We start from the raw sequence: 55,643 nt of genomic DNA on the forward strand, positions 1-55,643 counted from the left end.
GCGGACCCAGTCCGTGAAGATGCCAGGGTCCTGGGGGCAGAGGTGCGCGCCGACGTCGGCCACCAGCCAGACCTTGCCGCGGCTGGGCCGGTGACGGCCAGCAGCCAGTACATGGGGCCGTCCTCGGCACCCAGGACGGCAGAGCCGTGGTTGCAGACCGCATGGACGATGGGGCCAGGGCCCGGTAGCCGCGATTGCCGTCCTCCCACATCCAGCTGTGGTCCAGGGGGAACCCGGCCGCGGGTTCACGGGGCTGGTCCTGGTCGGGCCAGCCGGGCGGGAGCCGGCCCGGCGGCAGGAGGCCGCCGTCCTCGGGCGGCCCGAGGCAGGAGCCGTTGGCGGTCTCTGCGATGAACGTCCGGCAGGGCTCGGGCAGGACGACGCCGTGCCGGCCCCTCCCAGACCCGCAACGCGTCCCAACCCGGTGGGCGGCTCCCGCCACTCCACGGCGAAAGCGTCCCGCAACGCTCCGATGTCCTGGGTGTCGGCACGAGACCCGTCGGCTCCATCCATGACGTCACAAGCACCGGGTCCCTACGACAGTGCTTCACCCGGGCCAGCGGCCGGACCTCTCGGTGAGGCATCCGGCCGCAGGCCAAGCCCCACCTGAGTGGGGAGCTCCACAGAGCAGGTGCGGGATCGCCCCGAGTAGGGGGTGGTCGATTCCAAGAAGCGCCATCACCCCCTCCCCACCCCCCTGACGGCACCCCGCACGGCCCCGGTGTCCGTTGTCATCCAACCGAGGCGTTGACAATGAATCCAGTCGCTTCGGGTGCCAGGGGCCGGCTCTCGGTTCCTGGTTCCCACCTCGTACCATCCCGACCATGCAGAACGTCAGGATCGGCATGGATCGCGGCACCCTCAAGCGATTCGGCACGGACATCATCAGGTACATCCTCATCGGCGTCGGCATGGGTGCGGCCGAGTTCATCCGCGGCTACGTCGAGGGCGCACCGGACGCCGTCTCCAGGCGGCTGGCCGTGTTCTTGGCGATCGGTTCGTTCCTCTTCTTTCTGCTGTTCGCCCTGTTCGTGAGCTATGGATGGACCACGCTGACCCCTGCCGCAGTGAGGACGGTTGGCCTGGGACGCCTCAGAGTCGTTCCCTGGAGCGACATCGTCGCGGTCGAGCCGCGCACCAACGGGCGGCGCGGCAAGGCATCGCGTGTGTTCATCGCAGTGCGCACCGTCGACGCGAAGTTCTTCACGCTGCCGGGCACCATGGCGGTGTCCGCGGACCGCACGGAGTTCGTGGACAGGCTCGCCGCCGTCACCAGGTATTGGCAGCACATACGACCCGCGTTCGGTCCTCTGCCAACGAACCCAGTCACCCCAGGTCAGGACGTCAGCATCGACTAACTTCACTGGCCAAGGACACCCGGCACCCGACCCCCAAACACGACCCGGACCGCCCCCCGACCCACCCGAGCCCGCGACCGACCCAGAGGCCGGTCCGCACCAGAACCAGACCAGGGACCGGACCGAGCCGGGACAGGCCCGGAACAGGACCGGAACCAGGCCGGGCCGGGGCCAGACCGGGACAGACCCGAGCCGGGACAGGCCAGGAACAGGACCGGAGACGGGACGGGGCCGGAGACGGGACAGGTCCGGAGCCGGGCCGGGCCGGAGCCGGGGACAGGTCCGGAGCCGGGCCGGGGCCGGGGCCGGGCCGGAGCCGGGGACAGGTCCGGAGCCGGGCCGGGGCCGGGGGCCGGGCCGGGGCCGGGGGCCGGGCCGGGCCGGGGGCCGGGCCGGGGACAGACCGGGACAGACCCGAGCCGGGACAGGCCAGGAACAGGACCGGAGACGGGACGGGCCGGAGACGGGACAGGTCCGGGGCCGGGGGCCGGGCCGGGGCCGGGGCCGGGCCGGGGACAGGTCCGGAGCCAGGCCGGAGCCGGGGGCCGGGCCGGGGGCGGACGGGGGGTGCGGACGGCGGTCCGGGCGCGTGTGAAGCGGGCCGTTACCGCGCGCCGCCCAGCACGGTGAACAGGTCGGGGTCCACCCGGGTCCGGGCCAGGACCGCGGGGACGGCGATACCCGGCAGCAGCAGGCGCCACATCCGCACGGCGCGTTCGGGCAGGTCGCTCCGGCGGGTGGCGGCCTCGGCGAACAACTGGATCCCGGTGCAGGCCCCGACGACGAACTGGGCGACCTCCTCGGGCCGCACCCCGGCCTGCAACTCCCCCTTGCGGACGGCCTCGTCCAGGACCCCGGTCATGATCTGGGCCCAGTCCAGGTAGGAACTGGCATCGTGCTCCCCGAACGTCGAGCGCTCGACGACCAGGCGGACACCGGCACGCAGCACCGGGTCCACCTGCAACTGCTTGGACCACACCATGGTGATGTCCACCAGACGCTGCAGGCCCTCGGACTCCAGGTGCGGGACGATCGTCTCCGGCTGGGCGTTGATGACAGCCTCCGCGAGAGCCTCCTTGTTCTTGAAATGGAAGTACATCGCCCCCGGCGTCACACCCGCCCTCGCCAGGATCTTGCTGACACTCGCACCGTCGTAGCCGTACTCGTCAAAGACCTCCGCCGCGGCCCGCAACAACAGGGCACGGGTCTGGATCGCCCGCTCCTGCTTCGGCTCTCCCACCACGACAACCCCTCCAAAAAGTTAAGAACGCTCGCTATCTTATCCGGCCCTTTGGGCGGGATGCCAGCCCTTGGTCTGTTTCTCCACACACACCCCGGAACCCCCCACACACACCCCACAGCCCCGGACACGCCCCCGAAGTTCACCGGACACGGCCCAGGACTCGCCCGGCACGCCGGACACACCCCGAAAGCCCCCAGGCACACCCCGGAACCCGCCGAACACGCCCCAGAGCCCCCGGACACGCCCCGAAAGTTCCCCGGGTACCCAGGACTCGCCGGACACGCCGGACACACCCCAGAGCCCCGGGCACACCCCAGGACACGCCGGACACGCCGGGCACGCCCCAGATTTCCCTGACCACGCCCCAGGACTCGCCCGGCACACCGGACACGCCCCAGGGCCCCCCAGGGCTCCCCGGACGACGGCACCCCGGACGGCCGGGCCGTACGGCGCCCCGGGATCCCGCACCCGCAGCTCCGCCCCCGACCGCCCGACCGGCGACCGGTGGCTGGTGACCGGCGGCTCGTGGCCGCCCGACCGGCGACCGGTGGCTGGTGACCGGCGGCTCGTGGCCGCCCGACCGGCGACCGGTGGCTGGTGACCGGCGGCTGGCGGCCGCCCGACCGGCGACCGGTGGCTGGTGACCGGCGGCTGGCGGCCGCCCGACCGGCGACCGGTGGCTGGCGGCTGGCGGTGTAAGAACAGAATTAACTTCCCGCTGCGTTATCGAACCGTTACGGGATTGCTGTGACATAAAACCGAACACTCGTTATGTTGTGGTGCCTGGGCGGCCAGCGCCGCCTGTTGCCCGGACGAGGGGGATTGATGTCCACAGCACTCCTGGAACACAGCGCACCGGCCTCGACACAGCCGGCCGCCACCATCGCCGAACTGGTCCACAAGACCCGCACCGCCGACGTCCTGCTGACCCGATGGCGCACCACCGGCCCCGACACCCACCACGTCACGGCGGAACTGCCCCCCACCCACGGCTTCTACCGGCCCCGGCACGGACTCCACGACCCGCTGCTGCTCGCCGAAGCCGTCCGCCAGTCGATCCCGCTCCTCACCCACGCCGCCTACGGCGCACCGCCCGGCGACCGCCAGGCCTGGCGCGACCTCGGCCTGCGGCTCGACCCGACCGCACTGGCCGCACTGGCCGCCGGCACCGGACCCACCACCCTCGACCTGCACATCACCTGCACCGAGGTGGTCATGCGCGCCCGGCGACCGGCCGCCGCCAGGATGCAGGTCCAGATCACCGCACAAGGACGCCACCTCGCCACAGCCACCACCACATTCACCAACCACTCCCCCACCGTCTACAACCGACTGCGCGGACACCACGCCGACCCGCACCACACCCCCACACCCCCCGGCCCCCCGCTACCACCCGCCCACGTCGCACGCACCCACACCCGCGACGTCGTCCTGTCACCCACCCCCACCCCCACCACCCACCTCCTGCGCACCGACCCCACCCACCCCGGACTCTTCGACCACCCCCTCGACCACGCCCCCGGCATGCTCCTGCTCGAAGCCGCCCGCCAAGCCGCCCACACCACAACCACCCACCCCCGCACCACCCTCACAGCCCTCCACTGCACCTTCCACCACTACGCCGAACTCGACACCCCCTGCACCATCCACACCCACCCACACCCCACCCCCAACACCACACACACCCACTGCACCATCACAGCCACCCAGAACAACCAACCCGTCATCACCGCCACCGTCCAACTCCAACCCCCACCCCACCACTAACAAAAACACCCCCACCCTGTTTTCGACCGGGTCGGCGAGAGCCACCCCGACATGTTGATCATGAGCCACTCTTGGCCCGTCCGAGTGTCATTGGGATGACCGCTAGTCCATGATCGGCAGCGGTTTTGGGCTCCACCCCGATCGGGTGACTTCCAAGGGGTCTGTGACGCAGATGGGAAGGTGCTGGTGTCGAGGGTCTGGGGCCATCGTCCGGCCCCTGGCCACCGGTCTGCCCCATCTGGGGGATCGGCACCATGCCCTCGAACGGGCCCGGCCGCCCTCGTCTTGGGCACGGTCCGCGGGGCGGCCCCGGCCATGGGGGGTGTGGCCGGGGCCGAGCGGGTCCCGGCCGCACTGTCCGAGTGTTCTTTCCTGGTTCAGAAGGTGACGGCCATCGCTCCGCAGGAGAAGCCGACGCCGTAGGACACGAGGAGGGCCCGGCTTCCCGGCTTCAGGGTGCCCTCCTGGCGGGCGATGGCGAGGGTGGTCAGGACGTTGGCCGGGCCCAGGTTGCCGATGTCGGCGCACGGGTTGGGCACGATGTCCATGCTGATCCCGCATGCCTTCATGACGAGTTGCAGGGTGCGGGTGTTCGGCTGGTGGGCGATGACCAGGTCGAGATCAGCCGTGGTCCAGCCGGCCCGGGCGAGGGCCGAGTCGACGACCCCGGGGACGTGCCGGCGGGCGGCCTGGACGATCTCGACGCCTTCCATCGTGTAGAAGCCGGTGCGCACTTCGAAGCCCTCTTCGGCCCTGCGGCGTTCGTGGACGGGCAGGGTGCCCAGCTGCCAGTCGGCCGTGTGGGTCTCCCACTGGCTCCCGCGCACGTCGAGCCGCGTTCCGTAGTTCTCGTCGCGGGCAAGGACGACGGCTGCGGCTCCGGCCCCGAAGATGCCGGCCAGGCTGAGATCCTGGTGGTTCGTCAGGCTGACGGCATCCTGGCCGCCCACCACGATCGCCCGCTCGCAGCGGCCCGTCTCCAGCATGGTGACCGCTGTCTCCAGCGCGGGGATCACCTCCGCGCACGAGCCGTCCACACTCATGGTCTTCGCGCACCCGATCCCCGCCCGCTGGGCCAGCAGGACCGCCTGCGAGGGGGCCACGTACGCGGGGATGCTGACCTGCGCGAAGATCAGCAGGGTCTCGCCGCCGATGGCCTGCGGGGCCACGCCCGCCTCGGCACACGCCTTGCCGATCGCCTCGGCCGCCAGGGTCATCAGGCTCTCCCCCTCGGCATAGACCCGGCGCTGCTGGGTGCCGGTCCGCCGGACGAACCAGTCCGGCTCCAGACCGTGCGACAGGGCCAGATCGGTACTGCTGACCGTCTCCGACCCGAGCGCGTAACCCGCGCCTGCGATCCCGACCGCCATGAGGGCCTCTCCTCTTTGACCGGGGCGGCCGCATCCGCGTACCGCCCGCAACACTAAGACCCTGCGTAACGGACCGGCAACTTCCCGACGATCAGGCATATGCCACTGCAAGGCTCTGGCCATGAATCGCACCCTCAGTCTCACCGCCACCGCAGCCGCCGCCTTACTCACCCTCACCGGCTGCTCCAGTGGTGCCAAGACAAGCACCGACGCGGTACCGACCGCGGCCGCCGGCTCCAGCAGCACGGCCGCCCCGTCGTCGGCCCCCGTGGGCAACCTCGACGCCAGCCAGGACATGGCCATCCTTGCCCGCGACGTCCGCACCGCGCACGAAGACCTCGTCCTCACCGACGCCACCGACCCCAATCACCTCATGGGCCGGCCCAACGAGTACACCTCCGACGTGCGTTTCACGGACTCGCGCGTATCCGCATCAGACACCGCTGACCAGGGCCTGTCGAAGGGCGACGTCCAGTTCGGCGGCAGCATCGAGGTGTTCCCGACCGCCGCCGATGCGGCCACCCGCGCCAAGTACATCCAGGCCGTCACCCAGGCGCTCCCCTCGGCCACTGAATACGACTTCGTCAGTGGCAACGTCCTGATCCGTGTCAGCCACTACCTGACGCCGGCGCAGGCCGCCGACTACCAGCAGGCCGTGAAGTCACTAGGCTGAACGACCGGGCCCCTGCCGCGCAGCCCGGGTGCGTTTCGTTTCCTCCTTGCGGCGCGCCCGGTACGGACAGCGATGCTCCATAGCGCACGCTGGAGGCCGACCGATTTCGAAGACAGTCTTCTATGCTGCTAGTGCTGCGCTAAATGTAGGCCTGCTCTCGAATTCATAGGGCGACAGGTAGCCAAGTTCCCGCCGAATCCTGCTTCTATTGTAGTAGGACTCGACATATTCAAATATGGCGGTTTTGACCTGCTTGATTGTTGCCCATACATGCAGGTGAATGAGTTCCTTCTTGAGGGTTGCGTTGAAGGACTCGGCCGCAGCGTTGTCGAAGCAGATCCCCGTCTTTCTTACCGAAGGGATGACCCCGTTGTCAAGGCAGTGGTCGCGAAATCTACTGCCGGTGTACTGGCTGCCACGATCCGTGTGCATCACGGCTTCTCCCTGGCCTGGCCGGCGGTTGCGGATGGCCATATCGAGCACCTGGACCACCATGTCTTCACGCATATTGTCAGCGATGGACCAGCCGATGAGCTTGCGCGAGTATCCGTCGATCACCGTGGCCATATAGGCCCAGCCCTCTGCGGTATGAATATATGTGATGTCCCCGTACCATATTTGGTCTTTCTTTTCCGGGACGAAGTTGCGCTCGACGAGATCCACCAGGCCCCGTCGGTTCGCGGGGTCCTGGAGGGTGGTGGCCCTGTAGGGCCTGGGGTGGACGCAGGCCAGTCCAGCAGCCCTGGCCAGGCGTCGGACGCGCTTGGGCGACACGCGCTCGCCCTGGCGGGCCAGCTGGGCGTGTATCCGATCGATTCCGTACCTTCCCTTATTCGTTTTGTCGATGGCGATGATGAGTCGCGTGAGCTCGACATCGCGCCGCGCGTGCCGGGACTCCTCCCTGTCGATCCACGCATAGAAGCCGGCTCGAGATACATGCAGCATCTGGCACATGAAGTTGATGGGATACCTGAAGCGGCGCGGCTTGCCAGCCTGCTCGTCTCTGACTTGCAGGATAAAGGCGAACTTTATTGATTCTGGCTCGCAAACCACGCCGCTGCTTTTTTTAGAAAATCCCGCCCCATTCGGAGCTTTCGGTTTTCCTCTTCGAGTTCCTTCATATGGACGCGTTCATCGATAGTAAGCGGCTTGTCTTTGATGCTTCCGCTCCTCTTTGCGGCATTTACCCAGCTCCCGAGGGTTCCCTCGTTCAGGCCGAGGTCCCGGGCGATCTCAGCCACGGGCCGGCCGGAGCTCACTACAAGCTCTACGGCCTCTGCCTTGTATTCCGGAGCGTCCTTCTTCCGCTTTGAAACCATCGTGCACTTCCCACTTGACACTGCGATGAACTACTTCCAGTGTCCACGAAAGTGGTCGGGGTCCACCATCCAGCATGACCGATCAACGACACACCCGATCACCAGTCACATGATCTGCTGCTGTAGTACTGGTCAGTACCAGGACCTCTGCAGCGATGCTCTCACGCCGCTCGAACAGCAAGTTGGGCTGAAGCTCGAGAGCTCGGTATGATGAGCCGCTTCGAGTGCTGGACCCCTGCTTTCGGTTTTCAGACGGAGTGGTCTGTGGGTATCGAGTCAAGTGATCAAGAGTCCACCGGATCCGGGGAAAGCAGCGAAGCCTCTCCCGTTTCGCCGTCCAACTCGGCAGGCGAATCTCCGGAGCACACGCCAGCACTCAGCAGAAGCACTCGATGGATCGAAAATCAGGCGATTCAGCATGCTCCGCGCTTCATTCGGAATAGAATCTTCGGCAGGCAGTTCAATAGGGCCCACCTAAAGAACCTTCAAGCCTCCGATGCACGCAAGAACAAAAAGACACGAATTCCAGACGGGGAGTCTGTCGGCCTGGATACCATATGGATCTGCGAGACATATGGACCAGACTCCTCCGACAAGCTGAACAAGTTTGTCCGTAGGATGGAGAAATCCGACAGCGAATCTTCTTCACCTCCTGGGTACTCCGACTGGCTCCTGGAAAGCCGCAGCACGGGGGTGACTGGCTTCTTGCAGCTTCCCCGAGTAGTACGCAGGAGCGGTCAGTTCATTGAAGAAGCTCCCCATGTGACGATGACCTTGCCTCCAGGCATAGAATACATCGATCTACACTTGCATTCGATCACTTCGAGCATTACTGCAATAGTTGCGTGCTTCGTCCTAGAATCGGATGAATCCAAAATCATTAGCACGGCGGTCAATGAAGACCAAGAGAGCAAGTTGATAATTCGCAAGAACCACCGCAAACGCTCATCCTCGCCAGCGGACGTAATAAAGCTCAAGATCGGCGCGCAGAGCACTTGGCGCGAACAGAAGCGGCTCGATTGCTCCTCCTGGATGAACGAAAATTTGCCTGGATGGTTCTCTCGGGATGCTGATGTGGTACTTCCATCCGTGGAATTGATCACCACTCAAAAGTGCCTGGCCTGGGATAAGGAAGAAGTACGAAACCCGTCAGACTACGAGTACACCGAGATCCTTGGACTTGGTGGCGGTCGAATCTTCTGGAAATCCCAAGGGAGTAACGAGATCCGCCTTCGGGAAACCTCCGAGCGGGTGATTACTGCCGCAGCTAGAATCCCCGACCTCACCATGCAATACACGGACTCGAGTCAGTATATTTCCGCCTTCACTGATTCAATATCAGAGTTGCTTACCCGATGGTCCCTGCTCATCATGGTACGTATCACTGGCGAGCAACTCACGGTCTTGAGGGATCGATCGGAAAGAGCTGTCCGCAAGGGCACCGGTCGCTCCTTCACCAGCCTGCGCAAATCCCTCCTGCAGGCAGGAGTCGACACGCAGATTGTGATCGGCGACATCTCCGCCATGGCAAATGACTCGAAGGATTGGGCGACTATTGGATTCTCTCCAGTCGTCCCCCCACGCCTGGCCACATACGGAGCGATTCATGCATTGCCGGAGGGATGGCGCCAAGAGGCGCTATTGCGCTCCCAGGAAGCCCTGCAATTCGAATCACGCCTTCGTGAGCTTATTTCGACGAGTGCAGAACTTACAGCTACGGCGACAAACATCCGGATCCAGAAAGTCGTTATCTGGTTGACGACTGCTTCCGTCATTGCCGCGGCCATCGCAGCCTGGGCTTCTGTTGCTGCTTTGCATAAGCATTAGGCATCACGGCGTGGGCTCCCGAGTTTCGATGGTGCGTCCGGCGATCTGGTCAAGCGTGGGAATTACGAGAAAGACGGGAAATCCTTGCGCTCTTGCCGGGTATCGAGCCGACCGATCTTCTCTTCGGCCGCAGACAGGCTGACCTGCAGGAGTTCGATTTCACCGAACCAGCCCTCTCGTTCAGCTTCGGCGATGCGGTCATGGAGGTTCTCTCGGATCTCGACCAGACGCGGTCGCTCGGTCGGGCTGACGATCAGGACCGGGCAGCGGATGCACGCTTATCCGAACTACCCGCAGCGGAGACTTGGGCAGGGGAGGCCAACGCTGGTTGCTGAAAGTAGTGGACGAAAGCGGGGAGAACCAGGCGTTCGGGCGTGTCGCGCCGGTCAGCCTTCGCCCAGCATCCAGCCGTAGAAGCCGCCCGCATCGGGGAATGTCACGTCCGGGGCGAGGTCGATCAGCCAGACGGCTGCCATGTCCAGCTCACCATAGGAGCCGAATTCCTCCCCTTGAGCCACGATCAGCGCTCTGACCCCGACCCGCCAGCCCGCGAAGTTCCACGGCCGGGAGCCGAGGGACCAGCTCACCGTGGTCTCGGCCGCGCCGAGTTCGGTGGCAACCGCAGAGCAAGCCGCCGACCAGGCGTGATCGAAGGCTGTGGGATCACCTTCCAGGCTGACCCAGCCGTCCATCTCGAACTCGTCGCCGAGCGGGCCGGCGTCGTCGCTCGGATCGAAGAAGCAGAACGGCAGGTGGAAGCGCGACTGGCCGGTGCCGATCCGGTCGGGATCGCCTGCCACCAGCTGATGGCCGCTGGCGGTGTCGTAACCGTTCCACGTCGACTCCTCCCAGCCCTGTCCGGCGAGGAAGCCATCGACACTGGGGTGGTCCCAGCTCCCCCGTGCAAGCTCGGCGAGTTGCTGGACAAGGGAACCGGACAGCGGCTTGAGCCGGACGATCACGTGAGACCTCGGAGCCTAGGGGACGTTCGTTTGGGCAATCGTCTCTCTCCGCCCATCGACACCGATCGGCGGGGTGGCCCAGTCCCCTTGCGCAGGTGGCCTGAGCGTCAGGCAGCGAGCCGTGGGCCGATCCACCGCCCCAGCTCACTCGCTACTGGGCCTTGGCGTTCCCGGATTCGGTTGCAAGCGTGCCCATCTCGCGCAGGCGCTCGTAGTACTCGATCGCACCGCCCTCATCGCTGATCGACGGCACGACCTTCTCAAGGACAGCGAGGCACTGGAGCAAGATGCTACGGCGCCGCTCACCAAGGGGCCCGGACAGGGACGAGGAAACACAGCCGGCGATGTTCGCGTCCAGCATCACCAGGTCTTCGCCCTCGATGTCCCGGCCACGAAGGTGCGGCGGGAACGTCGCGTGCTTGTGCTCGTCCCACAGCCGTGAGAGCAGGTCCAGTTCCGGTTCGCTCATTTGCGCGATCATGCCGCACACGCCTTGAGAGGACCTCTCATTTTGTGCGCCGGAGATCCGGAACTCATCGGCGCTCAGTCCTCCGAATCGGCGCTGCTTCGTCCGCCATCCCGGCGGAAGTCGGGCATGCCGAGGTGGACGGTGGAGGGCTGGGCTGCACGCTCGCGCATGACCTCCAGCTTCTGTACGGCGGCGGCCATGGTGGTCTCGATCGCGGCGACCTCGCCGAGCCAGCCCTGGTCCTTGGCCTCTTGGAGGCGGTCGATGAGGTTGGCGTGGATCTCCTGGAGGCGTGGCATCTGGGTCGGGTCCACGAGCAGTAGGGGACATCTGACACAGGCTTCTCTGAACTTATTGCCGAGCCTTGCTCGTGGTCACGATGTCGACGGCGACCCGAAGCGGTGTCTCCGCATTCCCAAGTAGCGCCCGGGTGATAGCGATCGCCTGGATGACGCTCATGCCGCGCTCGGCCAGGAACGTCTGGACAGCCTCCATTCCAGCGCTCTCAAGGACTGGTCGGGACTGCTCGACCAGCGCGGTCCAGCGTGCGGCCTCCTCAGGGCTTAGCCCGATGAAGTGGTCAAACACGACTTCTTCCTCCTCGTGATGAGCCGATGGGTTGTGCTCACGTCTCGTCAGCGCCCAGTGCTGCACTCAGGACCTTCACGGCGTCAGCGTATTGAAGACGGTCGAACTGAAACGGGCCGAACCCCGAATAATCACGTGTCTTGCGGTGGGGTTGTTCGAAGGAGTCCCAGGTCACGTGGTCAGGGGTCACTGTGATGCTGGCCATCAGCGGCCAGCATCCCCACTCGCCGCATTCACAGCCGAGCACGGGCGTCTTCGGCCCCATCGCGCCGGTGGATCGTCCGTGGAAATGGTCGTCCATCGGGCCGAACCGGAAGAACTGCGGGATAAGGCCTCCGTAGGCGTCGCCGGCTGGTTGCATCCCGGCGTCCGTCTCGAACTGGTCGATCAAGTCGGTGAGAGGGGTGCCGTCGATGCACGGGACGACTTCGAGCACGCCACGATCAGTGTGGCGACGGCAGACGAAGATGATCCCCTGGTTGGTCATCTTCTGATTCTGGCAGCTCATGCCGTCCCCGTTCCTCCTGATTACTGGGCAGTCATGGCCGCGGTGGCGAGGCCGGGGAGACCGATTGTGGAGTGGGGATACCGAGGTCGACCACGGTCCGATGGTCACGGCGTTGGTCGATCTGAACCAGCTTGCCCTCCGCACCGGCGAGGCTGACGTGCAGCCCTTCGACCTCGCCGTGCCATCCTTCGCGTTCGGCCTCGGCGATGCGGGCGATGAGGTTGTCGCGGATGTCAGCCAGCCGGGCCCGCTGGGCCGGATCAGGTCGGAGGAGCGAGCATCTGACACAAGCATGCTCGTGAATGCAGTCAGTGCCATAGGCCCGTCCACAGTCCCCGAGCGCGAGCTTGCGCCGCTCGAAGTGGCTGAGGAATTCCTGCCACTCCCCTCGCACGCCCGGGCGGCCTCGAGCGCGAGGATCAGGGCGTCCTGACGTGCTAGCCACGTGAACCAGGTCAGCGGGCCTCCTCCCTTCAGCGGGGCCACCGCCGGCCCCTGCGCCGCAACGGCAGCACCACCCCGCCGGGCCCGTCGTCGCCCGCCTGGTCGACCGGACCGTCCAGAGGCTCTGGTGGTGGGGGCGGGGCCGGCCTCGGCCGCGCATGACGGGCCGGGTCCGGCCGGGCAGGCACAGCGCCCACTCCACGCAGCCGCACGTGCAGGTCCGCGGCGGGGCCTGCCCGTCCGCCCGCCGGTGCCGCCCGGCCTCGGGCTCAATGACGCTCCAGATCATGGCCTGCCCAACGACCGGCGGGGCCGCGCCGCACGGCCAGGACTGGGCTGCGGCCGCCGCCCCGGCATCGCCCGGCGAAAGCGGCTGGATCCGCGTCGGATCGACGCGATAGGTCTGGGGTGTCTCCTCCTTGGTGCCAGCCCAGACATAAAGTGGAATGATTCCTACCACCTCGGCGATTGTGCAACGCTTGTGCAGAGCTTTGGAGTATCCCTGAAAGGAAAGACGTCTTTGAGGGGGCTCGCGATGGATCGGAAGATCGGCGGCGGTGCCGGCAAGGGTTTCTGGATCGGGGGCTTGATCGGAGGCCTGTTCGGGCTCTTGGCCCTCCATACTTTCGATGCCGTGGTCACCTGCGGCGTTCTCGCGGCGGTCATCGGCTGGTGCTTGGCGGTTGAAGAGAGACGGCAGGAAGAGAAGCGGCAGGAGAGGAGCAGGCCGACAACGAAGGCATCCAGTTCGGTTTATTCATCGGCATCCCAGATTCCCGCCTCCCCGACGCTTTCGTCCAGCGCTGACGGAGAGGACCGGCGTGCGGTGAAGCGCGCTGCGGTCCGCGCCGCGCGTGCGGCCCACACGGCGAGCAACTCGGACACGCAGTCATCCGCCTGGCCGGAGGTCTCCTACGAAGTTGAGGTCGGGGCCCCCGCAGTCGGCGGCTCCGGCATCCACGCGGGCGCCATGTACGCGGCACCCGGTTTCCACTCCAGTGCGTCCCATCACGGCAGCGACGGCTCCTGCAATTGCCACCACCAAGACAGTTCGTCCAGTCACCACAGCAGCCAGTATCACGACAGCTCAGTCAGCGATCACAGCAGCCACCATGACACTTCCTCACCCAGCCATTCCCTCCCTTCCGACCCCGGCGGAGGGTTCAGCGACCCGGGCAGCTTCTTCTGAATTCCCGTCAAACCGCCCCCGTGTGAATCGGCTCCTGCCCCTTCAGATCTGGCGACGCCGGACCCGAGCAGTCAGTTCGCCGTCGTAGACGTTCTGACGGATTTCGGGGTCATCGAGCAACCTGCCGATCTTCTCCACGGACAACATTCCCGCGCGTCTTGCCGCCCGTGTCAGTCCGTCAGGTCCAGGGCGAGACGCAGCGCCTGGCCGAGCCGGGCCATCTCCTCCGGGGTGACGATGCCGAGGTACTTCCCGTTGGTGATCCGCTCGCGTCGGTAGCTCAGCACGTCCACGGCGACGGCCATGCCCTCGACAGGGTGGGTGATCGGGGCGGTGAGCAGGGTGTCGGGCGCGGTGCCGGTGGTGTCGACCAGGACGCAGACGGCGCCGTGCTGGTAGAGCTGGAGGGCACCGTCGGCCGAGACGACCAGGAGGCAGCGGGGCCTGCCGGAGGGGGAGGTGACTTCCCAGATCTGGCCTCGGCGCAGGGGGACGCTCAACGCTCGTCCTTCTCGGCCATGTCGTAGACGTCGTCCAGGTTGTCGCCGGTGGCGGCTCGCCAGGCTTCCAGTGCGGCGGCGGCGTCGCGGATGGCCTGGTTCTTGAGCGCGTTGGCCGTGTAGGCGGACAGGTTGCCGCCCGATGCCGCGCGAGCGGCGGCGAGGACGTCCGGCGGGAGCGACACGGTGACCTTCTCTGTGGTAGCCATACCGATCACAGTACCTCGGTATGACTGCTAGTTGTACCGATGGTGTGAACTTGCTCAATCGCCGCGCCCGCGCCCAGCAGCAGCGCGGACTGGTCATCGGTGTGCACGGCGCTGGGAAGCGTTAGCCAGCAGTGGGAGGCCCCGGCGCGAACGGCGGCCAGGCCAGGCAGACACGGAACCCCTGGTCGGCCTAGGGGCCCCGGCGCCACCCAGATTCCCGGTTCCCGCTCCGTGCGCGGGGCGACCTGGAGGTAGTGCCCGTCGAAGCTCAGGATCGCCGGCACCGGCAGCCGCTGTGCGAGCGCGATATCGACCGCGTCCGCCAGCCCCAGCCGCATTCCCTATCGGCGCTGCACTTGCTCGGCCTCGCCGTAGACCTGTCATCAGCCGCGGCATGTTCAGGGCCTGGACTGCGGCGTCGTTCAGCTGGTCGCGTTGGTTGAAGGCGCCGAGCTGCACGCTGGTGTCGGCGACCGCGGTGCGCGGTGCCTCCCCGGTCACCGGTCCAGGCCCTGTCCCAGCAGGTCTTCGCTGCGCTGGGCCAGGTCGCCCTTACCGTCGAAATCAGCGGTAGGGCCCGGCGACCGCAGGTCGCCGGGCCCTAGTGATCTCTAAGGAGCGCATTCGAAGATCCATTAGCGATGCCTGGGTCCGTGGCCCCTCGCCCTGTCGGTGCGGCTGCACTGATCGCGGCCCAATGCCCTGGGGGTAGGCCGGTTGACTCCGGATACGGTCCTGAGACCGTGATGCCGACGTTCGCCGAGGACCTCCGCCTGCCCGCCTACGAGGCGCTGGCCCGCATCGCGTCCGACGAGTTCGGCATCATGGACAGCTGGGTAGCGGCCTCCGACGGTGCGCGCTGGATGGCCATGATCAACGCCCTGCGCTTGGCCCTCAATCCACCACCGCCGCCGATCGACGTGCCGCTGCTCTGAGACGCAGTCGCCTGCCGGGCCCGATCTCCTTGCCCCGCTCCGCCGATCCAGACCGCCGCCGCCCGGACCACCTCAGCCGGATCAGCGGTCCGCCCGCAGGCCAGGCGCTGACCGTTGCCCTGGAGGCACACCCAGAAGGCCCGACGCTGCTCGTCGGCCTGATGCACCCTCACCCGCCGGCCGAGCCCTGCGGCGACGTACACGGGTATGCCGCCCTGTGGTTCGTCCAGCTCAGGCAGGACGACCCCGAGGCCCTCCGCCACACGCCCCAACATCTCCCCGAGCACCCCGCCGCCCCAGTCGCTCTCGCCGGACCCCACCCCGAAGCTCATCCCGCCACTATGCCGTCAGAGCACATCGACGGTCCTCTCAGTGGAGTGGGAGCGTCCTCTTGGACACTCCCGGGAGGGGTTAGTCCTTCTGGAAGTTCCACTCCTGGTTGGGCTGGCCGTTGCACTGGTAGGTGCCGATCGGGGTTCCGTCGGCGGTGTTGTTTCCCGCGACGTCGAGGCAGGTGCCGTTTCCGGCGTTGACGATCTGCACCCCGTGGGCGCCCTGCCGGCTGTACCACTCCTGCGATGAGGAGCCGTTGCAGGGCTGCTGGGTGGCGGAGTAGAAGTCGGTGGAATTGGGGGCCTGGTGGTAGTCCGAGGTGAGGCAGAAATTTTGGTTGACTCGCAGATACGGGTTGACGATCATGTAGTTGGGAAACAACGCGTGCGCCGCATCGAGCTGAAACTCCTGGTTGGCCCCGTGGTGGTTGTGGTAAAGGATCGTGGGGGTTCCGGCGGTGTGGCTGTTGTTGGTGATGTCAACCACCTTGCCGCTGGGGACGCTGCTGATCGTGTACTTCTGCGGGTGCTGCGAGGACGCCGTCGCCATGGCGGGCGCGGCCAGACCGGCCGAGAGGAAGGCGGCGGTCACCACGGGGACGATCGCCCGGGCTCCACGGCGTCCCGCGGTCTGTCCCGAACGGCGGATGAGCTCCCGGCCGAGAACCTTGTACGAGGTCTCCATGATGGTTTCACTCCTTCTGAGCGGTGTGACGAAGAGGTGGATCCGACGCGCCCTGGCGCGCATGACCACATTGCCCCGCCTTTGCCCGCGCGCCATCGGCCGAAGCGCCGGGGTGATACCGGTCAAATGACGTAGGTAGCTGGCTGGACGGCGGTCACTGACCTGAGCCCAAGAACTTGCACATGCATACAGTTCCACAGGAGGCGATATACGCGCCGGTAACTTATGGCGCGGAGATGGGCCTCGCGCACAGAGTCTCCGGCAGGCCCGTCGCCCTCGCGATGTAGTAAGGCACCTGCGTGCACACGGATGAGTCCAGCCGCAACGGCACGTCAGCAGCTGCGGTGCCGTCAGCGAGGTGGCGCCCACGGGGCGTCGTGCACCGCCTGGCCGGGCTGTTCGGGATGGAGCAGCTCCCGGACGCAGTGCCGCAGTCCCCTCTCGCCGGACCTGCCAGCTGCGGCCATCCAGGGCAGGGCGTCCATGGCGTGGGCGCGCTCGCCGGTGGCGAGGCCGTCGACGGCGGCGCGCAGGCTGTCGGGGGCGGGTTCGCCGGTGAGACAGAGCCAGCCGGTCGCGGCGGCCAGTCGGACCTCGGGGGCCTGTGCCCGGTCCCGCCACAGCTCTCGTATCCACTCGGTGGTCGGTGGGTGCGGGTGGCCTCGGCGGTGGCGAGGACCAGCGCGGCACGGACGATCGGGTCCTGCTCGGTACCGAGCAGGGTACGGAAGGCGGCACGGACCATGTGGTCGGGGTCGGCGGCGGTCGCCAGCGCGTAGGTGGCACTGATGCGCGTAGCGGGGTCGGGATCGCCGAGCAGGGGCTGCAGGAGGGCGATGTCGGCCGTGATCGCGGCCCGGGCCGCGGCGACCGACCAGCCTGCCGGGTAGCCGGTCACCTCGACGCCGTAACCGTCGTAGAGGCTGTCCCGGGTGCCGGCGCGGTGGAGCAGCAGCTCGTCGCGGGAGGCGACGCCGAAATGGAGGGCGCGGGCAGGGCAGGAGACCTCGGCGAGCGCGGCGGCACGGTGGGGGTGGCGGATGTCGGCAGCTATCCGAATCAGGAACGGCACCGCGAGCACGGCCGCGGCCCGCATGTCGTTGGCGCACATGCCGCCCACAACGCCCTTGCCGGTGCGATCGGGCGAGTCGCCGGCGTGCAGCAGGCGAACGGCCTCCCCGACACGATCCCCCGTGGGAAGTGCTCCCAGGGGACCTCGTCGAGGAGGAATCCGTCCTTGGCCTCGGGCCGGACAGCTGCCGCCACCGCTCGCACGTCGAACGGGCCACCCACGAACGAGGACAGTCCCGCCCCGTCCACCAACGCCCGACACATCGCGAACGTCGGTTCGGTCCGCCACTCCCCCACACCACACCATCCCTCCGCCGAAGCGACTGGACGGCGAACGCCACCGAGCAGGCCGCTTCAAACGCGTCCCGGTGCATCCGCAGGGCCCCGTCCCCCGCCTCGTTGATGTACTCGCTGCCGTGCACCGCGAGCCAGGCCCCGTCCACGAACTCCACCCGGCCGAACACATCCTCCTCACGGCACAACAGCGCCACCGAGATGTCTGCGGTCCACCCCGCCAGCTCCCAGCCGGGCACCAGGCCCACTGCCTCGATCGGCCGACGCACGTCCACCGGCGCGAGCTCCGCCGGGTCGCGGCCCTCCCTCCCGAAGGAACGGCAGCAACCCGGGGTCGCGGTGCCGCAGCGCTCGGGCCAAGTCCACCAGCCCTCCCCCCGCAGCCACCGGGACACCCCCGCCCAGTTCGTCGCGGACCAGACGGCCCTGCTCGACCAGTCGCGCAGCCAGCAGGGGCATCACCGTCCGCAGCTGTCTCAGCGCCCGGTCGGGTTCCCCACCGTGGTCCAGGTCCTCAAGGAACAGCCCGACCTGCTGCACCACCAGGTCGGCGCACTCCAGCAGTGCCCCGCGGGACGTCGTCGGCTGCCCACTGCCGTCTCCGGCACGCTCGCCCCGACCGGCCTCCTCACGCGGCGGCTCCGGGTCGTCACGCTCGTCGGCATCAGCGCCGGCTCGCGTGGCGAGCAGCATCCGTCCCGCGTCGACTGCGGTAGACCGTCGCGCGCGGTAGGCCTTCGACTGGCACGCCCGGTCGCAGTAGCGCCGCGGCCGCTCCCGCCCGCCCGCCCGCTGGCACCGGCTTCCCGCAGTGTTCGCACTCCCCGGCCGCAGACCCGGCCCCCACCCCGCCCAACAGATCATCCATGCCGAGCGAATAACCGCGCGCGCCGTAAAGATCACCTGTGCGACGAAACACGCAACCGCAGGCAGACACGGTGCACGGTGCGCTTATCAACGCACACAGCCCCGGAACACAGTGCCCGGCGGGGAACTCCGGACCTGCCCCTGGCCACGCTCAAGCCGCTGGAGGCGATGTGCCTAGTGCCCGTGGCTACGAGTAGTCCGGTGGACCGGGCTACAAGGGACGGCAGTGGACTGCTGCCCTCACCGACGCCGGCCACGTCGCCCTGGACCAGGGCGACACCGAATCACCTCCCCCTGGGCGTGCGGCCGCCGCCGAGCAGTGGTCCCCGGCGCCGCAACGCCGGGGGCCATATGCCGGCCCCAAGGCCGGTGTTCCGCCACTCGCTCCTAACCGACCCTACGCCTTCTCGGTGAGCAGCATGGGGGCGTCGGCGGGGCCTTTGATGTAGGGTCCGCGCCAGATGATGCGGTGTTCGTTTTTGCTGGGGTACCACCTGTCGGTGGCCGTGGCAAAGTCCAGGTGTGCGGCCAGTTGAGTCCCGGCTGATGGCCACCAGAAATCCAGGTGGATGGCCGTCCGGCCTGCGGCGTTCCTGATCGCTCCCTTATCTGAAGGAGACCCCTCCGTCCGGTTTGCTGGTGTTTGCGAGCATCAGCAACCGGCCGGAGATCCTGTGACGAAGTCTGACAGAGAGATCATGGAAATCTTTGAGGCGTACGACCTGACCGAGACGGTCTGGTCGGCGGCCACCCTGACAGGGCACGACCCGAAGACGGTCAAGCGGTATGTCGAGGCCCGCGCCAGCGGGCGCAACCCGTATGAGCGCGAGCCGCGGCCGAAGATGATCGACGCGTTCCTGGAGAAGATCGAGGAGTGGGTCGAGCAGTCCAAGGCGACGATCCGCTCCGACGTGGTCCACGACAAGCTCGTGACGATGGGCTATCCGGGCAGTGCCCGCTCGACCCGGCGGGCGGTGAACGCGGCGAAGACCGTCACCGTCGAGCACATCGCCGGGATCCCGGTCCGCCACCCGCAGATGGTCGCCGCGGGCCGGCACTACGGCTGCCAAGTCGTGTCCTGCGTTCCCTACGAGGACGAGGACGCCGACAGCACCGCCAAGGAAACCCCGACCGCATGCACCAGAGCTGCCACATCGCCCCCCGAAGGTCAGCAACCGCCCACGGCGCCGAGCGGTCTGTCCGCGGAATCACCCGCATCACCCTGGAAGGCCGGACCCCGTGAGGCCCGTTGACCGAACCAAACCTGCCCGGAGCACTCAGTCGATACAGAACTCGTTGCCCTCGATGTCCAGCATCGGGATGCACGACTCGTTTTCCTCATCGGCATACAGTGTTTGCACGTGGGTCGCACCGAGCGCCACCAGTCGTGCGCACTCGGCTTCAAGCGCGGCGAGGCGCTCGTCCCCCACGAGCCCGGTGCCGGCCCGTGTCGGCGTCGGGTGAATCCTGACCGCTATTCGGCGGTACAAATCTGACCCACCTGATGGTCGTCCGGTCATCCTGATCTTGGTGTTCAAGGTCAGGAGGAGAGGGTGATATCCGTGGAGGACTGGGCTGAGATCCGTCGGCTCCATCGGGCCGAGGAGATGCCGATCCGGGCGATCGCGCGTCATCTGGGCATCTCGAAGAACACGGTCAAGCGGGCGATCGCGACCGATCGGGCACCGGTCTACGAGCGGGCGGCGAAGGGCTCGGCGGTGGACGCCTTCGAGCCTGCGATCCGCGAGCTCCTGAAGGCGACGCCGTCGATGCCGGCCACGGTGATCGCCGAGCGCATCGGCTGGGAGCGCGGGATAACGGTCCTCAAGGAGCGGGTCCGTGAGCTGCGCCCCGCCTACCTGCCCGCGGATCCCACCGGGCGGACCCAGTACCTGCCTGGCGAGCTGGCGCAGTGCGACCTGTGGTTCCCGCCGGTCCACATCCCGGTCGGCTACGGCCAGGTCGCCTGCCCGCCGGTGCTGGTCATGGTCTCGGGCTACTCGCGGATGATCACCGCGCGAATGATCCCGACCCGGCAGACCGGCGACCTGATCGCTGGCCATTGGCGGCTGCTGTCCGACTGGGGCACGGTCCCCAAGATGCTGGTCTGGGACAACGAGTCCGGCATCGGCCAAGGCAAGCTGACCACCGAGTTCGCCGCGTTCGCGGGCCTGCTCGCCGTCAAAGTGCATCTTTGCCGCCCTCGTGATCCAGAAGCGAAAGGGCTGGTCGAGCGGGCCAACGGCTATCTGGAGACCAGCTTCGTGCCCGGCCGCACCTTCACCGGCCCCGACGACTTCAACACCCAGCTCGGCGACTGGCTGCAGGGCGCGAACCGGCGCCTGCACCGCAGCATCCAGGCCCGCCCCGTGGACCGCTGGGAAGCCGACCGCGCCGCCATGCTGGCCCTGCCTCCGGTCGGCCCCCCGCAGTGGTACCTCTTCCACACCCGCATCGGCCGCGACCACTACCTGCGCATCGACCTCAACGACTACTCCGTGCACCCGCGCGCCATCGGCCGCCGCGTCCAGGTCACCTGCGACGCCGACCTGATCCGCGTCGTCACCGACGGCGGCGACCTGGTGGCCGAGCACCCGCGCTGCTGGGCCCGCCACCAGACCCTCACCGACCCCGACCACAAGAGTGCCGCCGACCAGATGCGCGGCGACTTCATCGACTCTGCTGCGCAATTCGCTGCATGAGCATGATGGTTGAGGGGATGATCGCTTCTGCGGCCACTGTCCTGTCGTGGGGTCGCAGGGGGTGGTGCGATGTCGTTGCAGGTTAGGGGCTTGCCGGAGATTCCGGCGGATACGGTCCGGGTGGCACGGTCGGCGTTTCCGCAGGGGTCGCTGGCGATGAGCGTGCGGGACAGGCTTGGTGAGGTCTTCGCGGACGAGCCGTTCGCGGGTGCGTTCGGGGTCCGGGGTGCCCCGGGGCTGTCGCCGGCCTTGTTGTCGCTGGTCACGGTGTTGCAGTTCGCCGAGGACCTGACGGATCGGCAGGCGGCGGCGATGGCGGTTCGCGCGATCGACTGGAAGTACGCGATGGGGATGGAGCTGGGCGCGACCGGCTTCGATGACAGTGTGCTGGCCCGGTTCCGGGCGCGGCTGGTCGAGCACGGGATGGAGCGTGTGGTCTTCGACCGGCTGCTGGACTGGTGCCGCGGGCAGGGCCTGGTCGGGGCCGGGGGCAAGCAGCGCACGGACTCCACGCACGTGATCAGCGCGGTGCGTGACCTGAACCGCCTCGAGCTGGCTGGGGAATCGGTGCGCGCGGCGCTGGAAGCGCTGGCGGTGGTCGCTCCGGCCTGGCTGGCCCAGGCAGTGAACGTGCCCGAGCTCGCGCTGCGCTACGGCGAGCGGGTGAACGGTTGGAAGATACCTTCCTCCCAGGTCAAGCGGGAACGGCTGGCCACGGTGTTCGGGCAGGACGCCGTCGCCCTGCTGCGGGCGGTGTGGGCACCGACAGCCCCTCCGGTGCTGCGGACCCTGGAGCCCGTTGCGCTGCTGCGGCGGATCACGGTGCAAACGTACCTGGTTGCCACCGACACCCGGGGACGGGAGGTGATCCGCAAGCGGGAGGCCGACAGTGACGGCGTCCCGCCCGGCCATACGCGCCTCGCCTCTCCGTACGACCCGGACGCGCGCTGGGCGGCGAAAGGCGAGGACCTGTTCTGGTGCGGATACAAGATCCATCTGACAGAGAGCTGCGATGCTCCTCCCGAAGCCGAAGCCGAAGCCGAAGCCGAAGCCGAAGCCGAAGCCGAAGCCGAAGCCGAAGCCGAAGCCGAAGCCGAAGCCGAAGCCGAAGCCGAAGCCGAAGCCGAAGCCGAAGCCGAAGCCGAAGCCGAAGCCGAAGCCGAAGCCGAAGCCGAAGCCGGTGGTGAGCCGTCGCCCGGGCGTCTGCCGGTGCGGCTGATCACGGATGTGTACACCACCGACGCGACCGTGCCGGACGTGAACGCCACCGCGCCGGTCCAGGAGAACCTGGCGACGCGGGGCCTGGCACCGGGCGAGCACTACCTTGACGCCGGATACCCTTCCGCCGCGCTGGTCCGGGCCGCCTCCGAGCAGGGCATCACCATGGTCACCCCGCTCCGGCCCGACACCTCGCCCCAGGCCAGGGCCGACACCGGCTACGCCAAGGACGCCTTCCGCATCGACTGGAAGGCCCGCCAGGTCCGCTGCCCCGAAGGCAGGACAAGCAGCGGCTGGTACCCGGTCCGGCAGCACGGCCACGACGCGATCGTCGTCGACTTCGCCCGCAGCGACTGCCGGCCCTGCCCCGCACGCGAGCAGTGCACCGCCTCGCGACGCGGCACCCGCATGCTCACGCTCCAGCCCCGCGAGCTCCACCAGGCACTGACCGCCGCCCGCACCGAGCAGAAGACCGATACCTGGCAAGCCAAGTACGCCCTGCGCGCCGGGATCGAGGGCACCATCAACCAGGCCCTGGACGTCACCGGAATCCGCCGGGCCCGTTACCGCGGCCTGCCCAAGGTCCGTCTCCAGCACGCCTTCTCCGCCGCCGCACTCAACGTCATCCGCCTCGACGCCCACTGGAGCACCGAAGGAACCCCACCTGCACTGTCACGCGCCAGCAGACTCACCCACCTCAGCTACCGACTCACCGCATAACCGAATAGCGCAGCAGAGTCTTCATCCACGCCAAAGCCGCCGCGGCCGCACGCTCGCGCACCGCCACCGCCCTGGCCCCCGACAACCTGGGCATCGAAGTCGAGGAACGACAACTCGACACCTACGACAGGATCTTCACCCTCATCCAGGGCGGCGCCGGCCAGGAGGAGAACCGATGACCAGCACCATCGAAACCGATCAGGACGCCACCGAACCTGCCTCCACCAAGGCCGCCAGCGGGCGTCGCACTGCCAAGCAGACCGCCTCCGACCTGGCGTTCTACGCCCGCGCGATGAAGGCCCCAGTGCTACTGGACGCCGCCGAACGCCTGGCCGAGCGGGCCCGGGCCGAAACGTGGACCCACGCCGAGTACCTGGTCGCCGTCCTGCAGCGCGAGGTCGCCGCCCGCGAGTCCCACGGCGGCGAGGGCCGCATCCGCGCCGCCCGCTTCCCCGCGGTCAAGACCTTGGAGGAGCTCGACGTCACCCATCTGCGCGGCCTGACGCGCCAACAGCTCGCCCACCTGGGAACATTGGACTTCATCACGGGCAAGGAGAACGCCATCTTCCTGGGCCCGCCCGGGACCGGGAAGACACACCTGGCCACCGGCCTCGCGGTCCGCGCCTGCCAGGCCGGACACCGCACCGCGTTCGCCACCGCCGCCCAGTGGGTCGACCGCCTCAAGGAAGCGCACGCCGCCGGACGGCTGCAGGACGAACTCGTCAAACTCGGCCGCTACCCGCTCATCGTGATCGACGAAGTCGGCTACATCCCCTTCGAGGCCGACGCCGCGAATCTCTTCTTCCAACTCATCTCCAACCGCTACGAACGCGCCAGTGTGATCGTCACCAGCAACAAGCCCTTCGGCCGCTGGGGCGAGGTCTTCGGCGACGAGACCGTGGCCGCCGCCATGATCGACCGCCTCGTCCACCACGCCGAGGTCCACTCCCTCAAAGGCGACTCCTACCGCATGCGCGGCCACGACCTGGGCCGCGTCCCCACCGCCGTCAACGAAACCAGCTAATGAAGATCAACTGACGACCCGAGGGTCAGCGTTCAACCGGCGAAACTGGGTCAGAGTTCAGCCGCCGCCGACAGCCCGGACATCGAGATGCACCCGATTCTTGACGACCTTGCCTTCGGGGATGCGCTGGAAGTACAGGCGCGGGCCCACGCCTGAGGGATCGCTGCAGGCGAACCATGAATCCTGCCTCTCAGGAGGCAGGGTGCGGTTGAAATCGTCCCGGGTGGTGAACCCCTCCGGTGGCGGCGGCACGACGTACCCCAACACTTCGCACCAGAAACGAGCGAGGCGCTCAGGTTCTGCGCAGTCAAAGGTGACTTGGAACTTCCTGATCGCTGACATCGGCGCACCGTACCGCATACCAGGGAACCCCTGCCGCTCATTTCCCCAGGCGGATCCACCCACCACCCCTCGCATCCCGAGCCACCTCGGACACCTCAGCGAGGCGAGCGCGACGACGCCACCGTCCTCGTCCTCGTCCTGCCCGTGAGCCAAGAGGACCAGTGCCTCATGTGGCTCAGCCGGTCACATGGCCACTGGCCTGCAAGATCCTTCCCTGACCCCGGACAACCGGGGCCCACGGCCCCTCACCGTCCGGGCCCTCGCCCGCATCCTCCTCCCGGTACCCGAACTCCTCGCGCCGCCGGGCAAGACAGGCGTCCAGCTCCTGCCACAGCACCCCGGGCTCGCGTCAGCCCGGTCCCCTCGGACGGGTCCTCCTCGGACAATCCCTCCAGGTGCTGCAACAAGGCCCGGCCGATCCGGCCCGCCCACAGCCCCGGCCCCACGAACGGCCGGGCCTCGCGCTGCTCGACCAACTGCCGCCCGTGCGCTGGGGCGGATCACTGGTCTGCGGCGGCGCATGCTTCGGCTCCGGCGAGGTAGCGCTCCACCGGGCCGAGGGTGAGCATGCCACTGGCGGCGCCAGCGTGTTCGGCACGAGCGTCGCGCAGGGCAACTGCAGCGCGCGGCGGTCTCGGGTTCGCCGAGGCGCGCGGCGGCGTGGGCGGTGAGGCACCACAGGGCTTCCAGGAGGACGCCACCGGCTGGCGGCTGGACGCTCTCACCGAGCCGGGCGGGCAGCAGCTCGAAGGCGGGCCCACGCCGCAAGTCCGCCAGCTGGCCGACTCCGGCGCGGGCGAGGTCGGCCAAGGCGACACCGGCGCACCGCTCGTCGGCATGCCACCAACGGCCACGGCGTCGTCCCCCTCGCGACATGATCAGGCCCTCATCAGCAGGGCGAAGAACTACTCGAACGGCTCGTCACTCCAGCGGAACCATGCCTGGTCGCCCTCGATATGAAGCAGGAACTCGGCGACAGGCCCGCTCGGAGCGGCCAGAAGCAGGTTGTTGCAGACCTGATCGACGATCCTCTCCCACTCGTCCCAGGCCTCCTCTTCCATCAGCGCGAGCTCACGATCGAACAAAGGCCTCCACTCAGCGAACGCCAGGGTGGCCACGAAGCGGCCGGACAACCAGGGGAAGTCCCCCTTCTCGATCACGATCTCCCCGACCAACTCGTCCTGCCTCAGCAGCCGCCAGACCTCGCCCGCCTCCCACACACCCGTCGCCCATTCGCTCGTCCTGAACCGTTCCGGCGACAACCTGTCATGCGCCTACGACAACCGGATGCCAACCAGGAACAACACCGACATAGAGCCGAACACGAACGTCACGGCCTGCTTCTCCGACCCGGGCCTGACCCAGACTGCCGGCACCGCCACCTGGGCCTTCACCGAACTCTGACGGGTGCAGATCCAATGAGGGCCCTGGGGTGATCAAGCCGCAGGTATGTGCGTGTCGCGGGAGCGGGCCTGGCAGGCTGCGACTGACGCCCGGTCAGGCCGTTGTTCCCCTGTCGATCGCGCGGAGCACCCGGCCGTTGACTGACGCGACCGGGGCCCGACACTTGCTCAGAGGGACCTGGGCGCACCGGTCCCCCATCCGAACGACCAGCGAGGCCGACACACCGGGGCCGACGCCCGAGAGCCCCGCCGTCTCGCCGGTCCGGTCCAGGAACCAGCGGAGACCGACTGCGCCGAAAGGCCGCTCGGCATGGGGGGTGAGCGCCTCCCCCGCCAGGTCCGCAGGCAGCAGCGAGGCCCAGCCGAGGCCGAAGCACACCAGGTCGGCGGCCGTGGACCACAGGCCGCCCGAACTGGGCACGGTGCGGACCTCGGCCGCTGCGGGCACCAAGCCGCCGTCCGGGGCCAGGTCGGAGCCGGTCACCGCCCCTGACGCCGCGCCGGGCCGGCTACCAGGGAAGAAGGAGTCATCCATGCGAGCGCGTCGAGCACCAGGCGGACCGCCGACTGCGGGTAGGGCACGCGGGTGAGGTCGGCAACCAGCCGCCCGAGCACCGCGTACCCGCCCCCACAGCGCCCGGACCTGCCGGGCGACCCGTCGCACGGCGCCGGCGGGCCGCCGAGCGCAACCAGGTCCCGAGCTTCGAGTCGGACAGGTGGGCGCGCAACTCGTCAGGGTCGGGCAGTGACCAGCCGGGATCGGTGAGCCGTGGAATTCGACGAAACGCGCCGGTCACACGGTCGCTTCGGTAGGGCGTGGAGATCGAGCAGGGGCCGGTGCCGCGTACCGGGGCGGTGGGCCCGATCAGCAGCGTCTACATCCGCGACCCGGACGACAACCTGGCGGATATCAGCGCCTACGGAGGCCAGGAGCACGGGTCGGTGACGGGTGGCGAGCGGTCGGTCGCCCGGGCCAGGAGGCGGGGCGGTCCCGCGCGCCGGGCGGGTCCTTCGTCAAGGGCTCCGCTCCCTCAGCAGCAGCCCCGGGCGGCGAGCGACTCGGCCCGGGGCAGACCCATCCGCCGATACGCGGAGACGGCGAGCTCATGCTCGGCCTGTGCTCCGGACTCGTCGCCGACGGTGTGCAGCACATTGCCCAGCAGTTCCCTGCTGCGGGCGATCTCGACTGGGTCGCCACTGGCCGTCGCGAGATCCAGGGCCTCTTGGTGCAGTTGCTGGGCCTGGGCCGGATCGCCGATCGCAGCTGAGGTCTCCCCCAGGTTGTTCAGCGCCTCGGCGAGGTTGAGGGGCGGCTCATTGCCGTCCCGGAACAGGGTCAGGGCCTGCCCGTGCAGCTCGCGCGCGGCGGACAGCTCGCCGCGCAGCCGCATCAATGTGCCGAGGTTGCCCAAGGTGAGGCCCTCGTTGGCCAGGTCGCCGATCTCCCTGGACAGCTCCAGGGAGCGCTCGAAATGCTCCAGGGCTTCGGTCAGGTCGCCCTGGAGCATGAGGACCAGGCCGAGGTTGTCCATGGTGATGGCCTCGCCGACCCGGTCGTTTGCCTCCCGGTCCAGCGCCAGGGCCTGCTTATGGTGCGTCAGGGCATCCTCGTGGTGCCCCAGGAGCCGGTGCACCACCCCGAGGTTGTCGTGCGAGATGCTCTGGGCGGCCTTGTTGTCCATCCGCTGATGCAGCTCCAGGGCCTGCTGCAGTGTCTGCAGCGCCTCCTCGAACCGCCCCAGCCGACGCAGGATCAGCCCCAGGTTGACGATCGCGAGGGCTTCGTTGACGCTGTCGCCCACCGACCGGCCCAGCGTCCAGGCCCGCTCGAAGTGGTCCCGGGCCTGGCTCAGCCGACCCATCCGCCCGCAGGTCGCGCCCAGGTTGTTGAAGGTCACGGCGCGCAACGAGATCACGGCGGCGGAAGAGCGGGATCCGTCCGCTCTCGTGTCGTCCTCGATGGTCTCCAGCACGGACAGGGCCTGCTGGAACATGTCGTGGGCGCGTGAGTAGTCCTGGAGCTGGAGGTGGGTGAGCCCGAGGAAGCGCAGCGCGCCCGCCTCGGTGCCGGTGGCGCCCTCGGCCTGGGCCAGGGACAGCGCCCGCCCGTGCAGGAGGAGTGCCTCCGCGCCGTAGGCACCGCGCTCCAGATAGCGGGCGACGGTCGCGGACAGGTCGATGATCTGCTGCGGCAGGCCGGGAAGCCCGGCCAGGGAGACCAGGTTCGCCCTCTCCTCGTCGAGCCAGCGGACAGCGGCGCAGGAGTCGGCGAACTCGGCAGCGGCCCACGCGGGTGGCGTCAACTGCGGACGCCGTAGGCGTTCCTGGGGGTAGAGGGCGTTCATTGCCTGCCCGGCACGGAACAGGTAGTGCTCGACGAGTCGGCGCAACGCCGCTTCGCGCTCGGGTACGGGCAGCCCGGCCGCGCGGTTCGCGCCGTGGATGCGCAGGAGGTCGTGCAGGGTGTAGCGGGCCATCCGGTGCTGTTCCAGGAGATGGCCGTCGAGCAGTGCCTCCAGGCTGCGTTCAGCCGACTCTGAGCTCCGGCCGAACAGCGCTCCGGCGGCTGCGGCATCGATATCGGTGCCCGGATGCAGTCCCAGCAGGGTGAAGGCCCGGCCCTCGGCGGCGGGCAGCTGCGGGAAGGAGGTCTCGAAGACGGCGGCCACGGCGAGGTCCGCGGTGGTCAACTCGTCCAGTCGCCGCAGCTCGACCCCGAGGCGGTCGGCCAACTGCTCGACGGTCCAGGTCGGGCGGTGCCGCAGCCGGGCGGCGGCGATGCGAATGGCGAGCGGAAGGTATCCGCACAGCGCGACCAGCCGCCGCACCGCGTCCGGCTCCGCATCCGCGCGCGGTCCGAGGACCCGTCCGAAGAGCAGTGCTCCCGCTTCGGCCGAGAGCACGTCCAGCGAGAGCGACGCGGCCATGGACGCGGCGTCGAGTCCGACGAGCCGCTGTCGGCTGGTGATCAGCACCAGGGCGCTGCCCGCGCCGGGGAGCAGCGGACGGACCTGCTCCGCGGTGGCCGCGTTGTCGAGGACGACCAGCGCGCGCTGGTCCGCGAGCACGGCGCGCCACAGGCCCGCCCGCTCGTCCAGCTCACGCGGCAGCGTGCCGGTCACCTGCCCGGAGGCCCGGAGCAGGGCGTCGAGGGCGTCGTCCGGGGCGACCGGCGGCCGACCGGCGGTGTGGGCGTGCAGGTCGAGGTAGTACTGGCCGTCGGGGTAGCTCCCGGCCACCGAGTGGCCGATCTGCACGGCTAGTGCGGTCTTGCCCACGCCGGCCATCCCGTCGATCGCCAGGACGGTGGGCGAGCCGGGGGCGGTGCGGTCGATGGCTGTGAGGATCGCCGCGTGCTCCGCTTCTCGGGCGGTGAAGTCCCGCAGGCCCAGCGGCAGGAACCGTCTCCCGGACGGCGCGGCGCCCGACTGCTGGGGAAGCTCTGACCGGGCCGGCTCGGCCTGCGGTGCAGTCGCGGGCAGGAGAGGATCCGCCCCGCTCTCCCTGAGCTGCGCGATGCGGAGCCATTCGGCCCGCCACTGCACCAGGTCCTCCCGGCCGCCTCCGCATGCGCTGACCAGGGCCAGGCAGACCTCCAGCCTGGGTAGCTCCCTGCGTTGGACGTTGAGTGCGTCCGCCAGGGTACTGCGGGCGATGCGGGTGCGCCGCTGCAACTCCTGGAAGGACGGTTTGCCCGCAGCCACCTTGAGCGCCCGCAATGCTCTGACGAAGTCCGCCACATCGGCGTCCGGAACCGGCCTCACGCCACGCCCCCCGTTCTGCTGACTCCCCGCAGCCCCCCGCGAGGTAACTGGAACCATCCGGATTCGTCCGGACCTCACCGAGATCATTGTGACGTACCGGTCAAGCAACGCAGAGTGGTCGCAGCAGAAGACGGGGGACATCCGCCGACTACGTGGGGCCACCGTCTTCCCGATCATCCGCCAACATCCGTGCAATGCAACGATTGTGAGGACGAGATGAGTGCAACCCGCCCGATCACCGGCAAGATCCGCCGCGTGACCGCAATGACCACCCTCGCCGTGGTGACGGCCACCGTGGGCCTGGCCGCAGCGCCCAGCGCCCAGGCGTCGGGCGCCAACTGGCTGGCGCACAGCGGCGGCTGCACCGCCTGGACCATCTGGACGGCCAACGAGGTCACCGGTTGGGTCAACTCCGGTAACGGCGACATCTGCGAGGTGGTGATCCTCCAGAACGGCGCCTCACCGAACGCGAACACCACCACGGGTGCCAATGCGCCCACGAAGACGTACTGGCACGGTTACGCATCCAACGGCACGCTGCTCACCGACGTGGTCGAGTTCAGGGACATCACCAAGGACCTCGGCTTCGTCAAGAGCCCGGTCTACAACTGAGCCGACTGAGCCAACCTGTGGCACGGGTCTCCCGCGAGGACTGGCGGGAGTCCCGTGCCGCCTCTGCAGGGCTCCCGCTCCCGGCGGGGCACAGCGCCGTGGGGGATGTGCCCGTTCCGCCACGGGGGTGCGGAGCAGGCGCGTGCGCATTGCGGGCGTCCTCGTCCTGGAGCAGGGCGGCGAGGTCGCCGAGCGAGGTGCTACGGGTGGGGGTGCGTGCGGCCAGAAACTTCGAGCGGACCACCAGCAGTGCCGAGGGGATGGTCTACTGGTTGATGACCCTGCTCATGACCCGTCGCCTGGCCCGGCCACGCTCGCCGTCGCCCTCTGCCCGGGCACGCTGCTCGCGGTCCGCGTGGACCCCGCCGACTTCACCGACCGGTCAGCCGTCGATCCGGAGGCCGTGGTGGTCCTGCGTGCGCAGACAGGCGTGCCTGGTCAGCAGTGGCCGTCGGAGTTGCCCGAGTTCGCGCCGTTAGCATAGGCATGCCAAGAGCCGTAGGCATAGCAGTTGCCCCCGCCAAGGAAGGTGTTCGCACTCGCCTGCCAGGTGTCAGGGCTCGCGCTGTGGATGTTGACCCAGTTCGTCCAGACATCCGGCGAACCGCTGGCGTAGCCGCCGCCTTCGCCCTGCTGGGAGTAGTTCGAGCTATCGACGAAGACGTTGACATACTGGTTGGGATTCTTGCTCGCGAAGCCGCTGGCCCACTGGTAATGGGCGCGGGCGTAGTCGACGCCGCCGCAAACCTCGTACTGCTGCTCGACCTGACCGACCTCGGTGGTCCCGGAGTAGATCGTGCCGGGAGAGCCGATGTTGATGACCGAGCAGTCCGCCGCGGCGGCTTGCGCGGTGCCGGCGGTGCCGAGGCTGATGCCGGTCGCGGCGAGTGCGGTGGCGGTGAGGGCGACGGTGAGGCGTATGTTCCGGATCTTGAGCATGGGGTGCCCTTCTCCTGGGTGCTGGATCGCTGCGGGGTTGTTCCTCAGTGGCTGGCGGCACCACGTTGGCCGGGACTTCGGGGCGCGTCTTGTTCAAATGCGACACCACCTGCTCAGCCGACGTGGAAGTGCTGGCCCTACCTTCCGCGCGGCGCCCGGGGCCGGGGACGGCGGACAGCGTCTGCACCAGGGGGAGTTCATGGAGTGCGTCACCCGAACCTTCGCCGTCCTCGCCTTGGGCGCGTTGATCGCGGTCCCGTCGGCGGCCGGCGAGTGGCCCGTCGACAAAACGCACGCGCCCCGGGACCTCGCCCACCCCTGGACACCACCGCCGCACCGACGAAACCGCCCGACCGGCCTCGCCTGACCCGGCCGTTCGTTCGTTCGACAGGACGATGCGCCCGGCCACCGACCGATCTCGTGGCCATCTGAACCCTTCGAGCCGGCCGGGCCGTCCCCGGCGTGGCGCACCAGGTGCAGTCCCCGCCTCGTGCGCGGCCGTCGCCATCGGAGCTCGATACCCAGCTGCGCGCCCAGCTCCCGGAAACCCAGGGCGGCGCCGACCCCGCCGGGACTCGGGCACCCGAGCCCGCCACTGCCGCAGCAGACCGGCGGCAAGGACGCGCGCGGCGGTCGCCGAAGCCGTCAACCGGGCCGGCCCACGGCCCCGCCACACGGGCGCGGTCAGCACGCTGATGCGGGCAGTCCGGCGCCGCCGCAGAACAGAGCGCCGGTCGGACGGCGCGGCCCTCTTCAAGGGGGCCCAGGCCGGGTCCCAGGCCGGGTCCGAGAGCCGGACCGCCAGCCCGCCGAACGCCCCGACGTCACCGGGGACTGCGTCGGAAGCTGCGCATCCACACCCGCCGCGACACCGACCAGTTCCTGCGGTCTTTCTCAATTACTCTGCCTCGCCCATAATTTACGTGAGCATGGCGGGGGGAGCGATGGCTGACGACAACCACGAATATCGGTGGGTAGGGGTGATTACGGTTGCCCTGGCCATCCTGGCGTTCTTCGGCGTCAACAACTGGAAGCAGCTGCAAAGCGCTCTCAACCCCTCGCCGACACCGACTGCCGCGTACAGTCCGGTGTTGGTGTCAGTGCCGACAGCGACACCGACCGTGCCGGATCCGCCGTACACGGAACCGGCGACAGCAACGCCGTTCCCCACGCCCACGCCCACGCCACCGCCCGCGCCATCGCCCACGCCCACGCCGTCGGACACGCCCTGCACCGCCCTGTACTGCGGCGAAGCCCAGTTCATCAGGACGTCCTTCGACTGGGGCGGCTCAGCGTGTGGGACTGACAACTGCTCGGTGAACGCCACCTTCCAGAACGACGGCAGTATCGCGGGCTCGGCAACAGTGACGTTCACCATCACCGGGCTTCAGTACGGGAAGCTCGTGTACACGAACCTCGCGCAATGCTCCGACGCCATCCCCGAGACCCCGCCGGGCGGAGTGGCGAGCGTGAGCTGCACGGCCTACTCGCAGGGCATCAAGAACTTCAGTACCTACCCCGGCGTCCAGTTCGGCGTAACGATCAAGGCCAGCTGAGAACCTGAGCGGAATTTCCCTCGCACAGCGGCGGGCACAGCAGCCGGAAGGGCCGGGCCGCCGGCGGCTCGGCCAGGGCGGGGTCAGTGCCAGTGGACGGACAGAGGCTGCGGCAGGTCGGTCAGGATCGCGGTGGCCAGGGGGCCGCAGGTGGCGACGGGCAGCCGGCCGCGCGCGGTGGCGGGGACGAACCGGGTCGGGGCCGGTGGTCGGACGGTGCTCGGGGCGGCGGCGGGCTGGTCCGGGATGGACGTGGGCACGGCTGTGGGTCGACACCGCAGCGACGGTACTGACGCACGGCGACAGCGCGATGTCCGCCCGCCGCGTCCAGGACGTCGTGGATGCGGCTCCCGCAGCCGGACGGCCCGACGGGCCGTCACATCGCGCCCCCGGACAGTTCTTACGGACCTCGAACGTCGGCCGGCGAAACCGTCTCAGCCACTCCTTCTCCGCCTAGCGTCATGGGCAGACGACACCGGTCGTGGACTCATTTCGTTTTCTGCAGGGAGAGTTACCGATGAAGCTCATCCGTACGGCCCGCGGCGCGGCCATCGCCGTCGCCACCGCCGCAGCCACCGCACTGCTCGCCGTGCCCGCCAGCGCCGTCACGGCCGACCACGCGCACCGCCCGGCCTCCGGCTCGCCGGTGTTCGTGCAGAGCGACAACACCGCCGGGAACACCGTCGTCGCCTACGACCGCGCCGCGGACGGCAGCCTCACCCGGGCCGGCGTCTACAGCACCGGCGGCCTGGGCGGAGTACTGGCCGGATCGGTCGCGGACCACCTCGCCTCGGAGGGCTCGCTGGCCTACGACCACACGCACCACCTGCTCTACGCCGTCAACGCGGGCAGCAACACCGTCACCGTCTTCGCGGTCCACGGCGACCGGCTCACCCAGACCCAGGTCCTCCCCTCCGGCGGCACCTTCCCGGTCAGCATCGCGGTGCACGGCAACCTCGTCTACGTGCTCAACGCGCTCGACGGAGGGTCGATCCAGGGCTACGTGCGCGAGGGCAAGAGCCTGGTCGCCGTGGCCTCCTGGAACCGCGCGCTCGGCCTGGACCCCACCGCCACACCGCAGTTCACACACACCCCCGGGCAGATCTCCTTCACCCCCGACGGCTCGGCCCTGGTGGTCACCACCAAGGCCGCCGGCAACAGCATCGACGTCTTCCCGCTCGGCACGTTCGACGCCCCCGCAGCACAGCCCGCGGTGAACGCCGAACCCGGCACCGTGCCGTTCGGCTTCACCTTCGATCAGGCCGGACGGCTGCAGGTCACCGAGGTCGGCCCCGGCACCGTCGCGAGCTTCACGATCAGCCGTGAAGGTACTCTCAGGGCCCTGGGCTCGGCAGCGACCGCACAGGCCGCGACCTGCTGGATCGTCCGGGCCGGCGACAGGCTCTACACCTCCAACGCCGGCAGCGGCACCCTGTCCGGCTTCCAGGACAGTGCGAGCGACGGCACCCTGACGCCCCTCGGCAACACCGCCACCGACCCGGGCACCGTGGACGCGGCAGCCACCCCCGACGGCCGGTTCCTCTACGTGCAGACCGGAGCCGACGGCATCGTCGACTCGTTCCGGGTCAACACCGACGGCACGCTCACCGCCACCGGCTCGGTGACGGTACCCGGGGCAGTCGGCGGGGAAGGAATAGCGGTCGGCTGAACACACCCGGAGGCCTTTGGGCCCACAGACGCGACCGGGTGAGCCGACCCGGGCCACGTCTGACAGGGACGCCCGGATCACCCGCTCGCCGACGACGAGCGGAAGCCGCCCAGCGTCCGGCCACACGGCCCCGGACCTACCGCCCGGCCTCACCTCACGGCAGGGTGGCGCCACCCGCAGGCGGATACGGCCCGATCTCGGCCGCCCACTCGGCCTCCGTCGACACCGACTCGGCCGGCAACCGGGCCGTGACCACGAACGGCCCACCCGAGCAGGCCTGGCGTCCCCAGGCCTGCTCGAACTCCAAGTCCAGGCCGACGCCCAGTTCGACCGGACCCACATCGCTCCGGGTGAACGCGAAGGCCACGTCGGGCCCGGCGAAGTCCAACCGGCCACTGCCTTCCTGATCGGAACCGGAAGATCAGGTCGCCGCCCGACCGAGCCGACAGGCCAACTCGACGGCGTCGTCCGCCGTCAACACCTGCCGGCGGAACGACCTCGCCCCCTGCAGGCAGTGCACCGACCCGTCGGGTCACATGCCGGCGGTGCCCCGGTCCACATAGTCGCCCCGGCTCGCGGCAGCCAGCAGGTCGAAGCCGGTCGCCCGGGAGATGAGCCACGTCAGCAGGCCGAGTACCGGGACGATGAGGAACCCCAGCAGCGCGTAGGGCAGGGTGCTCTTCTTGGCTGCCGCTGGGACGGCGGCGGTGACCGGGGCGGTCGGGGCGGCCACGGGCAGGGTCAGCAGGGCCTGGTGCAGCGAGCCGACCACCGCGCTCAGCGCCGCCTGCGGACTGTCCGGGAACCGTTGCCCCGCCTGGGCAACGGCCTGGTCGGTGGCGCCGTCCGTCAGCACCAGCCCGTAGGCGCCCAGATGGCCGCCCACCAGGACCACGCAGTAGCCGGGAACCGTCGTCCCCGGATCCGCGGTGGCCGGTGGCAGCTCAAGTTGGGTGCAGAGGTACTGGGCCATCTGGTCCGGGCTGCCGTAGGTCCGCAGGGCCGGGCTGTCCACCAGCTCCGCCACCACCCCGTCACCGTCGCTCCTCACCAGCGCCCCCAGCGCCCCCTGCTGCTGCTCGGTGCCCGCGGACGCGCCCGGGGCGATGTACAGCGGACCGGTCCGCAGCGCCTGCGCGGCCACGCCGATACCACCGTCCAGCAGCGACCCCCCGGCAGCGGCCGCGGTCGTTGCCACCCCCGACACCAGAAGCAGGGCGATCACCGGCACCGCGACCGGACGCCGAAGCGCGCCCAACCCCCCGCGGAACCCCCGGTGTGCCTGGAGCCTTGCTAACACTGAGAGTCGCATCCCCGCCTCCGCTCACTGTCGGCACTTCATAGTGCTCCCGCGCGCGGGCGGGCGAAAGGGCTCAGGACCCGGCTCCTGTCCTGACCGCTACCCATCGGCACCCGGGGGTCTCGTCACCCTCGGGCAGTCGGCCACCGCCGGCGAGGGCTTCAGCAACTTCGGCAGCACCCTCCGCGTCCCGTCGGCGGACTGTCAGATCGGCTGCTACGACCACTCCGTCCTCGCAGGAGAACGCAACGCGGGCAGGTGGCGCCGAGTGAGTTACGGCGGTGGTGTTCTGTGGCCCATCTCGTAGGCGGTGATCACGAGTTGAACCCTGTCGCGGGCGCCCAATTTGGTGTAGAGCCGGGCTACGTGGGACTTGGCGGTGGCTACCGAGATGAAGAGTTCGGCGGCGATTTCGGTGTTCGAGCGGCCTCGGGCGACCAGGGTGAGGACCTCCTGTTCGCGCTGGGTGATGTCCTCGATCGGCTGGGGGGACCGCTGGGGGGTGGGAGCGGGGGCGCGGAGGAATTCGGCGATCAGGCGGCGGGTGACGCCCGGGGCGATGAGGGCGTCTCCGGCGGCGACTATGCGGATCGCTGCGAGGATGTCGTCCACCGCCATGTCCTTGACTACGAAGCCGCTTGCTCCGGCACGCAGTGCGCCGTAGACGTGGTCGTCCTCGTCGAAGGTGGTCAGTACCAGGATGCGGGTGGTGCTGGAGGCGGCGGTGATCAGGCGGGTGGCCTCGATGCCGTCCATGCCGGGCATCCGGATGTCCATCACCACCACGTCGGGGCTCAGTTCCCGGGCAAGTCGTACCGCCTCGGCGCCTGTGGCGGCTTCGGCGACGACGTCCAGGTCGGGGTGGTCGGCCATGATCACGCGCAGGCCGGAGCGGACCAGTGGCTGGTCGTCGGCGAGGACGACGCTGATGGTCATCGCACGCCCGCCCGGGACGCGACGGGCTCGGGAAGGGGCAGTCGGGCTGTCACCTGGAAGCCGCCCCCGGGGCGCGGCCCGGCGCTGAACCGGCCGTGCAGCAGGCTGACGCGCTCCCGCATGCCGGTGATGCCGAAGCCGGATCCCTGCGCGCCCGGCGTGCCGCGACCGTCGTCGAGGACCTCCACGGACAGTTCCTGTGCTCCGTAGTCGATGGACACCCGGCAGTGCCCGGTGTCCGCGTGACGGACCACGTTGGTCACCGCCTCCTGCACGATCCGGTAGGCGGACAGGTCGATGTCGGCCGGTAGCCGGCGCCGCTCGCCGGCCCAGCGCACGTCGACCCGAACCCCCGCGTCCGCGGTCGCCACCGCCAGCCGCTCGATGTCCGCCAGGCCCGGCGCGGGGGCGAGCGGCGCTTGCGAGGAGTCGGTGTGCGGTTCGGTCTGACGCAGCGCCACCAGCGTGCGCCGGAGGCCCGACAGGGTCTCGCGGCTGGTGGTCTCGATGGCCCGCAGCGCCTTGCGGGCCTCCGTCGGTTGCGTCTCGATGACCCGGCTGCCCACCCCGGCCTGGATGGCGATGATGCCGACACTGTGCGCGACCATGTCGTGCAACTCCCTGGCTATCCTGAGTCGTTCGGCGGTAACCGCCTTGGCCACCTCCTGCGAGCGCAGGGCCACCGTGTGCTCGCGACGCTCGCGGATCAGCAGCCCGATCATGCAGGCGGTGGCCGTCACCAGGAGGGCGATCAAGCCGACGAACAGGCCGTCCGGCCCATCTGTGAAGCCGTCGACGGTCACCAACTGCAGCGTGGCGCACACCGCGACGGCGACGGTCGCGACGCGACGCGACCGGGCAACGACGACGAGGCACAGCACCAGGTCCACCGCCAGGAACGGGGCGAACCGGCCCGGACTCTGGCCCAGGCTGACCGGCACCAGGACGATGGAGCCGACCAGCGTCATCGCCAGGGCCAGTAGCGGCCTGTGGCGCAGAACCCCGACGAGCAGGCCGGAAGCGAGCAGTGCCCCCATGGCGAGCAGAGTGCCGGAGGCGCGGGGCGCGAGGCCCACCAGCAGCAGCAGCGTGACGGGGTACAGCAGTCCCCCGCCCCAGGCCATCAGCCTCGTCTTTGTCATCCCGCGAGACTATCCGGGCTTCGCCTGCGGGACATTGGCCCACGGGCGTACTCCCCGGGGCTGATCGGCCCGTGCGACTGCCGCCCCCGGCCCGATGTCCCGGCCGGGGCCCGACCGGCAGGATCGGCACCGTGATCGAAGTCAATGAACTCACCAAGACCTACGGCGGCAAGACCGCTGTCGACCAGCTGTCGTTCACCGTCCGGCCCGGAGAGGTCACCGGGTTCCTCGGACCCAACGGCGCCGGCAAGACCACGACCCTGCGCGTGATCCTGGGCCTGGACGCCCCTACCGGTGGCACCGCCACCGTCAACGGTGTCCCGTTCCGCAGCCACCCCCGCGGACTGCGGCACGTCGGCGCCCTGCTCGACGCGGGGCACGTGCACGGCGGACGGACCGCGACAGCGCACCTGGCGGCCCTGGCCACAAGCAACGGCATCTCGTCGCGCCGGGTGTCGGAGGTGTTGCAGGAGGTGGGTCTGGCCGAGGTGGCACGCCGCCGGATCGGCGGGTTCTCGCTCGGCATGAAGCAGCGGCTCGGTATCGCCACCGCTTTGCTCGGCGATCCACCCGTGCTGATGTTCGACGAGCCGATCAACGGCATGGACCCGGAGGGCGTGCTCTGGGTCCGCCACCTGTTCCGCCGTCTGGCGGCCGAGGGACGCACGGTCTTCCTCTCCAGCCACCTGATGACGGAGATGGAGCTGACCGCCGACCAGCTCGTGATCATCGGTCAGGGACGGCTGATCGCAGCCGAGTCGGTGCGGAGCTTCGCGGCCCGCAGCACCCGGCTCAGCGTCACGGTCGGCACGCCCCAGGCCGCCGAGCTGACCGTGCTACTGACCGCGGCCGGTGCGTCGGTCGAGCCGCAGGGCTCGGCCGGAACCGGGCGGCTCGCCGTGACCGGGCTGCAGGCCGACCGGATCGGGGCGCTCGCCCACGAGCACCACCTCCCGCTGCACGAACTGACCACCCACAGCGCCTCACTGGAGGAAGCCTTCATGGAACTGACCGCCGACAGCGTCGAATACCTGGCAGGACGACCCCGATGACCACACTCGCCCCCCTTCCCCCCATCAGTGCGGCCGTGCCCGGCGCCGAGCCGCCCGCCCGATTCGGCGACCTGCTCGCCTCCGAGTGGATCAAGATGCGATCGCTGCGCTCCACGCCGTGGACGTTGGTCCTCACCACCCTCTTCGTCATCGGGTCCGCGGCCGTGGCGGCACTGTCGGACTACCACCACCAGCCGCACTACTCCCCGCTCGGGCAGCGGCTCCACCTGTTCTCACTGGGCGACGCCTTCCCGGCGGCGGGATACCTGCCCTTGATGCTCGTCGCCGGCAGCATCGGCGCCGTCACCGCCGTCAGCGAGTACGGCAGCGGGCTGATCCGCACCACCACGGTGGCGGTGCCCGCCCGCGGCTCCGTGGTGCTGGCCAAGGCGGTCGTGCTGGCCGCGGTCTGGACCGTACTCGGCACCGTCATCGCCACCGCTTGTTTCACCCTCTCCGAGAGCATCCTGGACGGTTGGCACGCCGGCTTCCCCATCACCCACCCCCACGCCCTGCGGGCACTGACTGCGTCCGCACTGCTGGCCCCGGTCTGCGCGCTCATCGGCCTGGGCCTGGGCGTGCTGATCCGGCACAGCGCCGCCACCATGGTCACCAGTGCCTTCACGCTGCTGATGCTGCCCCCGATGTTCTCCTCGGGCACGCACTGGTCCGCCGACATCCGCAACGCGATGACGCAGAGCGCGTGGGGGCGCCTGGCCCAGGACGGGGATCCGTCACCGGGCTTCCTCCACCCCACGGTCACCGGCTCCTGGGTCACCTACGCGGCCTGGCCGCTGATCGCGACCGTCCTCGCGCTGGTCGCCGTGCGGCACCGCGACGTGTGAACCAACCATTCGGGCGCCCCCGTCGTCCGAGCCGAGCGCGCAGCTCGTACCCCCCTCCGCAGCGGGCGAAGCGCGCCCGGGAAGCAGGGGCCAGCCGGTGAGTAGCACGGTCGCCAGGGCCAGACCCGCCTTGTCGGCCCAGACAGACCGAACGCTCCAAAAGCGGAACCCTCACTGCCGCCAATGGCTACTCACCAGCATCAGCCCCGCTCTCCAGCCGGACACGCTCCTCGAACACCGAGTCGGCCACGCTGTGCTACGCGATTCCGTGAGCTTCCAGTTGGCCACCGGCCTGGGCTTAGAAGCGATTTCCAAACCGAAGGTAGGGTCACGTTTTCCCAGGTGAGGTGTGTGGCCGTCGCTCGGTAGGCATGCTCGGACCGTCGTATCGGTGCGGGGTGTGGTCGGAGGTGGCGGATGCCGTCGGTGCTGGGAGTGCTGGAGCGGCGCGAGCGGGTGGCGCTGGCCCGGGCGGAGGAGTTGCGGGCGGAGTTGGAACGGGTTCAGGCCGCGGTGGTGGAGGCGGAGCAGGCGGCGCGGCGCGCGGTCATCGCTCGGGAGGAGACGGTGGAGGCGCTGGCCGAGTTGGCCGATCTGGCGGCGGTGCCCGTGGCGCCGGCCGGTGGGTCGGTGGTGGAGCCGGTTGCGGACGTGGTCGGGCCGCGGGTCGAAGTTCCTTTGTGGAGCGAGGGGTTGGGGGTCGGTGTGCTTCCGCTGGACTGCGCGCGGATCGTGGCCCTGGTCGAGCGCGACGCCGCTGGCGGCGGGCAGGGGGTGCGGGCGCGGGCGATGCGCGGGGATCTGGGCGCAGCCTGCCCGGCAGCCGCACCGAAACCGTTCAGGCCACGGCCAAGACGGCCGCCCGGTTCGAAGAACAAGCACTGGGCCAAGCACCACGACGTCGGAAAGACGGTCAAACGCGCCGAAACGATCAAAGAGCATCAAGCCAGCCAGGGATAAACGCCAAGCTCAGTTCCAGCCGGTAAAGGCGCACGATGAGGATCTCGAGTCGCGGGTCCGGCGGCGATTCCACTTCTGTGAATTGTTCACGGAGTGGGCCCGGCCGCCATGACATTCGTCATCGGGGTTGGTGAGGTTCGGCACAGGTTCCGGCGGTTCGGCGGCATCACGCTTGTCCCATGGACATCGGGGAGAGTGTGATCGAAGCCTCCGGGCTGTGCCGCCGTTACAGGGGCGGCTTCGAAGCCGTGCGCGGAGTGTCGTTCGCGGTGGGCCGCGGCGAGCTGTTCGCACTGCTGGGCACCAACGGGGCGGGCAAGACCTCCGCCATGGAACTGCTGGAGGGCCTGGCCCGGCCCAGCGCCGGGACCGCGCGGGTGCTCGGGTGCGACCCGTACACCGAGCGGGCGCGGGTACGGCCCAGCATCGGGATGATGCTCCAGGAGGGCGGATTCCCGGCCGACCTGACGGTCAGCGAGACCGCGCGCATGTGGGCAGGCTGCATCAGCGGCGCCCGGCCCGAGCACGAGGCCCTGGACCTGGTGGGGCTGGGCGACCGGTCCGGGGTAAGGGTCCGGCAGTTGTCCGGCGGGGAGCGGCGGAGGCTGGATCTGGCGCTGGCGCTGCTGGGACGGCCGGAGGTGCTGTTCCTGGACGAGCCGACGACCGGGCTCGATGCGCAGGGACGGCGCGACACCTGGTCGCTGGTGCGGGAGTTGCGGGACAGCGGTACGACCGTGCTGCTGACCACGCACTACCTGCAGGAGGCGGAGGTGCTCGCCGACCGGCTGGCCATTCTCCACCAGGGCCGGGTGGTCGCCTGCGGCACTCCGGCGGAGGTGAGCGGCGCGCGCCCGGCCCGCATCGTCTTCGGCCTGCCGCAGGGGTGGCACCTCGGCGACCTGCCGTCGCTGCCCGAGCTCGCGGTGCTCGGTCACGAGGTCCGCGACCGGCGGGTGGTGCTGCACACCGACCGGCTCCAGCACACCCTCACCGTGCTGCTGCGCTGGGCGGAGCAGCGGGGCGTTCCGCTGGACCGCCTGGACGCGCGGACCGCATCACTGGAAGAGGCGTTCCTGGCGATCGCCGCAGACGCGGCAGGCACCACCACCCCCGAAGGAGCCGTGCGATGACGCCGGCCGGGAGCACCGCGGCGCGGCGGACGGCGGCGCTGGGCCGGGCCGAGCTGACGCTGCTGGGACGCAACCGTACGGCGCTGGCCACGGCACTGCTGCTGCCGGCGGGGATGGTCGGGGCGTGGAGTCCGACGCTGGCCCGGCTCGCGCCGGGCGGGGCCAGGGTGAGTGCCGGGGAGCTGGCGGTGAGCAGCGGCATCGGCTTCGTACTGCTGTTCGTCGTCTACTACAACCTGGTGACCGCCTACGTGGCGCGGCGCGAGGAGCGGGTGCTGAAACGGCTGCGCACCGGCGAACCGACGGATATCGAGATCCTGGCGGGCACCGCCCTGCCCGCCGTGGCGCTGGCGCTGGCGCAGTGCGCGGCGATGGTCGCCGCCGGGGTCGCGCTGCTGCACCTGCCGCTGCCACACCGCCCGGAGCTGCTGCTCGCCGGGGTGGCCCTGGGGGTTCGTACTGCTGGTGGCGTTCGCCGCCGGATCCACAATCTTCACCCGCAGCGTCGAACTCGCCCAACTCACCACGATGCCACTGCTACTGGTCTCGGTGGCCGGCTCCGGGCTGGTGGTCCCGTTGGCGTCGATGCCGCAGCCGCTGGGCGAGCTGTGCCGGTGGCTGCCGATGACCGCGGTGATGGAGCTGGTCCGGGCCGGCTGGACCGGCGGAGCGCCGGCCGCGCCGCTGGAGGTGCTGCGGTCACTGTCCAGCGGGCTGGCCTGGACACTGTCGGCCGTGTTTGCTGTACAACACCGGTTCCGCTGGGAACCACGCCGCTGAGGACCCGGAGGAAAACACAGTGAGGCTCACCGGCTGGTGGCACCGGCGCAACAACCCCGCACGCATCGAACTCTACACACGCACCTCGTTCCACCTCTTCGCCCTCAACGAAATCACCCTCCTCAGCAGCTCCGTCCTCAGCGGCGGCGGCACCCGCAACGGGCTGCGGCTGGGCCTGTTCGCACTGGTGGCCGTGCACGCGGCACTGTGCGCGACACTGTGCTCCACCGGCCTGAACTGGCACCTGGGACGACGCGAACAACCGATCCGCCTGCTCGCGGCCGTCGCCACGACGTCGCTGGGCGGGGCGCTGTTCGCGTTGGGGCTGCGGATGAACGTCCCGTCCGCGCACGGCGTGGGCGCACCGGAGCTCGCCGTCGCACTGGTCTCCATCGGACTCGGAGCAACAGTCCTGGCCGTCCCCCGGGGCCACGCCGTGCTGCACCTCCTGATAGGCGCGGCACTCGCACTCGGCACCGGCAGCACACTGCTGGGACTGCCCCTCCAGGCCGGCGCAGGCTTCGCGCTGGCTGTGCTGGTGGCGGGGGGCGCGATGGTGTTCGCCAGCGGCAGCTCGCTGTGGCTGCTTCGGGTCGTGCGGGAGCTGGACTCCGCCCGCGAGCTGCAGTCGCAGCTCGCAGTCGCGGAGGAACGCCTGCGGTTCGGCCGCGACCTGCACGATGTGATGGGACGGAACCTGGCGGTGATCGCCCTCAAGAGCGAGCTGGCCGTGCAGCTGGCGCGGCGCGGCGGACCGCAGGCGGTGGAGCAGATGATCGAGGTCCAGCGGATCGCCAGGCAGTCGCAGCGCGAGGTACGCGACGTGGTGCGCGGCTACCGGAAGGCCGACCTGGCGGTCGAGTTGGCCGGCGCACTGTCGGTGCTTCGCGCGGCGGGCATCGACGGGCGGGCCGAGGGGCAGGACGGCAGCGCGCTGCCGGACGAGGTCCAGGCCGCCCTGGGCTGGGTGGTGCGCGAGGCCACCACCAATGTGCTGCGGCACAGCGAGGCACGGCACTGCACCATCCGGCTGACGGTGGGCGCGGACGCCTCGGCGGTGCTCTCCGTCGACAACGACGGCGTGCGCGAGCACACCGCCGACGGTACGTCGGGGTCCGGACTGAACGGGCTGAGCGAACGCCTGGCCGCGCTGAACGGCACACTGGCCACCGACTCCCGGACCGGGGACTTCCGACTCACCGCAGAAGTACCACCGCCCGGGCCCAGGACACAGCAGCTGGAGGTCGCCGCCCCATGAGCAAGCACATCCGGGTCCTGCTGGCCGACGACGAGCACCTGATCCGGGGCGCGATCGCCGCACTGCTGTCCTACGAAGAGGACCTGCTGGTGGTCGCCGAGGCCGCGTCCGGACCCGAAGCACTCGCGATGGCCCGCGCCCACCGCCCCGACGTGGCCGTGCTGGACCTGCAGATGCCAGGCGGCCCGGACGGAGTGGCGGTGGCCGCCGCGCTGCGCACCGAACTCCCCGGATGCCGGACGATGATCGTCACCAGCCACGGCCGCCCCGGCCACCTCAAACGGGCCCTGACCGCCGGAGTACGCGGCTTCGTCCCGAAAACAATATCGGCACAGCGCCTTGCCGAGATCATCCGCAACCTCCACGCCGGTGGCCGCTACATCGACCCGGAACTGGCCGCCGACGCCATCAGCGCCGGGGACTCGCCGCTGACCGCGCGCGAGGCGCAGGTGCTGGAGCTGTCGGCGGACGGGGCGCCGGTCGCGGAGGTCGCCCGCCGGGCATCACTCTCCACCGGCACGACACGCAACTACCTGTCCTCCGCCGCAACCAAACTCTCCGCCGACAACCGACACACAGCAGTCCGCATCGCCCGCGAACACGGCTGGCTGTAGTCCGCCGGGAAGGCTTGCGGCACTGGTCAAGGCGGTGCGGCCGGGTGGGCCACCGGGTGCCGAGGTTGTCGTCGTGCCCGTCGGATCCGAGCGCGAGATCGCAGCAGAGGAGGGCTCCCCTCGACTTCCAGTCCGCCGTCGCGGCCGGCCGGCTGTTCCTCCTCACGACGCCGGTCCGGCTCGCCGACAGACTCAGGCCCCGTCCGGTCGCCGACCCGGGTCTCCGGGGTCACCTGAGCCGGTGATCAGCGCGAGAGCCCCCTGGAGTCGGCGGACCGCATCCTCCGCCTCCGCATATTCCTCCGGACTCGGCAGGAAGGTGTCGAAGGTGCCGCCGGCGCCGGCGGGGAGAGCACGCCAGCGCAGGACCGGCTCAAGCGCGTTGGCAGCACCGGACAGGAACCAGGCCAGGCGTCCGCGAGTGCGAGCGAGGCAGGCCGCCAGGACGGCGAGCGCCTCCCGCAGGTGCTCCAGCCGCTTGATCTGCGGCAGCTCCTCCTGGATGTCCGACAGGCCGACAGCCTTCCGCAGCCCTGCCTCGGCCTCAAGAGCGAGTGCGTGGTCGCTCGGCAGCAGTTCCCACACCCGGCCCTGGATCTGCTGCTCGGCCTCCTCGGCGAGCACCGCGACGATTCTCCGCATGTCCATGCGTCCCACTGCTGCACGAACGCTTCTTGCCCAGGCTGACCGAAACGGTCCACCACGGAAGGTGCCGTGACCATCGGCCCGCCTCCGAGCGCGCCACTACGAAGGGGAGCCCATGCCCGCCAACGGTCTGAGCCACATTCGCGTCGCCCGCCCACCGCGCGACCTCGTGGCGGCGGAGGGTTTCTGGAGCCGAGGCCTCGGGCTGAACGTGCTGTACCGAACCGAGGGCGGCGACACGCCGGGAGAGCACGACCTGCTGACGGTCGGCTGGCCCGACGCCTCCTGGCACCTCGAACTCGTCCACGAGGCTGGTGGGCCCGTCGAGCCGCAGCCCACCACGGAAGACCTGCTCGTGATCTACCTCGACAACCAGGTACCCGAGGAACTTGTGACCCGCCTCGAGGCACACGGCGGCAAGCGTGTCCCGTCTCCCAACCCGTACTGGAACAAGTGGGGCATCACCGTCGAGGATCCGGACGGCTACCGGCTCGTGCTCTGCACGCGCGCGTGGTCCAACACCTGAGCCCGGGTTCTCGGGTTGCCGGGCTCGGTCGAGGTCAGCGGGACAGCATGCCGATGTTGTCGACGACGATCTCGCGAATCAGCAGAAAGACGAGTCGGTGGCCATCGGCCCCGTCCCGGCCCGTGCTCGGCTCGGAGGTGCAGTCGTTACTCGCGGGAGTCGGCGGCGGGCAGAACCAGGAGCTGCCAACCCCACCGCGAGCGACGGCGATCAGCCCTCCGACCGGTCACGATTCTGGCGCATAGGTGCAACCCGACGCGTAGAGCTGCGCATTGTTCACGGATACGGATGTGCACGTGGCGATCAGGTTGTGATCAGCGCCGGAAGTCCATATCCCGGTTCCGCCCAAGTACGGCACGATCACGTTGTCCAAGGCGAACGTGTAGGGCGCTCCCAGGTTGGTGAAGGAGCCGCCGCAGTTGCTCAGTGGCCCAAAGAATATGGACGTGAGCGTGGGGCCGTCGAAGCCGGGGCCGCTCGTCACGGTGGTGCAGTGACCCGTGGTTGCGGCCTGGGCAGCGGGCGCGCCCAGCACTGCGCTCCCTGCCACCGCCAGTCCGGCAATGCCGACGGCCAGAGTACGGCCTGACAGACTCCTCATGGATCCTCCCGAGTCGTGAGCGGTCAACCCCAGCCTGAACCACCCCGAGCGCCTGACACAGGGCAGATCCAGCCGTCCCGGCGCCGGCCACCATGAGTCAGCCCTCGACAGCCACAGCCGCCCCGGAGGCCCGATGAGTCTGGCAGCGCGGGATCCGCCGTCAGGACCACGCGATCGACCGCCGGGGCTAACCCGAGCACTGCATGTCCCCAGTTGTCGATGCCTCCTGCAGCACCGGTCGTTCGAGGACGAGTCCGAGCCGAGCGAGGCTCGTCGTTTCCCTCCTCCGCGGTGCCGGCTCAGGGACTCCGGACCGGGCCGGATGCCTCAGACGGGGGAAAGGATCTTGCGGACCGGGCCCTCGTGTTTGGCACTCGCCCGCTCTACGTAGGGCAGCAACGCCCGGCAGAGCACGGCCCAGTCGTGGCGGCTCAGGTTCGTCTTGGCGACGAGGCACTTGGCCCCGCTCTGGTCCACGACTCTGAGCACAGGTCCGTTCGGACCGCCGGGGAAGGCCTCGACCAGGACGAGCCGTTCCAGGTCGACGACCCTCCACAACGGGTTGCGGATCATCAGCCGCCCCTGGTCCACAAATGCGAGATACCAGACCTGCCAGAGGACGAGCAGCGAGCAGGAGGCCCCGCCCACCAGACAGATGTACTCGTGGAAGAGTCGGCTCCGACCCACTGTCAGCGCGCAGACGACGCCGATGACCAGAGGAATGAGAGACGACCAGAGCATCCGTGAGGAGGAGCCGAGGCGTACGGCGTCCGGCCCCAGGGAAGGCCTCACTATTCGGACCACTTCATGACCCTCCGTGCTCTCTACCGCCACAACGCCTGCTCGTTGTTCCCCTGCCCCCGTGGCGGTCAGGGGAAGGTGGTGGAGATTCGGGTCGATGGCGGGAAGGACGATCCCAACCACAGTCCCGGGAATGGTGCCGATGAGCGTCTTCGCCGGCCCGTCCACCAGCCCCGGAGAGGATGGGAAATGTTATCCCACGTAGCCGATCAGCCCACCCACCCACTCGTTCGACCGTCCTGGAAGGACCTGCTCCGGCCGTTGGGGCCGGCCGGAGCAGCGCTGGGCACACCGTCAGGAGGGCGCGTTCTCCAGGTTGGTGATGGCCCGGTCGACGTCCTGGACCTTGTACCACATGACGGTGCTCGAACCGTCTTCGAAGTTCATGGTCAGGATCACCTTGTGGCTGAGCAGGTCCCACGCTCCGCCGTCCGCGTAAGAATAGGTGACCGGGATGTTCTCCTGGCGGAACACCGGGTCCACCTGGTTCGCCGAGGCGTAGGCGGCGAGTTGCTTGATGAGTTCTGGGGTGAGGAACTCCTCCTCGACTTGGAGCAGGGTCTGCGCGCGCGTCCCCTTCGCTGCTTCGCGGTAGTGCCTGAAGAAGGTGACGACCTGATCCTCTGCCGGCGATGAGCGGTGGCGGGTGGTGGCGGTGTGTGCCGGGACCACCTGGTTGCCGATGGCCTGGGCGGGTGCGGTCAGCAGGCCGGAGCCGGCCAGCAGCGCCACGGTGCAGGTGCTGACCACGGCACCGCGCAGTTTCGTACGGTAGGACATGGAACGAGACTCCAAATTCTGCTCGGGGACAGCCCCCAGGCTTCCGATCCGTCCCTCCTGAGGGCACGCACGAACACGCCGGGCCACCCGGATGAGAAGCGCGGAAACGGTTCGCCATCCGCTGTCCGGCCTACAGTCCTAACCTGTCGCACGGGAGACCCTGGCAAGGGACGTTGCTGACCCACACTCCTGAGCGGACCCGGCGAAGTCTGCTGCTGATCCCATGACACTCCTGCTGGGCACGGAGCCGTCAGCTGAAAGGATCAGCAGTTGACTTCGTGCCATCCGCTTGGACTCCCCCGCCGAGCCGCCGGGCCCCACCAGGGCCGGAGCAGAACAGGCCGTTCGCGGTGGCGGCCGGGGCTGCCCCCAGAGTCAGACCCGGCCCATCCACGTGCCCGCTGTGGCAGCGTTACGGTGCCTCGCCGGCCTCGGCCCTCAGCTCAGCCCCGGAAGGAATCAGCCAGGCCCGCTCGATGGCGCCCTTCGGCTCGGCGCCGACGACCCTCCTGCCCGGGACGCGACGTGTCTCCCTCCAATCCGGCCGTGTTGTGACTGCGCATGGACTTGTCCGTGGTGCGCCCGGACCGGCGCATGATGGCTTTGACCAGCAGTTATGTGACGCAATCCTGGTTGGGTTGCGCTTGGGCAAGGCCGGGGCGTGATGCGCCGGGCGCTGTTGGATCCGTGTGAGGATTGCTGAACCAACCGGCGCACCTGCCCAGGCAGCCCCTTTCTCCTCGCCGCCGGGCCGGGGCCCTTCCCCACACAGGCGGCAAGGTGTTGAAGCCCGGGGAACGACCCGTAGGTGTCGGGCATCCCACCGTGTCTCGTGAACCCGAGACCTTCTCGGGATCACCCACCTGCCGGGCAGACCGGGCTGCCGCAAGCACATTCGTGCCCCGATCCAGCGACACGGGGCCGGACGGCGCACCGTCTTCGGCGAGCGCCATCGTCGAGAAACCAACGAGAGACCACATGAACACCACCACCTTGCGCATATCGGCCACCGCCCTTGTCTCGGCCGGGGCCCTGCTGGCTGCCTGCGCCCCAGCAGCGTTCGCCGACTCCGACCAGACCCCCTCGCAGGCCGCGGCACGGTCTGCGGTGGCGGTGGAGCGGACGACCGGGACCGCCGACATCGCCCCCGGCACCGCCGGTACCGTCCCGGCGACTGCGGCAGGTGTCATCACGTCGTCCGCGGACGACGGCAGCACCATCGGCATCACTCTGCCCGCCTCCGGCAAGGCCCGCGGTGTCGCCACCGGGAACGGCACCGTGGTCTATCCGGACGCCGACGGCTCTTCCGCCCTGGCTGTCCAGCGCACCACCGGGGGAGGCGTGCGCGCGCTGGCCGTCATCTCCGACGCCTCCGCACCCAAGGAGTACCGCTACGGCCTGGACCTGCCCGCCGGGGCCACCCTCCAGCAGCAGGAAGACGGCAGCGTCACCGTCATGAAGGAGGGCGAGGCACTCGGGGCGTTCCAGGCCCCGTGGGCCAAGGACGCCAACGGGACCGCCGTGCCCACCAGCTACCGGGTCCAGGACGGTGCACTCGTCCAGAGCGTGGCGTTCGACGCCGGCACGGCCTTCCCTGTGGTCGCCGACCCGACCTGGGCCGGATTCAAGAAGCGTGCCAAGAACGCCTTGAAGAGTTCGAACCGCTCCACCGTCGCGGGCGCAGTGGGCGGCTGCATCGTCGGCGCGGTGAGCACGGCCGGCGCCGGCTGCGGCCCGGGGGCGGCTGTGGGCGCGATCGGAGGATTCGCCAAGGGAGCCGTCGAAGGCTTCTTCAAATAAGCACGATCGCGAAAGGCTTGAGAACGTGTCCCGTACCAAGAAGCAAGACCCGAACACACCTCCGCGGTTCGGCTACGAGGCATCCCTGTGGGGCCTGGTCGCTGTCGGACTGATGGCCGGCTGGCTCCTACGGTGGGGCCTGCTCACCCTTCTGCCCCACCAGGGATGGGCAGACCCGGCAGCCACAGCCGTGGCCGTCGTCGTCGGAGCGGGCGCCGTCGGCCTACTCGCCCGCTGGTGGAACAGCAGGCAAAGGACCGGCACCACGAGCCGCCGGTGAGACCGCAGCGGTGCCGCAGAGCGCACGGAACTCGCGGCACCGCTCAGCCGCTGTGACCGGCGTGTACAGCCCATTCGTCGGTGGGCCCACAGCCTCGGATGGCACAGAAGGTGGCATAAGCGACATTGCAGACGTCAGCTCAGGCGGGCAGGCTGGTTGTGTGAGAACCCGCACCGTGCTCGTCGTGCTCTTCGACGGCGTGGACGCACTGGATGTGGTCAGCCCCGTCGAGGTGCTCACCGCCGCCAACGTCCACGTTGCCCGGACGACGTCCGACAAGGCGCCCTACAGCATCCGGACCGCGAGTCCGGGTGGCACCCCGGTGCGCAGTCCCAGCGGCCTCACCGTTGTGCCCGACACCGACCTGAACACCGCCACCGCCCCGCACACCCTCCTGGTGCCAGGACCGTACGGAGGATGGGGCGACCTGGCGCCCGACCCGCAGGTCGTGAACTGGCTCCGGCAGCACGCGGCACGCTGCCGGCGAATCGTCTCCATGTGCACCGGAGCGTTCCTGCTCGCGCAGGCCGGGCTCCTCACGGGACGGCGGGTCACCACCCACTGGAGCCAGGCCGACCGGCTGGCCCGGGCCTGCCCCGGGGCCCAGGTGGACCCGGACCCGATCTTCATCCGCGATGGCAGGGTCTCCACCTCCGCGGGCGGTATCAGCGTGATGGACCTCGCCCTGGCCCTGGTCGAAGAGGACCTCGGGCGCGAGGCCGCCCTGACCCTGGCCCGCTACCTGATCGTCTTCCTGCGCCGCCCCGGAAACCAGCGGCAGTTCAGCACCCACCTGCTGGCGCAGCTCGCCGACCGCCCGTCCCTGCGCGAAGTGCAGCACTGGATCGCCACCCATCCGGACGCGGACCTCACCGTAGACACCCTCGCCCAGCGCGCCAACCTCTCCGCCCGCCAGTTCACCCGTGCCTTCACCGCCGAGATCGGCACACCCCCCGGCCGGTACGTGGACCAGACCCGCCTGGAGACCGCCCGCCGCCTGCTGGAGGAAACCCGGGACAGCATCGAGCACGTCGCCCGCGCCAGCGGCTACCCCACCCCCGAGGCCATGCGCCGCGCCTTCCAGCGCACTCTCGACCTTTCCCCGGCCCAGTACCGCCAGCGCTTCGGGGACGTCCCTCAGTCGAGGAGCTGAACACGCCCCGGGGGCGTCTGCAGGTGGGCCCGCTGACGTATCGGCCGAAGTCGGCAGCAGCCCTGACCATGGCGGGCTACCGCGCCGAGAGCCGTTCACCGGCGGAGCCGGCCTTTCATCCGGAGGCCGTCGCGAACGCCCGGCCGATCGACGTGGGCGACCCGAACCGGACCGACCTCCTTGTTCGTGCCCTGAATGCCATGGAGTCCGCGCTGTTCGCCGTCGGGCGGCGCGATGAAGGATTCGTGGCCTGCCAGGAGATGGCAGCAGCGCGCGCGGGCTCGGGTCACTCACTCGGCCGGAGCCTGGCGCGGACGGTGGCCAGATCGTCCGCGCCGAGGCCGGCCGCGAGCAGGCAGGCCTCGGGGTCGAACGAGGTGAGCGTCTCCACGAGCGCTTCGCGCGCGGTGGTTCCCTCGCGGGCCAGGATCCGGTCGACCTCCATCTGCTCGTCCGCCCTGCCGAGATGGGCCCACAGCGCTGCGAGCCGGGAGGCGCTGAGCTCGTAGTCGGCGGCGATGTCCTCCGGCGCGACACGGGCGAGCGCGAGCAGTACAAGGGCGACCAGCCCGGTGCGGTCCCGGCCCGCACCGCAGTGCACGAGGACGCCGCCGGGCTGGGCACGGGCAACGGCGGTGACGGCGGCGGCGGCCGCGTGCGGGCGGAGTTCGAGGTGGGGCCGGAGGAACAGCGGGGTCCCGTCCAGGTGGCCCCACTCGTCCCACCACTCCTTTCCGACAAGCGCGTCGAGCGGCACCCGGGTGAAGTCGATCCCCTCGGGTCTCGGCAGCGAGGGCTTAGCCGTACCCTCGTTGCGCAGGTCGATGATGGTGCGGATGCCGTGCGCCTGAAGGGCGGCCCAGCCGGCGGCGGTCAGGCCGTCGATACTGTCGGAGCGGACCACGGCACCCCAGCGTGTCTCACCCCCGCCGGCAGTGCGTATCCCTCCGAGATCCCGGACGTTGAAGCTGCCCTCCCACCGCAGGTCGCGGTCGCAAGCGTCCACGACCGGCACGTCGGCCCGGTGGTGATCCTGAGTACTGGTCACGCGGTCCCCTCCTTGCGTCGGGCACGTTGCCCGGCCCCACTGATGCTGGGGCTTGCCCCCAGGTGAAGGTCAACCAGCGGCCTCCTGCGGTTCCACACCGCAGCTCATTTGTATGACGATCCGCAGGTGGAAGCCGGTTGTGCAGCCCCCTGTGGTCTTGGACACTCGTTCTTGCGCGGCGAGGGTCTTCTCCTGCAGCGAGACCTTCTACAACCGCCGCCGGCTACGCAGGCACCCCCACTGGGGGCTACCCGACCCCGCACATCGAGTACCTGGAGATCTTCCACAACCGCCGGCGCCGCCACTCATCACTCGGCATGCTCGCCCCGATCGAGTACGAGCTCCGCACCCCAACCACCTTGCCGGCAGCCCGGAACCACGCAAGCCGACTCCGGGAGACCCGGCGCACATCACGCTCTACGGCGAACCCGGTGCGGTTCACCGGGACGAGGACCGCTGAGGCTGTTGGCGGGGAGCTGATCGGACAGCTCGCCGGGACGGCGGCCGAGCAGCCCCGTGTGTGAAAGGGCATGTGGTCCTGCCCGCCCTCGCGGGTCCGGAGGGCGGGCAGGACCGCTGGTCTCACCGGGCTGCCGGGCCGGCGGTGAAGAACTCGACCATGTACTCCAGGCCGCGCTCGCCGAACATGTTGTCCAGGCTGTCGGCGGACTCGGTGGCGGACGCCTCACTGCGCGGGAAGAGCGCCGCCTCGTACGCGGCCAGGGCGGCCTCGGCGTCGCCGGGGTGCGCGGCGTGATGGCGCTTCTTGAATTTGGTTCTGACCGCGATTCCGTGAACCACTGATCTTGCTGATGCGGCCGGTGGGGCATCCTGGTGCGATGGATGATGCCGAGACGACGTGGCAGTCGTGGTTGTCTGGACTTGCTCCGGCGAAGCGGACTGAGGCGGAGTCGCTTCGGGCGCAGTTCGGGGCGCTCGGTGCGGCGGACGCTTCTGATTGGGCGAGGTCGCAGATCGAGGAGAACCAGCCGCAGCTGGCACGCTTCGTACTGCTCCGTTCGCTGTGGCGTGGTGCTATCGACAGTTGGGCAGGCCCGGGAGCGCTGGAGCAGGTGGCTGCGGCCCGGCGCCTGCTGGATGCGGGGGCTCTCGAACAGCACGGCGATGATCAAGAGGGTCGCGCAGTGCGGCCAGGCCCCGGCGGGCCTGGTAACGCGACAGTTCGCACGTCAGTATCAGCTGCATGAAGACCAGCCCAATCGGGGCGCACTCCATCAGCGCGGTCCGCAGCCGGTCGGCGTCGCGGCGCTTGTCCAGGAACGACCGGTAGGAGCGGATCGGGTCTTCCTTGAACACGGCTAATGGTGGAGTCGGGTACCGGAAGTCGCGGAATAGCCCGCAATTTGCCTTGTAGGTTGCGGGCCCGACGGGCCACTACACCCCACCGAACATGCGCTGCGGCAAGTTGACGAAAGATCGACAACTCTCATGGGCGTCGGGCACGCTCTCCCTGAGGAGATCACCCATCCCTGAGGAGTGCACCCATGCCGTTGGAGATGAACAAGACCGCCGCGGGCAGCGCCCAGACCGTCGGCGCGCCGGTCACGTACACGGTCACGCTGAACAACCCGGACGACGAGCCCATCACCACCAGCGTCACTGACAACCTGCAACTGGTCCTGCAATCCGCCTCATGGAACGACGACGCCTCCGCGACGACCGGCACCCCTGCGTTCGACGGCACCACCCTCACATGGAGGGTCACCGTCCCAGCCAACTCCTCCGCGGTGCTCACCTACAGCGTGACCCCCGAGTAGGGCCTGCCTCGGCGGCGACGCCCGAGGTGCGCATCTACTTCCGGTTGGGCCCCAAGGCCCGTGCCAGAACCCAGCCCTCACCTACGCGACCGGCATCCTGTTCAGGCCGCCCACTGCACCGTAGTCAGATTCTGCAGTTTGATCACATGCACAAACCGTGTCCGGCAGGATACGAAGAGCCACAAGCGCCGTGACCCCAACCAGGACTGCGGCGCCACCTGATTCAGCGAGGCTGAAGGAGCCCAAAGCAATGACCGACGTCACCGTGCCCCAGAAGGTCATCGACGAGTTCAACTCCCTGACCGCCGACGGGTTCGACACCTGGGTACTCACCCTCGAAAACGGCGAGGTCACCGGCCAGATCGCCAGCACGGAGGGGACCGCCAAGGACGACTTCCGCTCCGCCGTCTACGGCACGGTGGGCAACTTCGACAACGCCTACATCCTGCACGCGGTCACCGGCAACGACGGCCAGCTCAAGTGGATCCTCGCTTCCTGGGAGGAGACCACCGGCGAGGGCTGCGGCACCCCCGGGGACCGGACCGTCGGCACCGCGGAATCCGTTGCCCAGCAGCTCGGCGGGATCACCAAGACGTTCTCCTTCTTCTCCATCAACTTCCACACCGAGGACGAGTACCAGAGGTCCGGCATCGCCTCGAAGCTGGCCGACATCTAGCGATTGCCTCTGCGCGGTGCGGACCAGTGCCTGGCGCCCGCCACGCGCAGTCGCTCGGCCGGCCCCGCGATCCTCGCCAGCGGCCGCGCCGCGCGGGCGTCACTTCGTGTCGGACGGTGGATGCGGGGAGCGGGTCTTCATGCTGAATCGGCTGCTGATGGTGGCGGCGCAGGCCATCCCATCGATGATGCCGCCTCCATCCTCGGGGTCGAACAGCAGACTGCCGGGCATGGCCTCGGTGAGCAGGGTGGCGGTCGTGGTCCTTCCAGCACCGAAGGCGCCGTTGATCCAAATGATCATGCTGTTCCGGTGATCATCGGCGCTGGGAGACGCATCCGGCGGCTGAGAGCAGTCACAGGTCTCACTGCCGGCCTCTCCCCGCGAGCTCGGGGTGGAAGACGCCCGGCGACGCAGCCGCCCCGCCTGTCGACACCGGGGCTCAGCGCGCCCCCGGTGACCGACACCGGGGGCGCGCTGAGGCGTCCCACCTCGGATCTACCTGAGAGCGGTCTCCACAGCGTTGAGCAGTTGGCCGAGTGTGAAGTTCTTCCGCAGGACCGGGGCCCCGGGGAGCTGGGGTGAGGTCTCGGCGTCGTCGATGAAGACGACCGGGAAGTCTGGCTTCCGTTCACGGACCTCCTCTGCGAGGTCCTCGGCACCCAGACTGCCGGGCAGGTTCGTCGTGATCAGCAGCAGGCTGTGGCGCGTATCATCCGCCCAGAGCAGCGTGTGGGCGGAGTCTGCGGTGTCGGTGCCTTCGGCCGCGTAGTCGTTCTGCACGAGCAGTTCACTGGTGTTTCCCTGCGCATCGGCTCGTAGCCGACGACCAGAATCACGTCGTTGGCCATGGGGCTTCCTCCTGTTAGACCGGCGGTCCCGGCTCGCCGCCCACGTGAGGCTGAGCTGTCATGACCTACCAGCACCCTGCCTCATCCCGCATCGGCTACGCCAGGGTCTCCACCGGTGGACAGAAGCT

55 protein-coding genes and 6 pseudogenes (1 of these 61 running past the window's edge) are annotated in these 55,643 nt (G+C 69.2%); 28 read left to right on the forward strand and 33 right to left on the reverse strand.

The window, feature by feature from the left end; all coding sequences use genetic code 11:
* Positions 1 to 824 precede the first annotated feature (824 nt).
* Entirely contained in the window at positions 825 to 1,358 is a 534-nt protein-coding gene (locus BS75_RS00005) for a hypothetical protein (RefSeq protein WP_152646410.1), read from the forward strand.
* Between the two features lie 604 nt (positions 1,359 to 1,962).
* On the opposite strand, the gene BS75_RS00010 is transcribed toward BS75_RS00005, so the two are convergent.
* Positions 1,963 to 2,601 carry a ScbR family autoregulator-binding transcription factor gene (locus tag BS75_RS00010; protein ID WP_408022507.1) on the reverse strand — a complete coding sequence of 213 codons (639 nt, stop codon included), beginning with the start codon at positions 2,599 to 2,601 and terminating at the stop codon, positions 1,963 to 1,965.
* A gap of 825 nt (positions 2,602 to 3,426) precedes the next feature.
* On the opposite strand from BS75_RS00010, the gene BS75_RS00015 reads away from it, so the two are divergent.
* Entirely contained in the window at positions 3,427 to 4,368 is a 942-nt protein-coding gene (locus BS75_RS00015; protein ID WP_052069052.1) for a ScbA/BarX family gamma-butyrolactone biosynthesis protein, read from the forward strand.
* A 377-nt stretch (positions 4,369 to 4,745) separates the two neighbouring features.
* Here the strand turns inward: BS75_RS00015 and BS75_RS00020 are convergent, their stop codons facing one another.
* Positions 4,746 to 5,738, reverse strand: a complete 993-nt coding sequence (locus tag BS75_RS00020; protein ID WP_034086693.1) for a 3-oxoacyl-ACP synthase III family protein — start codon at positions 5,736 to 5,738, stop codon at positions 4,746 to 4,748.
* Between the two features lie 121 nt (positions 5,739 to 5,859).
* Between BS75_RS00020 and BS75_RS00025 the strand changes: the two genes are divergently transcribed.
* Complete coding sequence (locus BS75_RS00025; RefSeq protein ID WP_034086694.1) at positions 5,860 to 6,411, forward strand: hypothetical protein; 552 nt, start codon at positions 5,860 to 5,862, stop codon at positions 6,409 to 6,411.
* A 120-nt stretch (positions 6,412 to 6,531) separates the two neighbouring features.
* Here the strand turns inward: BS75_RS00025 and BS75_RS00030 are convergent, their stop codons facing one another.
* Together BS75_RS00030 and BS75_RS45750 are read right to left on the reverse strand one after the other, a co-directional pair.
* Entirely contained in the window at positions 6,532 to 7,464 is a 933-nt protein-coding gene (locus tag BS75_RS00030) for an IS3 family transposase (RefSeq protein ID WP_052069053.1), read from the reverse strand.
* Positions 7,440 to 7,730 (reverse strand): transposase, encoded by a 291-nt coding sequence (locus BS75_RS45750; protein ID WP_081982005.1) that lies wholly within the window; start codon positions 7,728 to 7,730, stop codon positions 7,440 to 7,442. Before BS75_RS45750 ends, BS75_RS00030 begins: the two co-directional genes overlap by 25 nt.
* A 264-nt stretch (positions 7,731 to 7,994) precedes the next feature.
* Between BS75_RS45750 and BS75_RS47595 the strand changes: the two genes are divergently transcribed.
* Together BS75_RS47595 and BS75_RS00035 are read left to right on the forward strand one after the other, a co-directional pair.
* Positions 7,995 to 9,557: a hypothetical protein gene (locus BS75_RS47595; RefSeq protein ID WP_152646396.1), complete on the forward strand. Its 1,563-nt coding sequence runs from the start codon at positions 7,995 to 7,997 to the stop codon at positions 9,555 to 9,557.
* A gap of 92 nt (positions 9,558 to 9,649) precedes the next feature.
* Positions 9,650 to 9,892 (forward strand): hypothetical protein, encoded by a 243-nt coding sequence (locus tag BS75_RS00035; protein WP_052069054.1) that lies wholly within the window; start codon positions 9,650 to 9,652, stop codon positions 9,890 to 9,892.
* Positions 9,893 to 9,943: 51 nt separating this feature from the next.
* Here the strand turns inward: BS75_RS00035 and BS75_RS00040 are convergent, their stop codons facing one another.
* From BS75_RS00040 to BS75_RS00060, 5 genes are all read right to left on the reverse strand, one after another.
* Entirely contained in the window at positions 9,944 to 10,519 is a 576-nt protein-coding gene (locus tag BS75_RS00040) for a hypothetical protein (protein ID WP_034086696.1), read from the reverse strand.
* Positions 10,520 to 10,670: 151 nt separating this feature from the next.
* Positions 10,671 to 10,988, reverse strand: coding sequence for a hypothetical protein (locus tag BS75_RS00045; protein ID WP_231607632.1), 318 nt, complete (start codon positions 10,986 to 10,988; stop codon positions 10,671 to 10,673).
* 74 nt (positions 10,989 to 11,062) lie between these two features.
* The gene (locus BS75_RS49010; RefSeq protein WP_169790816.1) at positions 11,063 to 11,302 is read right to left on the reverse strand and encodes a hypothetical protein; all 240 of its coding nucleotides are present in this window, start codon (positions 11,300 to 11,302) and stop codon (positions 11,063 to 11,065) included.
* A 37-nt stretch (positions 11,303 to 11,339) separates the two neighbouring features.
* Positions 11,340 to 11,576 carry a hypothetical protein gene (locus tag BS75_RS00055; protein WP_034086699.1) on the reverse strand — a complete coding sequence of 79 codons (237 nt, stop codon included), beginning with the start codon at positions 11,574 to 11,576 and terminating at the stop codon, positions 11,340 to 11,342.
* A gap of 37 nt (positions 11,577 to 11,613) precedes the next feature.
* Positions 11,614 to 12,063, reverse strand: coding sequence for a hypothetical protein (locus tag BS75_RS00060; RefSeq protein ID WP_034092101.1), 450 nt, complete (start codon positions 12,061 to 12,063; stop codon positions 11,614 to 11,616).
* 133 nt (positions 12,064 to 12,196) lie between these two features.
* Here BS75_RS00060 and BS75_RS47600 point away from each other — a divergent pair, with 133 nt between their 5' ends.
* Together BS75_RS47600 and BS75_RS00070 are read left to right on the forward strand one after the other, a co-directional pair.
* A complete protein-coding gene (locus BS75_RS47600; protein ID WP_156164186.1) occupies positions 12,197 to 12,517 on the forward strand; it encodes a hypothetical protein in 321 nt (106 codons plus the stop codon).
* Between the two features lie 546 nt (positions 12,518 to 13,063).
* Positions 13,064 to 13,717 (forward strand): hypothetical protein, encoded by a 654-nt coding sequence (locus tag BS75_RS00070; RefSeq protein WP_152646395.1) that lies wholly within the window; start codon positions 13,064 to 13,066, stop codon positions 13,715 to 13,717.
* 170 nt (positions 13,718 to 13,887) lie between these two features.
* Here BS75_RS00070 and BS75_RS43800 read toward each other — a convergent pair whose 3' ends face one another.
* Both BS75_RS43800 and BS75_RS00080 read right to left on the reverse strand, forming a co-directional pair.
* Positions 13,888 to 14,217 carry a hypothetical protein gene (locus BS75_RS43800; protein ID WP_052069055.1) on the reverse strand — a complete coding sequence of 110 codons (330 nt, stop codon included), beginning with the start codon at positions 14,215 to 14,217 and terminating at the stop codon, positions 13,888 to 13,890.
* On the reverse strand, positions 14,214 to 14,426 hold the full coding sequence (locus BS75_RS00080; protein WP_034092104.1) for a type II toxin-antitoxin system CcdA family antitoxin: 213 nt from the start codon (positions 14,424 to 14,426) through the stop codon (positions 14,214 to 14,216). Before BS75_RS00080 ends, BS75_RS43800 begins: the two co-directional genes overlap by 4 nt.
* A gap of 746 nt (positions 14,427 to 15,172) precedes the next feature.
* On the opposite strand from BS75_RS00080, the gene BS75_RS47605 reads away from it, so the two are divergent.
* On the forward strand, positions 15,173 to 15,361 hold the full coding sequence (locus BS75_RS47605) for a hypothetical protein (protein ID WP_152646394.1): 189 nt from the start codon (positions 15,173 to 15,175) through the stop codon (positions 15,359 to 15,361).
* Positions 15,362 to 15,772: 411 nt separating this feature from the next.
* On the opposite strand, the gene BS75_RS00095 is transcribed toward BS75_RS47605, so the two are convergent.
* Positions 15,773 to 16,378, reverse strand: coding sequence for an RICIN domain-containing protein (locus BS75_RS00095; RefSeq protein WP_034086703.1), 606 nt, complete (start codon positions 16,376 to 16,378; stop codon positions 15,773 to 15,775).
* Between the two features lie 223 nt (positions 16,379 to 16,601).
* Positions 16,602 to 17,489 carry a hypothetical protein gene (locus tag BS75_RS43805; protein ID WP_052069057.1) on the reverse strand — a complete coding sequence of 296 codons (888 nt, stop codon included), beginning with the start codon at positions 17,487 to 17,489 and terminating at the stop codon, positions 16,602 to 16,604.
* 1,795 nt (positions 17,490 to 19,284) lie between these two features.
* On the opposite strand from BS75_RS43805, the gene BS75_RS43810 reads away from it, so the two are divergent.
* Entirely contained in the window at positions 19,285 to 19,863 is a 579-nt protein-coding gene (locus BS75_RS43810) for a hypothetical protein (protein WP_152646393.1), read from the forward strand.
* Between the two features lie 24 nt (positions 19,864 to 19,887).
* On the opposite strand, the pseudogene BS75_RS00115 reads toward BS75_RS43810, so the two are convergent.
* Positions 19,888 to 20,064 (reverse strand): annotated as a pseudogene (locus BS75_RS00115) (VOC family protein); the annotation flags it as partial.
* A 108-nt stretch (positions 20,065 to 20,172) separates the two neighbouring features.
* Here BS75_RS00115 and istA point away from each other — a divergent pair.
* From istA to istB, 3 genes are all read left to right on the forward strand, one after another.
* Entirely contained in the window at positions 20,173 to 21,312 is a 1,140-nt protein-coding gene (gene istA, locus BS75_RS00120) for an IS21 family transposase (protein WP_408022508.1), read from the forward strand.
* Positions 21,313 to 21,468: 156 nt separating this feature from the next.
* On the forward strand, positions 21,469 to 23,250 hold the full coding sequence (locus BS75_RS00125; RefSeq protein WP_034092109.1) for a transposase: 1,782 nt from the start codon (positions 21,469 to 21,471) through the stop codon (positions 23,248 to 23,250).
* Positions 23,251 to 23,425: 175 nt separating this feature from the next.
* Entirely contained in the window at positions 23,426 to 24,274 is an 849-nt protein-coding gene (gene istB / locus BS75_RS00130) for an IS21-like element helper ATPase IstB (protein ID WP_034086704.1), read from the forward strand.
* A gap of 60 nt (positions 24,275 to 24,334) precedes the next feature.
* On the opposite strand, the pseudogene BS75_RS00135 reads toward istB, so the two are convergent.
* The 5 genes and pseudogenes from BS75_RS00135 to BS75_RS00150 all read right to left on the reverse strand — a co-directional run.
* Positions 24,335 to 24,616: pseudogene (locus BS75_RS00135) on the reverse strand (VOC family protein); the annotation flags it as partial.
* A gap of 500 nt (positions 24,617 to 25,116) precedes the next feature.
* Positions 25,117 to 25,306: pseudogene (locus BS75_RS49765) on the reverse strand (hypothetical protein); the annotation flags it as partial.
* 215 nt (positions 25,307 to 25,521) lie between these two features.
* Complete coding sequence (locus BS75_RS00140) at positions 25,522 to 25,878, reverse strand: hypothetical protein (protein ID WP_331281388.1); 357 nt, start codon at positions 25,876 to 25,878, stop codon at positions 25,522 to 25,524.
* 235 nt (positions 25,879 to 26,113) lie between these two features.
* The gene (locus BS75_RS00145) at positions 26,114 to 26,503 is read right to left on the reverse strand and encodes a serine hydrolase domain-containing protein (protein WP_034086706.1); all 390 of its coding nucleotides are present in this window, start codon (positions 26,501 to 26,503) and stop codon (positions 26,114 to 26,116) included.
* 547 nt (positions 26,504 to 27,050) lie between these two features.
* The gene (locus BS75_RS00150; protein ID WP_160312318.1) at positions 27,051 to 29,783 is read right to left on the reverse strand and encodes an ATP-binding protein; all 2,733 of its coding nucleotides are present in this window, start codon (positions 29,781 to 29,783) and stop codon (positions 27,051 to 27,053) included.
* 216 nt (positions 29,784 to 29,999) lie between these two features.
* Here BS75_RS00150 and BS75_RS00155 point away from each other — a divergent pair, with 216 nt between their 5' ends.
* Positions 30,000 to 30,395: a hypothetical protein gene (locus BS75_RS00155; protein ID WP_034086707.1), complete on the forward strand. Its 396-nt coding sequence runs from the start codon at positions 30,000 to 30,002 to the stop codon at positions 30,393 to 30,395.
* 438 nt (positions 30,396 to 30,833) lie between these two features.
* On the opposite strand, the gene BS75_RS00160 is transcribed toward BS75_RS00155, so the two are convergent.
* Positions 30,834 to 31,334 carry a hypothetical protein gene (locus tag BS75_RS00160; protein ID WP_034086708.1) on the reverse strand — a complete coding sequence of 167 codons (501 nt, stop codon included), beginning with the start codon at positions 31,332 to 31,334 and terminating at the stop codon, positions 30,834 to 30,836.
* 944 nt (positions 31,335 to 32,278) lie between these two features.
* Here BS75_RS00160 and BS75_RS47610 point away from each other — a divergent pair.
* Complete coding sequence (locus BS75_RS47610; protein WP_152646263.1) at positions 32,279 to 32,890, forward strand: hypothetical protein; 612 nt, start codon at positions 32,279 to 32,281, stop codon at positions 32,888 to 32,890.
* A gap of 83 nt (positions 32,891 to 32,973) precedes the next feature.
* Here BS75_RS47610 and BS75_RS47615 read toward each other — a convergent pair whose 3' ends face one another.
* Positions 32,974 to 33,150: a hypothetical protein gene (locus tag BS75_RS47615; RefSeq protein WP_156164188.1), complete on the reverse strand. Its 177-nt coding sequence runs from the start codon at positions 33,148 to 33,150 to the stop codon at positions 32,974 to 32,976.
* 257 nt (positions 33,151 to 33,407) lie between these two features.
* Between BS75_RS47615 and BS75_RS00175 the strand changes: the two genes are divergently transcribed.
* Positions 33,408 to 34,559, forward strand: coding sequence for a lactonase family protein (locus BS75_RS00175; protein WP_034086710.1), 1,152 nt, complete (start codon positions 33,408 to 33,410; stop codon positions 34,557 to 34,559).
* A 154-nt stretch (positions 34,560 to 34,713) separates the two neighbouring features.
* On the opposite strand, the gene BS75_RS00180 is transcribed toward BS75_RS00175, so the two are convergent.
* The 4 genes from BS75_RS00180 to BS75_RS00195 all read right to left on the reverse strand — a co-directional run bounded on the left by BS75_RS00180 (position 34,714) and on the right by BS75_RS00195 (position 37,937).
* Positions 34,714 to 34,947, reverse strand: coding sequence for a hypothetical protein (locus BS75_RS00180; protein ID WP_034086711.1), 234 nt, complete (start codon positions 34,945 to 34,947; stop codon positions 34,714 to 34,716).
* A gap of 144 nt (positions 34,948 to 35,091) precedes the next feature.
* Entirely contained in the window at positions 35,092 to 35,757 is a 666-nt protein-coding gene (locus tag BS75_RS00185) for a hypothetical protein (protein WP_152646264.1), read from the reverse strand.
* A 375-nt stretch (positions 35,758 to 36,132) separates the two neighbouring features.
* Positions 36,133 to 36,795 (reverse strand): response regulator, encoded by a 663-nt coding sequence (locus BS75_RS00190; protein ID WP_034086713.1) that lies wholly within the window; start codon positions 36,793 to 36,795, stop codon positions 36,133 to 36,135.
* Positions 36,792 to 37,937 carry a sensor histidine kinase gene (locus BS75_RS00195; protein ID WP_034086714.1) on the reverse strand — a complete coding sequence of 382 codons (1,146 nt, stop codon included), beginning with the start codon at positions 37,935 to 37,937 and terminating at the stop codon, positions 36,792 to 36,794. The genes BS75_RS00190 and BS75_RS00195 overlap by 4 nt, the downstream gene beginning before the upstream one ends.
* A gap of 131 nt (positions 37,938 to 38,068) precedes the next feature.
* Between BS75_RS00195 and BS75_RS00200 the strand changes: the two genes are divergently transcribed.
* The 7 genes and pseudogenes from BS75_RS00200 to BS75_RS00230 all read left to right on the forward strand — a co-directional run bounded on the left by BS75_RS00200 (position 38,069) and on the right by BS75_RS00230 (position 44,579).
* Positions 38,069 to 38,989, forward strand: coding sequence for an ATP-binding cassette domain-containing protein (locus BS75_RS00200; RefSeq protein ID WP_174515096.1), 921 nt, complete (start codon positions 38,069 to 38,071; stop codon positions 38,987 to 38,989).
* The gene (locus tag BS75_RS00205) at positions 38,986 to 39,834 is read left to right on the forward strand and encodes an ABC transporter permease (protein ID WP_034086715.1); all 849 of its coding nucleotides are present in this window, start codon (positions 38,986 to 38,988) and stop codon (positions 39,832 to 39,834) included. The genes BS75_RS00200 and BS75_RS00205 overlap by 4 nt, the downstream gene beginning before the upstream one ends.
* A 417-nt stretch (positions 39,835 to 40,251) precedes the next feature.
* On the forward strand, positions 40,252 to 40,794 hold the full coding sequence (locus BS75_RS52015; protein ID WP_034086716.1) for a hypothetical protein: 543 nt from the start codon (positions 40,252 to 40,254) through the stop codon (positions 40,792 to 40,794).
* Positions 40,795 to 40,973: 179 nt separating this feature from the next.
* Complete coding sequence (locus BS75_RS00215) at positions 40,974 to 41,927, forward strand: ABC transporter ATP-binding protein (protein ID WP_034086717.1); 954 nt, start codon at positions 40,974 to 40,976, stop codon at positions 41,925 to 41,927.
* A pseudogene (locus tag BS75_RS43085) lies at positions 41,924 to 42,707 on the forward strand (ABC transporter permease). Before BS75_RS00215 ends, BS75_RS43085 begins: the two are co-directional and overlap by 4 nt.
* Before the next feature lie 19 nt (positions 42,708 to 42,726).
* Positions 42,727 to 43,965 carry a sensor histidine kinase gene (locus BS75_RS00225; protein WP_034086718.1) on the forward strand — a complete coding sequence of 413 codons (1,239 nt, stop codon included), beginning with the start codon at positions 42,727 to 42,729 and terminating at the stop codon, positions 43,963 to 43,965.
* Positions 43,962 to 44,579: a response regulator transcription factor gene (locus BS75_RS00230; RefSeq protein ID WP_034086719.1), complete on the forward strand. Its 618-nt coding sequence runs from the start codon at positions 43,962 to 43,964 to the stop codon at positions 44,577 to 44,579. Before BS75_RS00225 ends, BS75_RS00230 begins: the two co-directional genes overlap by 4 nt.
* Positions 44,580 to 44,771: 192 nt before the next feature.
* Here the strand turns inward: BS75_RS00230 and BS75_RS00235 are convergent, their stop codons facing one another.
* Complete coding sequence (locus tag BS75_RS00235) at positions 44,772 to 45,227, reverse strand: hypothetical protein (protein WP_042440593.1); 456 nt, start codon at positions 45,225 to 45,227, stop codon at positions 44,772 to 44,774.
* Positions 45,228 to 45,339: 112 nt separating this feature from the next.
* Here BS75_RS00235 and BS75_RS00240 point away from each other — a divergent pair, with 112 nt between their 5' ends.
* Positions 45,340 to 45,750: a VOC family protein gene (locus BS75_RS00240; protein ID WP_034086720.1), complete on the forward strand. Its 411-nt coding sequence runs from the start codon at positions 45,340 to 45,342 to the stop codon at positions 45,748 to 45,750.
* Positions 45,751 to 45,976: 226 nt separating this feature from the next.
* Here BS75_RS00240 and BS75_RS00245 read toward each other — a convergent pair whose 3' ends face one another.
* The 3 genes from BS75_RS00245 to BS75_RS00255 form a co-directional block, all read right to left on the reverse strand.
* Positions 45,977 to 46,351 (reverse strand): hypothetical protein, encoded by a 375-nt coding sequence (locus BS75_RS00245; RefSeq protein WP_152646267.1) that lies wholly within the window; start codon positions 46,349 to 46,351, stop codon positions 45,977 to 45,979.
* Between the two features lie 327 nt (positions 46,352 to 46,678).
* Complete coding sequence (locus tag BS75_RS00250; protein ID WP_034086722.1) at positions 46,679 to 47,092, reverse strand: hypothetical protein; 414 nt, start codon at positions 47,090 to 47,092, stop codon at positions 46,679 to 46,681.
* A 354-nt stretch (positions 47,093 to 47,446) separates the two neighbouring features.
* Positions 47,447 to 47,932, reverse strand: coding sequence for a hypothetical protein (locus BS75_RS00255; RefSeq protein WP_034086723.1), 486 nt, complete (start codon positions 47,930 to 47,932; stop codon positions 47,447 to 47,449).
* A gap of 978 nt (positions 47,933 to 48,910) precedes the next feature.
* Between BS75_RS00255 and BS75_RS43815 the strand changes: the two genes are divergently transcribed.
* Together BS75_RS43815 and BS75_RS00265 are read left to right on the forward strand one after the other, a co-directional pair.
* Complete coding sequence (locus tag BS75_RS43815; RefSeq protein WP_052069062.1) at positions 48,911 to 49,732, forward strand: hypothetical protein; 822 nt, start codon at positions 48,911 to 48,913, stop codon at positions 49,730 to 49,732.
* 440 nt (positions 49,733 to 50,172) lie between these two features.
* Entirely contained in the window at positions 50,173 to 51,165 is a 993-nt protein-coding gene (locus tag BS75_RS00265) for a GlxA family transcriptional regulator (RefSeq protein ID WP_034086724.1), read from the forward strand.
* A gap of 286 nt (positions 51,166 to 51,451) precedes the next feature.
* Here BS75_RS00265 and BS75_RS00270 read toward each other — a convergent pair whose 3' ends face one another.
* Positions 51,452 to 52,213 carry a tyrosine-protein phosphatase gene (locus BS75_RS00270; RefSeq protein WP_231607633.1) on the reverse strand — a complete coding sequence of 254 codons (762 nt, stop codon included), beginning with the start codon at positions 52,211 to 52,213 and terminating at the stop codon, positions 51,452 to 51,454.
* Positions 52,214 to 52,795: 582 nt separating this feature from the next.
* A pseudogene (locus BS75_RS00275) lies at positions 52,796 to 52,966 on the reverse strand (FAD-dependent monooxygenase); the annotation flags it as partial.
* A 752-nt stretch (positions 52,967 to 53,718) separates the two neighbouring features.
* Between BS75_RS00275 and BS75_RS00280 the strand changes: the two are divergent.
* Positions 53,719 to 53,991, forward strand: coding sequence for a DUF7927 domain-containing protein (locus BS75_RS00280; protein WP_034086726.1), 273 nt, complete (start codon positions 53,719 to 53,721; stop codon positions 53,989 to 53,991).
* A gap of 250 nt (positions 53,992 to 54,241) precedes the next feature.
* Entirely contained in the window at positions 54,242 to 54,667 is a 426-nt protein-coding gene (locus tag BS75_RS00285; RefSeq protein WP_034086727.1) for a hypothetical protein, read from the forward strand.
* A gap of 180 nt (positions 54,668 to 54,847) precedes the next feature.
* On the opposite strand, the pseudogene BS75_RS52020 reads toward BS75_RS00285, so the two are convergent.
* Together BS75_RS52020 and BS75_RS00295 are read right to left on the reverse strand one after the other, a co-directional pair.
* Positions 54,848 to 54,967 (reverse strand): annotated as a pseudogene (locus BS75_RS52020) (ATP/GTP-binding protein); the annotation flags it as partial.
* Positions 54,968 to 55,162: 195 nt separating this feature from the next.
* Complete coding sequence (locus BS75_RS00295; RefSeq protein ID WP_052069063.1) at positions 55,163 to 55,447, reverse strand: response regulator; 285 nt, start codon at positions 55,445 to 55,447, stop codon at positions 55,163 to 55,165.
* Between the two features lie 128 nt (positions 55,448 to 55,575).
* Between BS75_RS00295 and BS75_RS00300 the strand changes: the two genes are divergently transcribed.
* Positions 55,576 to 55,643: the start of a recombinase family protein gene (locus tag BS75_RS00300; RefSeq protein WP_034086729.1), read on the forward strand. 556 nt of this gene lie beyond the right edge of the window; the window shows 68 of its 624 coding nt (coding positions 1-68); its start codon is at positions 55,576 to 55,578; its stop codon lies beyond the right edge, outside the window.

It is taken from the genome of Streptacidiphilus albus JL83 (genome assembly GCF_000744705.1).
Classification (GTDB): Bacteria; Actinomycetota; Actinomycetes; order Streptomycetales; family Streptomycetaceae; genus Streptacidiphilus; species Streptacidiphilus albus.

Excerpts from the sequence above, each read along its gene's own strand:
- istB (WP_034086704.1), top strand. The coding sequence starts at position 23,426 with ATGACCAGCACCATCGAAACCGATCAGGACGCCACCGAACCTGCCTCC.
- BS75_RS00060 (WP_034092101.1), bottom strand. The coding sequence starts at position 12,063 with ATGACCAACCAGGGGATCATCTTCGTCTGCCGTCGCCACACTGATCGT.
- BS75_RS00155 (WP_034086707.1), top strand. The coding sequence starts at position 30,000 with ATGAGTGCAACCCGCCCGATCACCGGCAAGATCCGCCGCGTGACCGCA.
- BS75_RS00245 (WP_152646267.1), bottom strand. The coding sequence starts at position 46,351 with ATGAGGAGTCTGTCAGGCCGTACTCTGGCCGTCGGCATTGCCGGACTG.
- BS75_RS00080 (WP_034092104.1), bottom strand. The coding sequence starts at position 14,426 with ATGGCTACCACAGAGAAGGTCACCGTGTCGCTCCCGCCGGACGTCCTC.
- BS75_RS45750 (WP_081982005.1), bottom strand. The coding sequence starts at position 7,730 with ATGGTTTCAAAGCGGAAGAAGGACGCTCCGGAATACAAGGCAGAGGCC.
- BS75_RS00205 (WP_034086715.1), top strand. The coding sequence starts at position 38,986 with ATGACCACACTCGCCCCCCTTCCCCCCATCAGTGCGGCCGTGCCCGGC.
- BS75_RS00070 (WP_152646395.1), top strand. The coding sequence starts at position 13,064 with ATGGATCGGAAGATCGGCGGCGGTGCCGGCAAGGGTTTCTGGATCGGG.
- BS75_RS00230 (WP_034086719.1), top strand. The coding sequence starts at position 43,962 with ATGAGCAAGCACATCCGGGTCCTGCTGGCCGACGACGAGCACCTGATC.
- BS75_RS00125 (WP_034092109.1), top strand. The coding sequence starts at position 21,469 with ATGAGCGTGCGGGACAGGCTTGGTGAGGTCTTCGCGGACGAGCCGTTC.
- BS75_RS00025 (WP_034086694.1), top strand. The coding sequence starts at position 5,860 with ATGAATCGCACCCTCAGTCTCACCGCCACCGCAGCCGCCGCCTTACTC.
- BS75_RS00255 (WP_034086723.1), bottom strand. The coding sequence starts at position 47,932 with ATGTCCTACCGTACGAAACTGCGCGGTGCCGTGGTCAGCACCTGCACC.
- BS75_RS00235 (WP_042440593.1), bottom strand. The coding sequence starts at position 45,227 with ATGGACATGCGGAGAATCGTCGCGGTGCTCGCCGAGGAGGCCGAGCAG.
- BS75_RS00160 (WP_034086708.1), bottom strand. The coding sequence starts at position 31,334 with ATGCTCAAGATCCGGAACATACGCCTCACCGTCGCCCTCACCGCCACC.
- BS75_RS00250 (WP_034086722.1), bottom strand. The coding sequence starts at position 47,092 with ATGCTCTGGTCGTCTCTCATTCCTCTGGTCATCGGCGTCGTCTGCGCG.
- BS75_RS00095 (WP_034086703.1), bottom strand. The coding sequence starts at position 16,378 with ATGGAGACCTCGTACAAGGTTCTCGGCCGGGAGCTCATCCGCCGTTCG.
- BS75_RS00015 (WP_052069052.1), top strand. The coding sequence starts at position 3,427 with ATGTCCACAGCACTCCTGGAACACAGCGCACCGGCCTCGACACAGCCG.
- BS75_RS52015 (WP_034086716.1), top strand. The coding sequence starts at position 40,252 with ATGCCGTCGGTGCTGGGAGTGCTGGAGCGGCGCGAGCGGGTGGCGCTG.
- BS75_RS00280 (WP_034086726.1), top strand. The coding sequence starts at position 53,719 with ATGCCGTTGGAGATGAACAAGACCGCCGCGGGCAGCGCCCAGACCGTC.
- BS75_RS00020 (WP_034086693.1), bottom strand. The coding sequence starts at position 5,738 with ATGGCGGTCGGGATCGCAGGCGCGGGTTACGCGCTCGGGTCGGAGACG.
- BS75_RS43815 (WP_052069062.1), top strand. The coding sequence starts at position 48,911 with ATGAACACCACCACCTTGCGCATATCGGCCACCGCCCTTGTCTCGGCC.
- BS75_RS47610 (WP_152646263.1), top strand. The coding sequence starts at position 32,279 with ATGGCTGACGACAACCACGAATATCGGTGGGTAGGGGTGATTACGGTT.
- BS75_RS00005 (WP_152646410.1), top strand. The coding sequence starts at position 825 with ATGCAGAACGTCAGGATCGGCATGGATCGCGGCACCCTCAAGCGATTC.
- BS75_RS00215 (WP_034086717.1), top strand. The coding sequence starts at position 40,974 with ATGGACATCGGGGAGAGTGTGATCGAAGCCTCCGGGCTGTGCCGCCGT.
- BS75_RS00240 (WP_034086720.1), top strand. The coding sequence starts at position 45,340 with ATGCCCGCCAACGGTCTGAGCCACATTCGCGTCGCCCGCCCACCGCGC.
- BS75_RS00175 (WP_034086710.1), top strand. The coding sequence starts at position 33,408 with ATGAAGCTCATCCGTACGGCCCGCGGCGCGGCCATCGCCGTCGCCACC.
- BS75_RS47605 (WP_152646394.1), top strand. The coding sequence starts at position 15,173 with ATGCCGACGTTCGCCGAGGACCTCCGCCTGCCCGCCTACGAGGCGCTG.
- BS75_RS00195 (WP_034086714.1), bottom strand. The coding sequence starts at position 37,937 with ATGACAAAGACGAGGCTGATGGCCTGGGGCGGGGGACTGCTGTACCCC.
- BS75_RS00190 (WP_034086713.1), bottom strand. The coding sequence starts at position 36,795 with ATGACCATCAGCGTCGTCCTCGCCGACGACCAGCCACTGGTCCGCTCC.
- BS75_RS00285 (WP_034086727.1), top strand. The coding sequence starts at position 54,242 with ATGACCGACGTCACCGTGCCCCAGAAGGTCATCGACGAGTTCAACTCC.
- BS75_RS43805 (WP_052069057.1), bottom strand. The coding sequence starts at position 17,489 with ATGTGCGCCAACGACATGCGGGCCGCGGCCGTGCTCGCGGTGCCGTTC.
- BS75_RS00045 (WP_231607632.1), bottom strand. The coding sequence starts at position 10,988 with ATGAGCGAACCGGAACTGGACCTGCTCTCACGGCTGTGGGACGAGCAC.